The 57671-nt window shown below is 47.8% G+C and carries 53 protein-coding genes and 2 pseudogenes (2 of these 55 running past the window's edge); 30 read left to right on the forward strand and 25 right to left on the reverse strand.

The window, feature by feature from the left end:
- The 8 genes from QNN86_RS08590 to QNN86_RS08625 form a co-directional block, all read left to right on the forward strand.
- Positions 1-62 carry the end of a type IV secretion system protein gene (locus QNN86_RS08590; RefSeq protein WP_100194240.1) on the forward strand. 643 nt of this gene lie to the left of the window's left edge, so 62 of the gene's 705 nt are visible here — the last part of the coding sequence; its start codon lies off the left edge, out of view; it ends in the stop codon at positions 60-62.
- Positions 63-73: 11 nt separating this feature from the next.
- Positions 74-301: an EexN family lipoprotein gene (locus QNN86_RS08595; RefSeq protein WP_057067596.1), complete on the forward strand. Its 228-nt coding sequence runs from the start codon at positions 74-76 to the stop codon at positions 299-301.
- Positions 302-311: 10 nt separating this feature from the next.
- Positions 312-1376: a type IV secretion system protein gene (locus tag QNN86_RS08600; protein ID WP_414210933.1), complete on the forward strand. Its 1065-nt coding sequence runs from the start codon at positions 312-314 to the stop codon at positions 1374-1376.
- A gap of 83 nt (positions 1377-1459) precedes the next feature.
- Positions 1460-1597, forward strand: a complete 138-nt coding sequence (locus tag QNN86_RS08605) for a hypothetical protein (RefSeq protein ID WP_414210934.1) — start codon at positions 1460-1462, stop codon at positions 1595-1597.
- Positions 1590-2273 (forward strand): type IV secretion system protein, encoded by a 684-nt coding sequence (locus QNN86_RS08610; RefSeq protein ID WP_414210935.1) that lies wholly within the window; start codon positions 1590-1592, stop codon positions 2271-2273. Before QNN86_RS08605 ends, QNN86_RS08610 begins: the two co-directional genes overlap by 8 nt.
- On the forward strand, positions 2273-3172 hold the full coding sequence (gene virB9 / locus QNN86_RS08615) for a P-type conjugative transfer protein VirB9 (protein WP_414210936.1): 900 nt from the start codon (positions 2273-2275) through the stop codon (positions 3170-3172). Before QNN86_RS08610 ends, virB9 begins: the two co-directional genes overlap by 1 nt.
- A gap of 19 nt (positions 3173-3191) precedes the next feature.
- Complete coding sequence (gene virB10, locus QNN86_RS08620; protein ID WP_414210937.1) at positions 3192-4442, forward strand: VirB10/TraB/TrbI family type IV secretion system protein; 1251 nt, start codon at positions 3192-3194, stop codon at positions 4440-4442.
- Positions 4443-4554: 112 nt separating this feature from the next.
- Entirely contained in the window at positions 4555-4821 is a 267-nt protein-coding gene (locus tag QNN86_RS08625; protein ID WP_414210938.1) for a hypothetical protein, read from the forward strand.
- On the opposite strand, the gene QNN86_RS08630 is transcribed toward QNN86_RS08625, so the two are convergent.
- Entirely contained in the window at positions 4752-5759 is a 1008-nt protein-coding gene (locus QNN86_RS08630; RefSeq protein WP_192466213.1) for a hypothetical protein, read from the reverse strand. The genes QNN86_RS08625 and QNN86_RS08630 overlap by 70 nt on opposite strands.
- Before the next feature lie 37 nt (positions 5760-5796).
- Between QNN86_RS08630 and virB11 the strand changes: the two genes are divergently transcribed.
- The 11 genes and pseudogenes from virB11 to QNN86_RS08685 all read left to right on the forward strand — a co-directional run.
- Positions 5797-6816 carry a P-type DNA transfer ATPase VirB11 gene (virB11, locus tag QNN86_RS08635; RefSeq protein ID WP_414210939.1) on the forward strand — a complete coding sequence of 340 codons (1020 nt, stop codon included), beginning with the start codon at positions 5797-5799 and terminating at the stop codon, positions 6814-6816.
- Entirely contained in the window at positions 6813-7211 is a 399-nt protein-coding gene (locus QNN86_RS08640; protein ID WP_414210979.1) for a cag pathogenicity island Cag12 family protein, read from the forward strand. Before virB11 ends, QNN86_RS08640 begins: the two co-directional genes overlap by 4 nt.
- A gap of 44 nt (positions 7212-7255) precedes the next feature.
- Positions 7256-7558: a TrbM/KikA/MpfK family conjugal transfer protein gene (locus QNN86_RS08645; protein WP_414210940.1), complete on the forward strand. Its 303-nt coding sequence runs from the start codon at positions 7256-7258 to the stop codon at positions 7556-7558.
- 47 nt (positions 7559-7605) lie between these two features.
- Positions 7606-7911: a dpoa decarboxylase gene (locus tag QNN86_RS08650; RefSeq protein ID WP_414210941.1), complete on the forward strand. Its 306-nt coding sequence runs from the start codon at positions 7606-7608 to the stop codon at positions 7909-7911.
- A gap of 706 nt (positions 7912-8617) precedes the next feature.
- Positions 8618-10459: a type IV secretory system conjugative DNA transfer family protein gene (locus QNN86_RS08655; protein ID WP_414210942.1), complete on the forward strand. Its 1842-nt coding sequence runs from the start codon at positions 8618-8620 to the stop codon at positions 10457-10459.
- Positions 10460-10501: 42 nt separating this feature from the next.
- Positions 10502-11254 carry a MobC family replication-relaxation protein gene (gene mobC, locus QNN86_RS08660; protein WP_414210943.1) on the forward strand — a complete coding sequence of 251 codons (753 nt, stop codon included), beginning with the start codon at positions 10502-10504 and terminating at the stop codon, positions 11252-11254.
- Between the two features lie 675 nt (positions 11255-11929).
- On the forward strand, positions 11930-12781 hold the full coding sequence (gene hchA, locus QNN86_RS08665; protein ID WP_414210944.1) for a glyoxalase III HchA: 852 nt from the start codon (positions 11930-11932) through the stop codon (positions 12779-12781).
- Positions 12782-13330: 549 nt separating this feature from the next.
- On the forward strand, positions 13331-14887 hold the full coding sequence (locus tag QNN86_RS08670; RefSeq protein WP_414210945.1) for a recombinase family protein: 1557 nt from the start codon (positions 13331-13333) through the stop codon (positions 14885-14887).
- A complete protein-coding gene (locus QNN86_RS08675) occupies positions 14877-15776 on the forward strand; it encodes a ParB N-terminal domain-containing protein (RefSeq protein WP_414210946.1) in 900 nt (299 codons plus the stop codon). The genes QNN86_RS08670 and QNN86_RS08675 overlap by 11 nt, the downstream gene beginning before the upstream one ends.
- Complete coding sequence (locus QNN86_RS08680; RefSeq protein WP_414210947.1) at positions 15769-16665, forward strand: plasmid partitioning protein RepB C-terminal domain-containing protein; 897 nt, start codon at positions 15769-15771, stop codon at positions 16663-16665. Before QNN86_RS08675 ends, QNN86_RS08680 begins: the two co-directional genes overlap by 8 nt.
- A 56-nt stretch (positions 16666-16721) precedes the next feature.
- A pseudogene (locus tag QNN86_RS08685) lies at positions 16722-17045 on the forward strand (transposase); the annotation flags it as partial.
- A 93-nt stretch (positions 17046-17138) separates the two neighbouring features.
- Here QNN86_RS08685 and QNN86_RS08690 read toward each other — a convergent pair.
- Entirely contained in the window at positions 17139-17558 is a 420-nt protein-coding gene (locus QNN86_RS08690) for a bleomycin resistance protein (RefSeq protein ID WP_414210948.1), read from the reverse strand.
- A 212-nt stretch (positions 17559-17770) separates the two neighbouring features.
- On the opposite strand from QNN86_RS08690, the gene QNN86_RS08695 reads away from it, so the two are divergent.
- Positions 17771-18325 (forward strand): TetR/AcrR family transcriptional regulator, encoded by a 555-nt coding sequence (locus QNN86_RS08695; protein ID WP_414210949.1) that lies wholly within the window; start codon positions 17771-17773, stop codon positions 18323-18325.
- Positions 18326-18366: 41 nt separating this feature from the next.
- Positions 18367-19353 carry a hypothetical protein gene (locus QNN86_RS08700; RefSeq protein WP_414210950.1) on the forward strand — a complete coding sequence of 329 codons (987 nt, stop codon included), beginning with the start codon at positions 18367-18369 and terminating at the stop codon, positions 19351-19353.
- 329 nt (positions 19354-19682) lie between these two features.
- On the opposite strand, the gene QNN86_RS08705 is transcribed toward QNN86_RS08700, so the two are convergent.
- Positions 19683-20627: an ArdC family protein gene (locus QNN86_RS08705; RefSeq protein ID WP_414210951.1), complete on the reverse strand. Its 945-nt coding sequence runs from the start codon at positions 20625-20627 to the stop codon at positions 19683-19685.
- A gap of 892 nt (positions 20628-21519) precedes the next feature.
- On the reverse strand, positions 21520-22401 hold the full coding sequence (locus QNN86_RS08710) for a LysR substrate-binding domain-containing protein (protein ID WP_414210952.1): 882 nt from the start codon (positions 22399-22401) through the stop codon (positions 21520-21522).
- 188 nt (positions 22402-22589) lie between these two features.
- Between QNN86_RS08710 and QNN86_RS08715 the strand changes: the two genes are divergently transcribed.
- The 4 genes from QNN86_RS08715 to QNN86_RS08730 all read left to right on the forward strand — a co-directional run bounded on the left by QNN86_RS08715 (position 22590) and on the right by QNN86_RS08730 (position 26582).
- Entirely contained in the window at positions 22590-24074 is a 1485-nt protein-coding gene (locus QNN86_RS08715) for a UbiD family decarboxylase (RefSeq protein WP_174361558.1), read from the forward strand.
- Between the two features lie 10 nt (positions 24075-24084).
- A complete protein-coding gene (locus tag QNN86_RS08720) occupies positions 24085-24699 on the forward strand; it encodes a UbiX family flavin prenyltransferase (protein ID WP_414210953.1) in 615 nt (204 codons plus the stop codon).
- On the forward strand, positions 24696-25415 hold the full coding sequence (locus tag QNN86_RS08725; protein ID WP_326010401.1) for a DUF554 domain-containing protein: 720 nt from the start codon (positions 24696-24698) through the stop codon (positions 25413-25415). The genes QNN86_RS08720 and QNN86_RS08725 overlap by 4 nt, the downstream gene beginning before the upstream one ends.
- A 969-nt stretch (positions 25416-26384) precedes the next feature.
- On the forward strand, positions 26385-26582 hold the full coding sequence (locus tag QNN86_RS08730) for a hypothetical protein (RefSeq protein ID WP_414210954.1): 198 nt from the start codon (positions 26385-26387) through the stop codon (positions 26580-26582).
- 145 nt (positions 26583-26727) lie between these two features.
- Here the strand turns inward: QNN86_RS08730 and QNN86_RS08735 are convergent, their stop codons facing one another.
- The 7 genes from QNN86_RS08735 to QNN86_RS08765 form a co-directional block, all read right to left on the reverse strand.
- On the reverse strand, positions 26728-29865 hold the full coding sequence (locus QNN86_RS08735) for a DNA repair protein (protein ID WP_414210955.1): 3138 nt from the start codon (positions 29863-29865) through the stop codon (positions 26728-26730).
- Positions 29846-30397 carry an ABC-three component system middle component 1 gene (locus QNN86_RS08740; protein WP_414210956.1) on the reverse strand — a complete coding sequence of 184 codons (552 nt, stop codon included), beginning with the start codon at positions 30395-30397 and terminating at the stop codon, positions 29846-29848. The genes QNN86_RS08735 and QNN86_RS08740 overlap by 20 nt, the downstream gene beginning before the upstream one ends.
- On the reverse strand, positions 30381-31685 hold the full coding sequence (locus QNN86_RS08745; protein ID WP_414210957.1) for an ABC-three component system protein: 1305 nt from the start codon (positions 31683-31685) through the stop codon (positions 30381-30383). The genes QNN86_RS08740 and QNN86_RS08745 overlap by 17 nt, the downstream gene beginning before the upstream one ends.
- Positions 31666-32718 carry a ComEC/Rec2 family competence protein gene (locus QNN86_RS08750; RefSeq protein WP_414210958.1) on the reverse strand — a complete coding sequence of 351 codons (1053 nt, stop codon included), beginning with the start codon at positions 32716-32718 and terminating at the stop codon, positions 31666-31668. Before QNN86_RS08750 ends, QNN86_RS08745 begins: the two co-directional genes overlap by 20 nt.
- Before the next feature lie 671 nt (positions 32719-33389).
- Entirely contained in the window at positions 33390-36134 is a 2745-nt protein-coding gene (locus QNN86_RS08755; protein ID WP_414210959.1) for a hypothetical protein, read from the reverse strand.
- 685 nt (positions 36135-36819) lie between these two features.
- Positions 36820-37947 (reverse strand): hypothetical protein, encoded by a 1128-nt coding sequence (locus QNN86_RS08760; protein WP_414210960.1) that lies wholly within the window; start codon positions 37945-37947, stop codon positions 36820-36822.
- A 279-nt stretch (positions 37948-38226) separates the two neighbouring features.
- Positions 38227-38784: a hypothetical protein gene (locus QNN86_RS08765; RefSeq protein ID WP_192466167.1), complete on the reverse strand. Its 558-nt coding sequence runs from the start codon at positions 38782-38784 to the stop codon at positions 38227-38229.
- 236 nt (positions 38785-39020) lie between these two features.
- Here QNN86_RS08765 and QNN86_RS08770 point away from each other — a divergent pair.
- From QNN86_RS08770 to QNN86_RS08785, 4 genes and pseudogenes are all read left to right on the forward strand, one after another.
- Positions 39021-39295, forward strand: a pseudogene (locus tag QNN86_RS08770) (LysR family transcriptional regulator); the annotation flags it as partial.
- 343 nt (positions 39296-39638) lie between these two features.
- Positions 39639-40961, forward strand: a complete 1323-nt coding sequence (shiA, locus tag QNN86_RS08775; protein WP_181619087.1) for a shikimate transporter — start codon at positions 39639-39641, stop codon at positions 40959-40961.
- 118 nt (positions 40962-41079) lie between these two features.
- Positions 41080-42534 carry an AMP nucleosidase gene (locus tag QNN86_RS08780; RefSeq protein WP_115258852.1) on the forward strand — a complete coding sequence of 485 codons (1455 nt, stop codon included), beginning with the start codon at positions 41080-41082 and terminating at the stop codon, positions 42532-42534.
- Positions 42535-42549: 15 nt separating this feature from the next.
- A complete protein-coding gene (locus QNN86_RS08785; RefSeq protein WP_181619086.1) occupies positions 42550-44328 on the forward strand; it encodes an aminopeptidase P family protein in 1779 nt (592 codons plus the stop codon).
- A 55-nt stretch (positions 44329-44383) separates the two neighbouring features.
- On the opposite strand, the gene ptsG is transcribed toward QNN86_RS08785, so the two are convergent.
- The 14 genes from ptsG to yceD form a co-directional block, all read right to left on the reverse strand.
- The gene (gene ptsG, locus QNN86_RS08790) at positions 44384-45817 is read right to left on the reverse strand and encodes a PTS glucose transporter subunit IIBC (RefSeq protein ID WP_096757538.1); all 1434 of its coding nucleotides are present in this window, start codon (positions 45815-45817) and stop codon (positions 44384-44386) included.
- A gap of 416 nt (positions 45818-46233) precedes the next feature.
- Positions 46234-47031: a metal-dependent hydrolase gene (locus QNN86_RS08795; RefSeq protein WP_181619085.1), complete on the reverse strand. Its 798-nt coding sequence runs from the start codon at positions 47029-47031 to the stop codon at positions 46234-46236.
- 10 nt (positions 47032-47041) lie between these two features.
- Positions 47042-48046 carry a DNA polymerase III subunit delta' gene (gene holB / locus QNN86_RS08800; RefSeq protein ID WP_414210961.1) on the reverse strand — a complete coding sequence of 335 codons (1005 nt, stop codon included), beginning with the start codon at positions 48044-48046 and terminating at the stop codon, positions 47042-47044.
- Positions 48043-48684 carry a dTMP kinase gene (gene tmk / locus QNN86_RS08805; protein WP_137362073.1) on the reverse strand — a complete coding sequence of 214 codons (642 nt, stop codon included), beginning with the start codon at positions 48682-48684 and terminating at the stop codon, positions 48043-48045. Before tmk ends, holB begins: the two co-directional genes overlap by 4 nt.
- A complete protein-coding gene (gene yceG, locus QNN86_RS08810; RefSeq protein ID WP_182270064.1) occupies positions 48674-49696 on the reverse strand; it encodes a cell division protein YceG in 1023 nt (340 codons plus the stop codon). Before yceG ends, tmk begins: the two co-directional genes overlap by 11 nt.
- Before the next feature lie 2 nt (positions 49697-49698).
- Positions 49699-50508, reverse strand: coding sequence for an aminodeoxychorismate lyase (gene pabC / locus QNN86_RS08815; RefSeq protein WP_182270065.1), 810 nt, complete (start codon positions 50506-50508; stop codon positions 49699-49701).
- 126 nt (positions 50509-50634) lie between these two features.
- On the reverse strand, positions 50635-51876 hold the full coding sequence (gene fabF / locus QNN86_RS08820) for a beta-ketoacyl-ACP synthase II (RefSeq protein WP_115258859.1): 1242 nt from the start codon (positions 51874-51876) through the stop codon (positions 50635-50637).
- Between the two features lie 85 nt (positions 51877-51961).
- The gene (gene acpP, locus QNN86_RS08825) at positions 51962-52198 is read right to left on the reverse strand and encodes an acyl carrier protein (RefSeq protein ID WP_000103754.1); all 237 of its coding nucleotides are present in this window, start codon (positions 52196-52198) and stop codon (positions 51962-51964) included.
- Positions 52199-52353: 155 nt separating this feature from the next.
- Complete coding sequence (fabG, locus tag QNN86_RS08830) at positions 52354-53088, reverse strand: 3-oxoacyl-ACP reductase FabG (RefSeq protein ID WP_096757545.1); 735 nt, start codon at positions 53086-53088, stop codon at positions 52354-52356.
- Positions 53089-53100: 12 nt separating this feature from the next.
- Positions 53101-54030, reverse strand: a complete 930-nt coding sequence (gene fabD, locus QNN86_RS08835; protein ID WP_096757546.1) for an ACP S-malonyltransferase — start codon at positions 54028-54030, stop codon at positions 53101-53103.
- A 15-nt stretch (positions 54031-54045) separates the two neighbouring features.
- Positions 54046-54999, reverse strand: coding sequence for a beta-ketoacyl-ACP synthase III (gene fabH / locus QNN86_RS08840; protein ID WP_096757547.1), 954 nt, complete (start codon positions 54997-54999; stop codon positions 54046-54048).
- A gap of 77 nt (positions 55000-55076) precedes the next feature.
- Positions 55077-56156, reverse strand: coding sequence for a phosphate acyltransferase PlsX (plsX, locus tag QNN86_RS08845; RefSeq protein WP_096759432.1), 1080 nt, complete (start codon positions 56154-56156; stop codon positions 55077-55079).
- Positions 56157-56278: 122 nt separating this feature from the next.
- On the reverse strand, positions 56279-56452 hold the full coding sequence (rpmF, locus tag QNN86_RS08850; protein WP_003036242.1) for a 50S ribosomal protein L32: 174 nt from the start codon (positions 56450-56452) through the stop codon (positions 56279-56281).
- A gap of 16 nt (positions 56453-56468) precedes the next feature.
- Positions 56469-56990 (reverse strand): 23S rRNA accumulation protein YceD, encoded by a 522-nt coding sequence (gene yceD, locus QNN86_RS08855; protein WP_115258860.1) that lies wholly within the window; start codon positions 56988-56990, stop codon positions 56469-56471.
- Between the two features lie 197 nt (positions 56991-57187).
- Between yceD and QNN86_RS08860 the strand changes: the two genes are divergently transcribed.
- On the forward strand, positions 57188-57671 hold the 5' portion of the coding sequence (locus QNN86_RS08860; RefSeq protein ID WP_096757549.1) for a Maf family protein. Its footprint extends 101 nt past the window's final position; 484 of the gene's 585 nt are visible here — the first part of the coding sequence; the start codon lies at positions 57188-57190; its stop codon lies off the right edge, out of view.

Here is a 57671-nt window from a genome sequence, read left to right on the forward strand (position 1 = left end):
AGCGTCTAAAACAGTGGAACCAGCAGCAGTTAACTGCACCAACCTCCGATTTAAACCGTTAAAGGAGTTTCACATGCGTTTATTAACCCTTTCGTTCCTGTCTATTTTATTCCTCATCATTTGCGGCTGCAGAGACGAAACCAAAACTACCCAGTGGTACAAAGATCATCCCGATGAGCTGAAAACAGTATATGAAAAATGCCTGAAAACCGGCGATGCCTCTGAAAACTGTAAAAATGCCAATGAAGCTCATTTTCAGATTCAACAGTTAAATGCCCCCACTCCCAACCTGAATTCATAGTGAGGTTAATATGCCTGGTGGTGTATTTATCGGTGTTGAAAAACACCTGATAGGGGGAGTCACCGACGCAACAAAGGGACTGATGATGTCATACTCCGCAATGATGCTGGGACTGGCGGCAACGTCAGCGACACTTTATATCATGTGGCGTGGATACCAGAGCCTGGCAGGTAAGTTGTCCACACCCATGGAGGACGTCATGTGGGACATCATAAGAATGGCCATCATCCTGTCCTTTGTGGCCAATGTCAGCGGTTATCTCGACGGGGTCATTGACGCTATCAATGGCTTAAAAGACGGCTTTTCCGGCAACAATAATATATGGCAACTACTGGATAGCTTATGGGATAAAGCGAAGGTATTAGGCAAAACGTTACACGACATGGATAATTCAACGTACATAAAAGACGAGGGCATCACAGCTCAATTTTATGTGTGGCTTGGGATATTCGTATTAATGACTATTACAGCCTTTGTTGCAATGATCGCAGAGGTCATGGTTTTGCTGCTCAGCATCACAGCCCCCGTTTTCATCTTTTGTCTCATGTATGGCTTTTTACGTCCCATGTTTAACAACTGGCTGCAAAATATTTTCGCAGCCATATTAACGGTTCTGTTTTCTGCATTGTCGCTACGAGTGGTCGTTAATTATTTAAACTCCCGCTTAGATATTGCCATACAAATATCTGCACAATCTAATATTGTGGAGCTAGGTGCTCAGGTCTGTCTCGCCGGGGTCTGCGCGGCAATAATGGTATACCTTTCCGCAAAACTGGCCGGAGCACTAGCCGGGGCGGGAGCGACTGTCTCCATGCAGGGACTGGCCGCCGTGGGTATAGGCGCAGCGGCGTTTGGTGCAGGGAAATTAGCCGCAGGAGCCGGGAAGCAGACAACCCGCGCAATTCAGGACAATCTTCAGGGATGGAGAGATGCCAGTACAGATAAACCCGGCAGCGGCCCGGGATACAGAGCTGCTCAGGCACGTAAGTATGCCATTGAGCAAATGATCGCCAGGAACGAGGCCCGGCGTCTGGCAAAATCAAGAGAAACAACCGTTCAAAAATTCCATCGTTAAACTTGTCATCCCTTGCATGCTATTTCCGTCAATGCCCCCAACGCTAACACAACCCTCTATCCAACCCACTGAGGAAATATCCCATGAAACGCTTGATTGCGCTGATTTTACTGTGCGCGCTTTACGGCTGTGCGCAGTCTACCCATCCCCTGGCCTTTAGTGGGCATGGCATCCCGGTAAACACGCCTCAGATGATGGCGGAGTTAAACAATCATGAGTGAACAGTCAATCATTGCGGATTCCCGCACTTTTGAGCAGAAAATGATTGAGCGGGACAAACGCGCCACGAAGGCCGGATTTATGGTTGGCGGCGCGGGCTTACTCATTGCCATACTGGCACTCACCACTGTGGTGCTGCTATTACCGCTGAAACAGACAGTTATTGAGCTGTATGCTGTAGATAATCATACCGGACGGGTGGAACACGTCACCCGAGCGTCAAAAACGAGTCTGACAGCGGAAGAAGCTTATCAGAAGGCGATGACCTCAAGTTACGTCAGAGTGCGTGAACGTTACATTTACCCTGCCCTACAGGACGATTATTCAACGGTACAGGTTTATAACAGCCCTCAGGTTAATGATGATTACCTGGCACTGTATGCAGGTAAAGACGCCCCGGATAAGGTGTACCAGAATGAGGCCCACACCGTACATATCGACATCCTGTCTAATCAGATCACCGAAGGCACTGCCCCCGATAACGTCGCCACCCTCCGTTACAAAAAAACTATCCGCCGCCTCGCTGATAGTAGTACGCGTACAGAATACTGGGATGCCCATCTTACATTCCACTCCGACCCCAGTAAGGAAATGAGCGATACAGAGCGGGAAGTTAACCCGTTCGGTTTTACGGTGACCAGTTGGCAGGCAGATCGTGAAATCAGAGGAGTTGAATAATGAAAATTATCATCCTTTTCGCACTGGCAATGTGCGGTATAGCCTGGGGTGCTGCAATACCACAAGCAAGCCGCTACGACGCCCGTCTCCAGCAGGTTGTCTATAACCCGTTTAACGTCACTGTCGTCAATACCCGACCCGGTTTCGTAACCACGCTCATCTTTGACAATGACGAAGCGGTTATCAGTGCTAAACCAGGTTTTGAGGACGCATGGGAAGCCACAACAGACGCAAACCGGGTCAGTATCCGCCCGGTAGCCCTGATTCAGGGTGCCCCCGGAGTGGACGGTAATACAGCGCAGGTGGTCATTCCTCCCAACAGTCACGACTGGCATACCAACATGCTAATCGTTACCACTCGGCGGCTGTATAACGTCGAGCTAAACGTCATCGATGAAAAATCATCGCAGCAGCCTGCTTTTCAGGTGAGTTATCGCTATCCCGATGAAGCACACGAAAAAGCGGGCCGTGAGGTCACAGCCAAGGCGCGGGAACGGGAGCAGAAACAACAGCAGACCGATATCCAGCAGGCTCTTAACGCCGCGCAGACGCCACGAAACTGGGACTATCTTAAATATCCGGGGAGCAATAGCACGCGTATCGTTCCGGACTTCGCCTATGACGATGGTCGCTTTACGTTCGTGGGCTTCTCCCCGGCCAAATCCATTCCCTCTTTGACGAAAGAGCTAAACGGCCAGGAGCATGTGGTTAACAGCAGTGTCCGCAGGAAAGGCAACTTCACCGTACTGGTTATTCAGGAGGTCACGCCCCGTCTGGTCCTGCGTTCCGGTGGCGCTGTGGTCGGCCTGGAAAATCGTGGTTTCGGCAGGGTTCAGGTCGCAGATGGTGCCACAGTCTCCCCGCAGGTTGAGCGAGTGGAAAAAACCGCAACCCATTAACAGCTGAGGAACTGTACACATGAATGACGAACATCTGCATCCTGTGCCAGATGAATCCAGGTCCTGTCCGACACAGAAGGATGATGATATTGCTGCGCTTGAGCGCGAGGCCCGCGCAGAGCGTGAAGCTGTGCTTCACACCTGGCAGGATGATGACAATACCGATCCCATACAGCCGACTGTCAATAAACTGAAAAAGCGCCAGCGGGGGAAAGCCACCGCTTTTCTGGCATTCGCTGCCGTTGCCCTGATTGCACTGGCGTGGGGGGGTAACTGGATATACCACAATCTTCTTTGGCAGCCCGGTGAAGAAAAACCTCAGGAAACAGTGGCCCCGACAGATCGGACCGATTCCCGACAGCGTACCGATCTGGGTACGCACTATATCGACGCGAAAACACCAGTTCCGGCGGACAACAACCCTGGTAGTATGACACCCAACGGATCGGAGGCTCTGCCCGACTTAGATAAAGCCCGTTTTCTGGTGCGCCGGGAGGGTTCAGGTTCGGCGGTACGAAATCCGGTCCGGACCCGGCATCAGGAAATGGCGCAGGTATCCTCTACCGAGCAGCCGTCAGGGACACAATCTTCTGATACCGGTCAGCCGCTAAACACCTCGTCGCCACAGCCGGAATCGTCCCCGACAGCGGTCCGGCGAATTCCTTATAATCCCGATCTGTACGTGCCGGAAAATACCACTATTCCCTGCTCACTGGATTACCGTTTTGTCTCAGATCGGGCTGGGAAAATCCGCTGCACGATCGCCGAAGACATCTGGAGCGCCAGCGGTAATACAAAGCTGATAGAAAAAGGGACCACTGCCACGGGGATGTACCAGACTGGCGCAGAAACAGGAATGACACATGGACAGGGACGCGCATTCATCATCATCACGAAACTGCGTACCCGTCAGCCCCCTTTCCTTGATATTCCGCTGGTCGATACGAGTGCTGCCGGAGAGCTTGGCGAGGCTGGCGTTGATGGCTGGATCGACTCGCATTTCAGGGAGCGATTTGGAGGCGCATTGCTGGTCGGTATGATCCCCGATATTGGCGCATGGGCATCCAACAGCGCCGGTCAGAAAGATCGGAATACCGACTATACAGAAAACAGCCGTCAGGCTATGGCGGATATGGCACGTACTACGCTGGAAAACAGCATTAATATCCCACCGACTCTCTACAAAAATCAGGGTGAAATCATCAATCTGGTCACAGGGCAGGATATTGATTTTTCAGGCATCTACACGCTGAGGATGAAGAGTGAATAATCGAAAGTTTTTGTTTGCTGTCACGGCGACAGACATCATCGTAAGGGACGATTTCAGCAATGCTGTCGTCAACGACTTACTGTCACACCTTACCGGAATCAGAAGAATAGTCATGACATGCTATCGTGCCGGGAGCGCATTGATAGAACTCAGTATTGACTCAGGAGAAGAGCAACCGTTATGTATCACCATCAGTGAAGGCCCTTTGGATGCACCGCCTTTTTCCTCGGACGATATCCAGCTGGCACATAAGCAGATATCGCTGCCTGACGTCACCGATATACTCATTCTTGTGACAACATTAGCCCGCTACGCCGGACTTTCCTCCTCCGTCTCCGGCGATGAAGATTCATCTTCCCTGCTGGAGTTCAGCTCGTAGTAAATCGCCAGTTGACGCAGCTTTGATATTTCAAGGTTGATAACGCTTTTTCCTGTGCTGTTTTCCCGCTCGGAAACAACCGGATTGAGTAAAAATATACGGAAATATCTGACGTTTTTAGTATCCAGAATCTCATCGATATAATGACCAAACCGTCCTTTCGCCATCAGATCTTTACTGACATACAGGCGAACAGGCTTCCCCTCATGTTTATCAAAGAAATTAATCAGAAAACCCCGACCATACCGATGCATTAGGGTCCCACCACCATAGATGACGCCCGAATACGGATTAGCCAATCCACGCTGTATATGCGTTATATATTCATGTAGATAGACCTGATCATGGTGCATGATCTTGAGTCTCAACGCCCGGAACTCATCCTGAGGCAGCGTTTCTTTCGCTTCCTGCCATGTGTCGATAAGTCGCTGAAGCTGGTTGGTTCGCGTGTAGCGACTCCAGCGGGGCTCTTCATTTGTACCCGTTTTATCATCATCCCCGACCGTTTTTCTTGTGTGAACAGGCGTAACAAGCTTCACGGGATCGGATGATTCGCCATCAGGATCATCTATTGAAGGGTCAAAGCAGTTGATATAGTCCGTCAGCTTTTGCTTTGCTTTTCGTTCTGTGAAATCAGCCTCTGACTCGTCTGGACGCCGGTCCTGATCCGCATCCTCGGTGAATTCGAGCCATTCACATCCGAACTTGTGAGGATGAGGTGAACGGAAGTGCGCAGCCTTGAATTTCTCACCATCTTCAGCTTTGACGTGATAGTTAACACCGCTAATGGTGACATCACAGTTGCGATCGCTACATGAAAAAGTGAACCGCTTCCTTTCTTCCGGCTTTCTGGAAAAAAATTCCGTTCGCGCTTCATCAATGGACAAACAGCGCCCGAGTTCATGGCAATAAGCGAACAGTACTTTCGTCTTCGACATACTCCCTCCACAAATGTATCCGATACAAGGATATCACATGAAAAACATCTCTCTCGACCGCTATACACAGCGATTTTTTGGCGATTTTATTGCTCACCCTGGACTAACAGAAATCGCCGTCAACCGCCCGGGCGAGCTATTTACCAAAATTGATGGTGTCTGGGAGCTGCACAGTGTTTCGCTGGATTATGAGGGGTGCTACAACTTCGCCAGATGCCTGGCAAAGCATCACGGCGACAATATTGAAGATATCAAACCGGGGCTGTCAGCCACGCTGGAATCCGGTGAACGTTGTCAGGTTATTGTCCCTCCGGCCTGTGAGCGCAACACCATCTCCATTACTATCCGAAAGCCGTCACGGGTACAAATTCCCCACCAGAGCTACATCGACGCCGGTTTTTATAACAGGGTAACAAGAGCAGAAACCACTCAGACACACGACCAGGAATTATTGGGCCTGTATACCGCCAAAGATATCCCGCGTTTCATGGAGAAGTGCGTGGAGTACGGTAAAACTATCGCGGTGGCCGGGGAAACCAGTACCGGGAAAACAACCTACATGAAGATGCTGATTGGTTTTATTCCTCGCCATTTGCGTATTACGACCATTGAAGATAATCCGGAAATCACCTTTTTTGTTCATAAAAACTATGTCCACCTCTTCTATCCGTCCGAATCAGCAGATGAAAAAGGCTCGATTGTGACGCCAGCCAGTCTTCTGCGCTGGAATTATCGCATGAATCCCGACCGTATATTGTTAACCGAAGTGCGCGGTGGTGAAGCCTGGGATTTTCTCAAAATAACCGGCTCCGGCCATGAAGGCAGTATGACTTCCCTTCATGCGGGTTCAGCAATAGAAGCGGTAGACGGTTTTATTACTCGCTGTTATGAAAACCCACAATGCGCCCGGCTGCCCTACACGTTTATGTTACGCAAAGTGCTGGACAGTCTGGATGTTATTGTCAGTATTGATTTAGACGGGAACGTGCGCCGGATGAATGATATCTATTTCCGGCCATTGCACCGTAATGCCTTCTTCGAGGAGATGAAAGCATAATGAAAACCATCAATATACTGTTATTTTTAATAATGCTTACCGGCTGTTCGTCACCCCCCCCACCGGTATCTGTTGGATGGGATAAATCGGGCGAGTCAGTGAATATCAGTTTACCGCAATGGAATGACAACCCCGTTATTAATCCTTCCCCAGTCGTTAATGGGAAGTGGTTATTGTCCGTTCACTCAACGCAGTTTAACGAGACACTCTGGACCCCCGACGTATTTTACGCAGTTGCGCATTCGACGCGTATTGTTGTTGCTGCACCATCAGGCACAGCATTCTTTACTGCAACAAGCTGGCTTCGCCAGCATGGCGCAAAAGGTGTTATTGAATATCAACCTGCAACTCAGTGCCTGACATGTAGCGATACCTATATTTATTTTTCACATTAAATATACCGATATCCTGGTACAGAAATTATGGTAAGGACTTCATCATGAAATACGCCACCATTGCGATGGTAATGCTGTGCATTGCCATTGTGCCCCCTGTTTATTGCTTCGCCGCGGCCCCATGCGAAGTCGTGCTTTGTATGTACGGGAAAGCGACCGGAAACAGTGGAGGGAGTAAGTGCCATTCAGCTGAAAAAACTTTCTTTAATATCGTCAAAAAAAATAAACACGGATTTTTACCCGGTCATACACTGAATGCCAGAAAAACTTTCCTCGGAGAATGTGTCAGTGCCGACCCGGAGGCGGTGAATAAAATCCTGTCCAGATTTGGCAGGCGCAGAGGATAATAAACCTCCGACCATTATGTTAGTACATTTTTTGGGGAGAAATAAATATGGATAAAGAAAACCTTTTTATTTCCAACATCCACTCAATGCCTCATGACAGAATATCGGTCGGAGCCGTGTACAGAAAGTTCTCTGAGGAAGCGAATCAGGGATGCGGCCTTTACTATGAGATCTATGAAAGTAGACTGATCAGTTTATTGCGACATCATCTTTCGCGTCTTAATGAACAGGATGCTGACAAACTCAGACGATACGCCGAAAATCAGGGAACGAAAGTCGATGATGAAACCTACCGGGAGGTATTAAAGGCTGAACAGGAATGCCGGGCTGAAATATATCGCGAACAGGTGTGAACCACCAGTAATTACAATATGCTTCACAACGCCACAGACTGACAGACGGCGGGGTTCAGGCTGGCTACTTTCTGGCTTCAATTTTGGAGAAATTGTTAAGCCGTGAAATAAGCCAGTGGAACGCGGACAGAAAATTCAATTTCGCAGAAATTGTTAATTTTCAGGCACCGCATCCACCTGCGAACATTCGCCCACAGCGAATTAAGCAGGCCGGGGGAGCCGCAAAAATTTTGCCGCCCCAGCGAGCAAAAAGGCACGCCCACGTGCCGTTTTTTGTGGGGGGCTTGCCCCGCACACCGTCAAGCCAGGTAATATTTCCCGCCCCAGCGGGGATATTACCGATCAGGCGCGACCAACCCCTTTAAAGCAGCGTTCCCGTTTTTTGGAGCTTGCGAGAAAAAACAGGCAAAACGCGCGTCTTAAAGGGGTTGGTCGCGCGTAGCGGGCGACGGTGTGCCGCCGTTGACCCTGGGGGTTTTGGCGCGGCGTTCAGCCACGACATTACCCCCATGCACCAGGCAATAAGGGCGTCCAGCCCGCATGAACTGGCGCACGTCGTTTCGGGCCGGAAAGTCTATCTACCGGCACATGGCTCCACCGCAGCCACCTCTGTTTGCACCTGCTTTCACCCCAGCTTTTCGCCCAACACCGTGGGGCGAATTGAGGGGGCGATGTCATGGGGCGAATGGCCGATAAAGGAGGTATTATGGTGTTAAATAAGCTGATCGTTTCACTATCGCCGATAGTGAACGGCATGCTGGGACTGCTCGTTTTTATGCACCAGCATCAACCTATTTTGGCGCTATTCTCAGGGCTGACCATGCCATTCTTCGCGTCGATGAAAAGCGATGAACGACTGAACGCCCCTTTATGGAAAAAGCTGGTGATAGTTTTTTCCATACTGTGCTTTTTGTTTGGCACAATAGCGCCCGTGGTGAACGAATTATTTCAATGGATATACCGAATAAAGATAGCCACCAGCAATACCGTCCTCTCCTGGCTGATACTGATTACCTTTACCGCAGCCGGTTTTGTTTTCCATATTCTTCTGCGCAGGGTGTTAACACCTGAACTCGATAAAGTAAAAAATCGGTTCGTCAGAAAAACCACTCTGGAAAGGGAATTACGTACTGATGTCCGAACGGTGAAATCGCTGCTACCGGAAACATTGCACTATAACCCGGAGGATTATATTAACCTGAGTAAAGGTATTTTTATCGGCATGAACAGAATGAAACAGCCGATGTACCTGCCGTTAAAAGACTGGCAAAAACAACATGCCGATATCATCGGGACCACGGGGGCCGGTAAAGGGGTGGCTACCGGGATATTACTTTATCAGAGTATTTTGGCCGGTGAAGGCGTATTTGTTATGGACCCCAAAGATGATGAGTGGGCCCCACACCTTTACCGGAAAGCCTGCGAGGATGCAGGGAAATCCTTTGCCCTAATTGACCTGAGGAAACAGGCATACCAGCTAAACCTGATTAACGATATCACTGCTGATGAACTGGAAGAACTTTTTGTCGCGGGTTTCAGTCTGGCAGAGAAAGGACAAGAGTCCGACTTTTATCGCATTGACGATCGCAAAGCAGCCCGAATAGCTGCACAATTTGTCGCCCGTAATACGACCTCAACCATTCGGGATGTGTATAACGGGGAATACGTTCAAAGTATCGCTGATAAGATAAAAGCCTTTTTCGGGAAAATTGAGGAGCTGGCCTTACTCAATGCCATCAATGCACCGACAGGATTTTCCCTCAATACAATATTTGATAACGGTGGTTGCTGCTATGTGATTGGCTCGATGCGCAACAGCAAAATTATTACCGCTCAGCGCATGCTGCTGGTTCGCCTGTACCAGTTGGCAGAAAGGCGCGACCGGGTAAACCACACACCCCGCCCTATTGCTATTTACCTTTCCGAACTGAAATACCATTTATCCAAGCCTGCGCTGGAAGGCCTAGGTGCGGCACGGGATAAAGGGGTACACATTATTATGGACCACCAATCCATTGCCGATTTAAAAGATTGCCCGGCGGATTTGAAAAGCGATGCCGTGGTGGGTGCAGTTGTGGAGAATGCCAAATTCAAGCTGGTTTATCGTGTCATGGACCCTGATACCGCTGAGTGGGTGGCAAGGATGTCGGGCACCATATTAGTCGATGATGAGGTCCGCAAAGCCAAAACAGATGCGGTGCTGACAGAGACTATCGACAGCGAACGCACCATCAGGCAGGCCGAGCGTTTCTTTATCGACAGTAATATGGTGCTGAACCTGCCTGATTTTGTCAGTTTTATCTTTACCACCAAAGCCCTCCCCTCTGCTTCACTGATTTCTCCCATCAGGGTTAAAAAAAGGGAGCTGGCGATCTGTGCCGTATCGCCCGCTGTTGCCGCAACCGCCGCAAGAGTCAATATTGCCCTGAATTTTGACGAGGAGGAAATGTCATCCGGACCGTCATCAACATCAGTTATCACGACAACACAACCCGATCTATTTTTTGATATAGCTGGACGAGAAACACACAACAACAAGTGCAGGTAAAGAGGATTATCCCTCGTTACTGAACTTTTAGAAGGGGAAATGATGCTTATCACCGCATACCGCGAGCGCCAGACCCGACATCGCGAGAAGATAATACGACTGCTCAATTTCCTGAAAGAAGAAACGTACAGTGATTTTAAAACACTGATGCTGCTGTTCGGCTTCAGGGATCATAAATCACTGTATTCCCTGCTTTCAAAAGTTGAGGGAATGGGGTTAATACAAAAACACGTCCTGGTATCACGTACGAAGAAATTTTCATTGTGGGGAATAACCAACGACGGGCTGGCGGTCGTAATACAGCCTGATGATGAAATTTTCCCGGCCCGGTTTGAGCCTTCAAAAATCACAGGCTGGACGCTGGAGCACCACCTTGATAATCAGATGGCGCGGATCATCCTCGAAAAAAAAGGCGCATCCGGCTGGATACATGGAGATCGCACAACTTTCCTGAACCGTTATCAGGTCAGTCACCGCCCGGACGGGCTAATTGCCCTCCCCAGCGGCACGGTGATCGCCATTGAGACCGAGCGCCATCTGAAAACCAAAGCCCGCTACCAGTCGATCATCGCCTGTCATTTACTGGCCCGAACCCGTAAAGACTGGATCTACGTTTTTTATATTGTGCCAGACCCGCAAAAAAAAAGCGGTCTTGAACGGCTGTTTGACAGCATCCAGTACGTCATCGTTAACCATCAGCACATCCCACTGGAAACCCGCCACAGGAATGTGTTCCACATCTACACGATTGACGAACTGCAACGGCTCGATATCGCTACCTCAACGCAAGTTTAAATTCCACTGAAGTCATGATAATAAGGTATAGCTCTCATTTTATAATTCTGTCATGCGCCTAGTATAAGCAACTATTGCATTCAGGGGTGATCAGGATAGCTCTGGATACCATTCTCCAGATGCAAGAGATCTGAGGGGCCCTGAATTCTCTGAAACAGCATGTGAGAGAAGTTGCTCTACGGTGTGGTTGTGACTGTAGCCTAATTTTTCTCGGTTTCGTTCATGAAGAGGCCGCTCAGTGAACGCATATTCCGGGCTGAAGTTAACTGATTTTAAGTTTTTTATGAAAAAAAATAATATGAATTACTTACAGTTAGATCGATATTTTATAAAGATATCGAATGATTTCTCTTGGTATAAAACTGGAACACAAAGCCACGTTCAAGGTTATTAAATTGTCATAATTTTGTTAGTGGCATTTTGCGCGACATTATGATTCCTGTATTCGGCAATATGGGTATTAAAGGGGCGTTCAGATTGGGGGTATGAGTCATCAAAAGCTAAAGTGGTTCTTGGTTTACTGGGACTATCTCCGCATGCTGTAGCAAACCACCTGAGATACGTACGCAACCGTATGGAAGAGACTACCACTACTCAGGCTATCCTGATCGCCCATATAACCGGCGAATTCAGGCCCGAGAAAGAGAGTTAACACCAATCAACGAGGAATACGTAATGACAAATGATACAAGTAAACATCCGAAAGTGGATCATGCCGAAGAAAACGCATTTTTCCCCTCTGACTATTCCCTTAGTCAGTTTACCAGCCCCGTATCTGACCTTAGTGACTACGACTATCCCAAAAAGTGCATGGGAGGGAAGAAGGTGCTGGTCATCGCTGCGGATGAGCGTTACCTGTTGACTGACAGCGGGGCTCTGTTCTCAACGGGAAACCATCCTGTTGAAACGCTTATTCCAATGTATCACCTGCATGCCGCTGGTTTTGATTTTGACATTGCGACAATCTCAGGTTACATGACCAAGTTCGAATACTGGGCCATGCCGCATAATGATGAGAAAGTTATGCCATTTTTCAGCCGGTATAGAGACAAGTTCCAAAATCCTGAAAAATTGTCTGATATATTGAATAGCCTGAACAAGCAAAGTGAATATGCTGCCGTGTTTATTCCTGGTGGCCACGGCGCACTGATTGGGCTGCCAGAAAGCAGCGCAGTAGCAGATACTCTTCGCTGGTTCATGAACAATGACCGCTTCGTCATATCCATTTGCCATGGCCCAGCAGCATTCCTTTCGCTGCGCAATGGTGGAAACCCTCTTAAAGGGTATTCTATTTGCGCTTTTCCAGATTCAGCTGATAAGCAGACGCCTGATATAGGTTATATGCCTGGCCATCTCACATGGTATTTTGGGGAGGCACTTAAGCATATGGGGATGAATATTGTTAATGACGATATTAAAGGAAGCGTATACAAAGATCGTAAGGTACTGACAGGTGACAGTCCTTTTGCGGCCAATGCACTTGGTCAATTGGCAGCTAAAGAGCTCCTTTCAGCTTTTGCCTCCTGAACATTGTTAATTTGAATGCAAAAAATGGCATAATTTTCAGACAGTAATGCGTAATTGATCTGGCAGCGACAGTTTCATTGATACATGTATCTGTCAGATCATATCTTGGTTTTTTTATCTCGTGCCGGATTTGGTGGCCCTGCTTTCTGTCCGATCCGTGCCAAAAGCGGAAGTTGAGAGGTTCTGGCAAGCTCTCGTATCGTGGCAAAATTTTAGCGAGAGCTTTACCCCCCGGCAGCAACTGACTTAGTTGACTACGATGTGTGGGTGTTCATCTGATGCTGGTCAAATTTTTATCGAAGAAAATAAGCACGGACCAGATCCAATGACCAAACACCCATGTCCTTAAACCTCCTCACAAAATCTAACACCTCCGCCATATCATAGAAACCAGAACCTCAATATCATTTTAATCCTTAAAAACAGGTGGTTAGGAAAAAACATCATGCTCTACTCTTATCGTTCCGTTCAAATTTAGTAACCACCGGAAAAAACGTCTAAAATTTAACCATCTTAAAACTAAATGGCAAACTCAAAACAGGAGATAGAATGATAAATAATAATGGTCTCCTTCAAAAAATTCCAGTAGCTCAGTACCTTAGGATGTCAACAGATCATCAGCAGTATTCTCTCCATAATCAAGCAGACTTCATAGCAAAGTTTGCCGAGAAGCATAATATGGAAATCCTGCACACCTACGATGATGCCGGGAAAAGCGGAGTATCAATAGCCGGTAGAGACTCATTGAAAAAGCTGGTATACGATGTTATGGAGGGCATCATAAGCATACAGGCAATTTTACTCTACGATGTAAGCCGATTCGGACGTTTTCAGGAAACTGACGAAGCGGCCTACTACACTCACCTATTTAGGATGCATGGCGTTGAGCTGATATTCTGTGCAGAACCTTTGCCGACAAAAGAGTTCCCTCTGGAAGCCTCAGTCATGCTAAATCTCAGGAGAGCTGCGGCAGCAAGTTTAAGTAAAAACATTTCTGATAAAGTATTTCTCGGGCAAGCAAATCTAATCAGACATGGGTATCACCAAGGAGGTATAGCCGGATATGGATTACGTAGAATCTTAATTGATGAGAAAGGGAATATAAAAGAAATTCTTTCTTTCGGCAAACGCAAAAGTATACAAACTGATAGAGTAATACTTGCTCCTGGCCCAGCAAAAGAGGTAAGAATTGTAAATTTAATTTATGATATGTTTATAGAACAATACATTCCAGAGTTTCTTATTGCAGACAAACTAAATAGAAATGGAACACCTGCCGAAAATGGTACTCTATGGACTCGCGGTAAGATTCACACAATACTTACAAATGAGAAGTACATAGGAAATAATGTTTATAACAGAACATCTAGCAAACTAAAAACAAAAACGGTTAAAAATCCCAAAGAGGAGTGGGTTAGGTGCAATAAGGCTTATAAGAAAGTTGTAAGTATCAAGAAATTTTTGAAAGCACAAGAGATCATCCAGGCTCGTTCTAAAAACATGACAAATGAGGATCTTCTCAAATATTTAAGGCTAAAACTACAGGAAAAGGGGAAATTATCAGGTGTAATTATTGATGAAGATGATTTTGGTCCTTCATCATCAATCTACAAAAGCCGATTTGGTGGGTTGATTCGAGCATACCAATTGATAGAGTACAGGCCTAAACATGACTACACCTATCTTGAGATTAATAATCAATTAAGAGTTTTTTATTCTAAGTTAATTGAAATATTCAAAACTGAAATTGAGAATTGCAATTGTAAGATAGAAGAGGAGCCGAACACACAAGAGTTTATAATAAATAACAATATGTCCGTTTCCGTGATCATATGTAAATGTAAGAAACTAAAATCAGGGAGACTTCGCTGGAAAATAAGGCTAGAACCCAATCATACTCCAGACATAACCATAGTTATCAGAATGGATAGCGAGAACAAGCTTCCAGTAGATTATTTCATTTTACCAAAATTAGATTTTAATTTCACTAGATTGATTATTAAAGAAAACAATCCTGCATTGTTTGAATTGTATAGATATAACGATATTGATTTATTTTACCGCCTATTAAAGAGAATACAAATAAGGAAACCATATGCAGCCTAGAACATTCCCACATCAAATAGTAATGATCAGTATAGATCAAATAAAAATCATAAATCCACGCTCTCGCAATAAATTTATTCATGATGGAATAAAAGAGAGTATAAATAAAAGAGGATTAAGTAAACCTGTCACTGTGAGACGTATAGAGGATCCTTTATATTCATATGCACTTGTATGCGGCCAAGGAAGAATAGAAGCCATATTAGGGCTAGGGGAATCCTTAGTGCCAGCAATCATTCGAGACATCAGCGAAGAAGATGCTTATATCATGAGCCTTGCTGAAAACATAGTTAGAAGAAAACCTCGCTCAAATGAGCTGCTTGAAGTAGTAAGAACAATGAATAAAAAAGGGTTAAGTAACAGTGAAATAGCAGAAATACTCGGTTACTCAGGAAGCTGGGTTTCTTACATAAGAAAATTATTGGAAAAAGGGGAACATAAATTACTGAGTGCAGCAGATAGAGGTGAAATTCCACTTTATCTAGCTGTAGAGTTTTCTAAATGCAATAATGAAGAATCCCAGATGTTATTAGTAGATGCATATGAAAAAAAACTAATTAAGACAAAAGACATACAAAAGATAAGAGGCATTCTTAACCAACGACAAGAAGGAAAAAAAGGAAATAGTATAATTTCTTTCTCGCAAAAGAAAGACAGCAAGAGGATGACTACGGATGAACTAATGAAAATGTATAAAAGTGTGATACATGAACATAGATCTATCTTAGAACATTCTGATTTTATAAAAGAAAAGCTGACAGTAATAAACGAAATATTCACGAAATTGCTGCAACATGATTCGTTTATAAAATTAGCATATGAAGAAAAATTGGTAGAGATACCTAATCATATTCTTTCTGCAATAGATGGAGATAACAAAAATGATTAAGCAAAGTTTTTCAAATGAATTTATGCATTTAGATGTGTATAAATTAACACCTTCAAAACATCTTATCCATAACATTAAGGACTCAATTAAATATCAGCAGATAAAAACATCTATTGCAGAGTTTGAATTGGTTGAGCCGATATTGGTATACTTCGATAAAAAAGAGAATGAAATTCGAATTCTAGACGGACATTTAAGAATTGAAGCAATGAAAGAATTAGGAATTGAAAAAGCTACATGTATAGTATCAACTTTAGATGATACATTCACTCCCAACAAACACGTCAATCATATGAACCCTATACAAGAATATAAAATGATAAAAAAGGCTTTAACTAAAGTTTCTATTGAAAAGCTAAGTGCTGTGCTGGGAATCTCCGTTGATAATATTATAGGGAAAACAAATCTTTTGACCGGGATAGACCCTATAGTTATTTCTCTCTTATCAGACAAACCTGTCCCTAGAACTACATTTTCCATTTTGAGAAAGATGAAGCCGATCAGACAAATTGAAGCAGTTGAATCAATGATAGGCTTTGATAACTACTCTCGAGGGTTGGCTGTATCGATGCTTGATAACACTCCAGGGCATTTGCTAGTAAAAGAAATAAAACAACCTCTTAAAAACAATCAAGCCAAACAAGCAATGCTACGTCTTGAAAGAGAAATGACTGTAACCAAAGAGGAAACTAGCAAGATAAAAAATGAATATGGGGCGAATACTCTAAAGCTTTCGATCGCCAGATCCTATATTGATTCTTTGCTGTCAAGCCCTAAAATACTCCACTGGTTTCTTGAAAATGAGCCACAATACCTTACTGAACTCAAGAATATATCGAAGATAAATTCAATAGATGATATTAATCAGAAAAAAAATGAAGATCTATAGAGTGCGTTAGAAATTCTGTGTCATTCCAGTAATATACTTCCAAAAAGGAATAGCACATGCCCCAGCCTTTCGATTTTAACAAACCACTCAACGCTCTCCACTCCGGTCAAGCGTTAACAGGAAAGGATAATGTCTTAACCCAATTAATCAAACAGTTAACGGAAGCTGCTCTGACCGCTGAACTTTACTCTCATCTCGTTGCTGATGTGGATGCAAACCGTAAAAACGGCACTGGCAAAAAGACCATTTAAGCGACGACCGACAGTTTCGAACTCGCCACTCCACGCGATCGCAACGGGACTTTCGAGCCTCAACTGTGGAAGAAGCACCAGACCTCGCTATCGGTCGATATCGAACAGAAGACTATTCGACTGTTCGCTCATAGTAATCCCCCCGAAATCTGCTCCTCGCTCACACCGGACCTTCAGCTCAGTTACCTGTTCCGCTTCGTGCCAGGAGCGGACATTGGCACTTCATTCAATGTACTGGCTGAAGCGTAAGAGGTAGCCATCTGGATCCTGTACGAGAAACTCCCTTTGGCAGGCCGTCGTTTCTCCGATGTTATAGTGATTGTCGCGTAGCTCCCTGTATAACTTGAAGCCATTTGCCTGGACACGAGCAAGCACCGACTCGATATCTTCTACTTCTATCTGAAAATTAATGCCGCGACCCAGCGGTCTGACGAGTTCAGCCGTATTCCATCCTTCCGGATTATATTTCTCCAGCATCAGTTGTGCCTCGCCGAGACTGACGTAGGCAAAATCGGGCTCATTACGCCTTATCATGATGTTGAAACCAAGCACGTCAACATAGAAGTGCAGGGAGACAGAAAAATCCATTACTGTCAGTTCGGGAACCATGCGATTCCAGTAGGGTGCTTTCAGCTCAGTCATTGCTCAACTCCGTTTTGACTGACGTAGCATATATCAGATGGCTTGAAGAAGGTTCAAGTCCATGGACTCAGCGACTCAGTATCAGACGAATTGTGATGATATCAGTTGTTCGCTCTTAACTGCCCTTAAAGCCCTGACGGGGAGAGTTTTTTGCCAGGAGCAGACGCTCCTGAGTAATTGACAACAAACATACCGGACGGTATGTTTGTCTAATGACAATCAATCATCTTCGTAAAAAACAGCCTGCACTGGTCAGGGCTTCACTAATTGAATGCACCAGAGCACTGGCGGCGCGTAACGGTTTGTCCACTGCCAGTGTGCAAGCAATCTGTGATATGGCTGGTGTGACCAAAGGTGCATTTTTTCATCATTTTCCAAGTAAAGACGCGCTTCTAAACTGCGTGTTTGAACAAATGGTGAATGAGTTTTCTGCCGAAATTACACGGCGGATAGATATGGACCCCTGTGATATCGGTGCATTCACTCGTGCCTATCTTGAAATGGGCGCTGCAACTATTGATAACCCGGACATGGTGACGTTATGGAAGTCTGCCATGGCGGATGAACATATCTGCAAGAAATGGCGGGAATGGTATCTGGGCATTCTTAACGAACGCGGCTGCCTGGAAGATCGCCCTGAGTTCGCCGTGGTTAGGATGGCTGCTGATGGACTGTGTCTGGGCGCCAGTATGCAGATATACCCTGGCGACTTAAATGGTGCTCTACACGTTCTGCGCACTCTTTCTACAGCTCCAGTCGATAAATGAACGACTGATTTCCATTAACGCTTCCCCTTCAGAGATTAATTATGCATAAACCTTTTCTTATCATCGGTGGTTACGGAACTGTTGGTTCTCACCTGGTATCACTTCTGAATCAATTTTTACCCGACCTGCCTGTGGTTATCGCAGGCAGGAATGCAGAACAAGCCCAAAAATCCGCCGCGCGATACGACAACACAACCGGTATCGCAGTTGATACGCTAAGGGCCGATTTGGGCATTGATTCCTCAATGAAATTCAGTGGCATTGCGGTCTTAACCAACGATCTTTCCACTCATCCGGCACAGTACGCAATTGCACACGGCATACCTTATACAAGTATTGCTACCCAGTTGAACCACATCGCCCCTAAGTTGACGTTGTATCTTCGTAATCCAGATTGTAGGGTGCTAATTCAGGATACCAGTTTTGCTGGAATCCTTATCTCTGCAGGTATTCATTTTTCAGGGCAGTTCCAAAAGGTAAAACGTATCCAGGCTGCTGCGCTAATGGATGAGAACGATCTTGGTGGACCGGCAAGTCAGGCCGATTCTGGTGATTTTTCTCAAAAGGAAGCTGGGTTGCTGCTTGAAGATTCTCAATGGATAGTTCCACGAGATGGAAAAGAAATGAGGGGATACACACTTGAAGATGGTTTTGCATTTACAGGAATGAGTTTCCCCGGGTTTGATGCGGCAGAACTGGCTTACGCCACTGGCGCAACCTCAGTCCGCGTTGACTTTGCACTTGGCCAATCTTATGGCAGCCGTCATGGTGAAAAACCATCAGTCGAAATTATTTATGAGATCGAGGGTACTCTCACTGATGGCCGGGATGGTACGTTGAAATTCCAGCTGACGCATCCGGAAGGACAGGCGTTCCTGACCGCGGTAGGTGTGGCTGTTGGTATAGAATCGCTTCTTCAGGAAAAAGAATGTCCAGGTTTGTATCTCACCTCCCAAAAGATCGATCCCGATCTTATGCTGTCACGACTCCTTCAGTCGGGTGCCATACTCAGTCGTTTACCTGGTTAACTGAACGTTCCTTGCTCCAATATGACAACCAGTTGGCTGCTCTCAGGGCTTATATAGACCGTTGCAGCCAATCATAATGAGCTAACATGTCCGCTAATCGCTCTTAGCAGCCTGTCATAGTTGGTTGTGCACTGCACGAGAAAGCCGTCAGGATATATGGGTTTTACAATGGGGCAACCGTACACCAGTACCTTCTTAGAGTTGTCTTAATTCCGCCACAGGAACATGACTGTTCGGTGTTCGTTCTGCTTCACCAATACTACTAACTAAACCTTTACTGGTTTAGCACCCCAGCCGGCAAAGCCGCACTCCTTTGCGGCTTTTGCCACTCAGCTTTTATCCATCAAATAGCGATGTGCTTTCGATGCTGCGCTGGCGGCCCTGAAAATATAGCGTTTGTCGTTCCTCAGTGCTTTAAGCCAGGAAGCGATATAACTTTCATGCTGAACTTCTCCAACTATCCCCACATCCGCCATCAGGAATGCGCTCCCCAGCTCAGCGATCAACTCTTCAAACGCATATCCCTCGCTGCCAAATTTCCCTTTCATTTCACGGTTCAGCCGACTTTTTGCCCCACTCCAGTGAACGAGCTCATGCAGGCCAGTTGCGTAGAAATTGGCAGCATCGGCAAAAAGATACCGTTCCGGTAAGCGGATTTCGTCGGTTGACGGTGTAAAAAAGGCATTCTGTCCTTTTTCAATAATGGTTGCACCGCTACTATGAAAAAGTGCTTCTGCACGTGGTAATGGCTCAAAGGTCTCTGCCGGAAATACGGCGTCATCACTCAGGGGCAAACCGTCAATTTGTTCAACATTAAATACAGTGAATGTTTTCAGCATCGGAATATAGTCAGTTTCTCCGTTATCATTTTCCTTTTCCAGCGTGGTATAGAAAATGGCGGTAGTGCCGTGTTCTCCCTTGCGCACCTGCCCACCCACCGCTTTTGCCTGTTTGTAGGTCATCCAGCGTGAATCACAGAATCCCTGTTTTGACGCGCTGCACCAAAGCAACATGATATTCATTCCGCTGTAAGCCGTACCGGTGGCGTAATTGGATGGTAAACCGGACATACCGCGATTTCGCCTCCAAGGACACACCCAAGGTTTAACCCCAGTTTCCAGCGCCGCAATTATGCTGTCGGTAACAGTCTGATAAATGTCGGTTCTGGTCGTTGAACATTTCGTTTTTGAGGAGCCTGACAGATCCAGCGAGGATACGCTGGTCGCCGCTGTCGTGTTAGGGGCACTTATCTGGGTATGAAGGGAAATAGTCATGTTTTTTCTCCGTCAGTGGTGTGATTTTCGTCTTCGTATCGCCTGACGGTTCGCTTTCCCGGCATCGTTCCATCCCGCAAGGGCGCAGCATGCGTGCCATTTACCCTTGCGGGACGGGTTGTGCTGGGAAACGATTAACCGGAAGCAGATACATGAACGGAAATCACGCGGGAGAAAAAACTATCCCAGAATAGACAGATATAGAGCCCCTTACTCGCCAGCGGTGAGAAAGGGTTTGGGGTTTGGGGTTTGGGGTTTGGGGTTTGGGGTTTGGGGTTTGGGGTTTGGGGTTTGGGGTTTGGGGTTTGGGGTTTGGGGTTTGGGGTTTGAATTTACAGGTATTAGTTCGGATCTGAGCTGCCGGTAAATTTGTTTGATAAAAACCACGACAATTATTTTTTTACCTCATTTCGGAGATAGAAACTTGATGTTAATTAATGTAATAACGTTTACGGAAGAACCACATAAAACCGGGCATTTTTAATTCAGGAAAACAAATAAAAAGAGTGACAAGCGTATTCTCTGGAGCGATGAATATCATCAGGAGATAAACAATGAATATCCAGAGTCCCCTTTTTGCAAGCATCATGCTCGTTCTGTCAGTGTTCTCTTCAGCACAGTCCATCCCTCTTGCCCGAGCGCTTCATCCTGAGGTTCCCCTTCACCACCCTGCCGTCGTCAACTTTTCCGATACCGCAGAGTTACCCGATGAGAAAATCGTCTTGCCGGTATCCCCAGCATCACGAATGCATTCCTGAAACACATCTTCCTGAAGATGGAAGCTGGGGCAGGAACTGCGGGCACCTCTCCCCGGTTTTGTCTTCTCAATTTTGATCGCTGGCTACGACTCAACGGCAGCTATTTAGATATGAGGCAGTGTGCTTATTAAGATTCAACCAAGCGTTAAAGAGCGTACAAACTCGATCAGTTCCCTGCTTTTCCTAAATTTCGGCCAGCAAAGCGTTAAGGTCGTTGTGGCCTCGGGATCGTGCAGCAGGCAGTAGCAGACATTAGGCAACGTTACAGAACGCTGGGTTTCTGGCACCAGCGTGACTCCTATTCCCATCGACACCATGCCAATAGCTACCGCAACATCGCGGGTAAAATAGATTTTTGGCGGGACAAACCTGGCCATCTCACAGGCATGTAATGCAGACCAGCCTAGCCCGACCCCGGGCGGATCTTTCTGGATCATAAATGTATCCCCGGACAACGTCTCCAGCGCTATTTTTCCGGCACCTGCCTGCGGATGCGTGTGCGGTACTGCGGCGATGAGTGACCTGGTGGCGATATCTGCGTAGTCCAAGTTGGCAAAATGCGGAACAGGCGATCGGAGCAGTCCCATATCCAGCTGATGGTCAATCAGGAGGGTGAGCTGTTCGTCAACGTTGTGTTCCTCAATAACAATCTCAACATCCGGTTTAATCTCGCGAAAACAGGTGATTAACCGTGTCAGAGCGGGATCAAGAATAGAAGATCCCACATAACCCAGTATGAGTTGTCCTTTATAACCTTTTCGAAGGCTACTCGCGCGGCTCAGCATTTTTTCGTAATGACTGACAGCGCTCCGTGCCTCCGCTGCAAGCTGAGTTCCTTCCACAGTCAGCGCCACATGACGACGATCACGTGTAAATAGCACCATGCCAAGCTGATCTTCCAGCACTCTAATCTGACGGCTTAAGGCTGGCTGCGTGATGTTGAGCCGCAGTGCGGCTTTTCCAAAATGCAGTTCTCTGGCAAGCACCACAAATGCATGCAAATACCGATAGTCCACACGTTCCTCCAATCACTATTTTTCGATAACAATCCCACATTAAAAACGTCGGTAATGTGATTAGACGGGAATTTATGTTGCCTCACATACTGTCAGTGATGTAACGGCTCGTCCTGTAATTGCCTGCAGGATGAAGATAAAAGCACGCCGAGCATGCTGTCTCCCGGCGACTTACTGAGGAAAACGTAATGTCTCAAACAAAAAAAGTGACTGACCTACGCAGTGCGCTGGCCGTACTGCGCAAGTTTGATGATGAGCTTATTGAAACCGATGAACCCGTTGATCCTAGTGCAGAACTGTCAGGGGTGTACCGCTACATTGGGGCGCACGGTACGGTCATGCGTCCGACCCGTATCGGTCCAGCCATGCTCTTTAACCGGATTAAAGGCTATACCGATATGCGAGTGTTGATAGGCCTTCTCGCCTCGCGAAAACGCGTGGCCCGGCTACTGGATACCACACCCGATAAGCTGGCCTTTTTACTGAAAGACGCGGTAAGCACCCCGATAAGTCCTGTCGTTATTCCGCAGGAAAATGCCGTCTGTCAGGAAGTAGTCCATCTGGCATCCGATCCGGATTTCAGTATCCTCAATATCCTGCCTGCACCCACGAATACGCCGGAGGATGCCGGTCCTTACTTCACTCTCGGGATGTGCTACGCCGCCGATCCACATACCGACGATCACGACATCACTATTCACCGCCTGTGCGTGCAAAACAGGGATGAAATATCCATGTACTTCGTTCCCGGCAGGCATCTGGATGTGTTCCGCCAGAAGGCCGAGGAAGACGGAGCTCCACTTCCTATCTCGATCAGCATTGGTGTCGACCCAGCCATTGAAATCGGTGCATGCTTCGAACCGCCCACAACTCCACTTGGTTTTGACGAACTGTCAGTGGCAGGGAGCTTGCGCAAACAGCCTGTCGAGCTATGCCAGTGTCTGACCGTGAATGCCCGGGCCATTGCGAACGCAGAAATCGTTATCGAGGGGGAACTCATTCCTAACTATCGGGTCAGGGAAGATCAAAATACCAACAGTGGTAAAGCCATGCCGGAATTCCCCGGCTATACCGGACAGGCGCAGCAAATGGTGCCAGTGATTAAAGTGAAAGCCATCACCCACCGCCGTCACCCAATTCTGCAGACCTGCATTGGTCCAAGTGACGAGCATACCAATATGGCGGGGATCCCCACCGAGGCCAGTATTCTGCAACTGGTGGAGCGCGCCCTTCCCGGCTTTGTGCAAAATGTTCACTGCCCATCACCCGGGACCGGAAAATATCTTGCCGTATTGCAGGTTAAAAAACGTCTGCCAAACGATGAAGGTCGTCAGCGTCAGGCGGCTCTTCTGGCCTTCTCCGCATTCTCGGAACTTAAGCATGTGATTCTGGTTGATGACGATGTGGATATTTTCGATCTCAATGACGTGATATGGGCAATGACGACACGCTATCAGGGGGATATCAGCACGGTGTTCATACCCGGCGTACGGTGCCATCCCCTCGATCCGTCCTCTGACCCGGCTTTTAGCTACTCCGTCCGCGACCACGGGATCGCCTGTAAAACTATTTTCGACTGTACCGTTCCGTTCACGATGAAAGGCCAGTTTCGCCGCAGCGAATTCATGGAGGTCGAGATCAGTCGTTTCCTCCCGGATAACTTCAAGTACTGAGGACGCCATAATGTCGACATCTGAATGTTCTCCTCGCAAGCGCATCATCATTGGGATCAGTGGTGCATCCGGTTTTTTATATGGGGTGCAGGCCCTGCGTTATCTGCGACAACTTCACGTGGAAAGCCACGTTGTGATTTCTCCTGCCGCTCATCTGACCCGCAGTCTGGAAACCACTTTGTCAGAAGACGACGTTCATGAGCTGGCTGATGTAATTTATCCCTTTGATGATATTGCCGCCGACATCGCCAGCGGTTCGTTCAGGGCATCCGGGATGCTGATTGCCCCCTGCTCGATGAACACCCTCGCCGCTGTTGCGGCGGGCTTTACCAACAGTTTGCTGACGCGAGCAGCCGATGTGACCCTGAAAGAGCGCCGGAGGCTGGTTCTGATGGTCCGGGAAACGCCGCTGCATGCCGGGCACCTTCGTAACATGCTTCAGGTTACCGAAACCGGCGGCATCATTTTTCCACCCGTACCTGCCTGGTATGCACGCCCTGCAAGTACTGAGAACATCATCGCTCATAGTGTTGCGCGGGCGCTGAGTTTACTCGACCTTGATTGCGACACATTGCCGCGCTGGGGTGAAACTCCCAACCTGAATAACAGGAGTAAATCGCTATGATTACAGGCCCATGGTTTAACGGCTCTGCCGTCGTCATCGGCGGGATGGCAGGAGCCATCATTAGCTCACGTCTACCTGAAAGGTTACGTACCTCAATGCCGCTCATTTTTGGTGCGGCCTCCCTGTGTATGGGGATCGTCCTTGTGACAAGTGTCAGCCATATGCCCGTCATGGTTCTCTCGGTCCTTCTCGGCACACTGGTGGGCGAGCTCTGCTATCTGGAAAAAGGGATAAGCCACCTGGGCGGAAAAGCCCGTGGGTTGGTGGAGCTCGTCGTGAAAAGCGATCCCGGAGACAAAGACTCACAGGCGCAGTTTTTACAAAACTATGTGGCGATCATCGTCCTTTTTTGTGCCAGTGGCACTGGTATTTTTGGTGCGATGCACGAAGGCATGACCGGGGACTCGAGTATCCTTATCGCGAAAGCGTTCCTGGATTTGCTCACCGCCCTCATTTTTGCCACAACCTTGGGTTACGCCGTGGCATTAGTCGCTGTCCCCCAGCTTATCATTCAGTTAGCTCTCGCCTACAGCGCGATATATATATTGCCTCTGACCACGCCTGCCATGCAGGCCGACTTTTCAGCTGTGGGTGGCGTTCTAATGGTAGCGACTGGCCTGCGTATTTCCGGTATCAAAGTCTTCCCGGTAGCCAGTATGCTTCCTGCATTGGTACTGGCGATGCCAGTCTCCTCTTTCTGGACAACCTACTTCTGAGATAGGAAAGTACTTCAGTAAAAGTGATCAACAAAGCACCCCAGCACTGATTGCGTATTTTCTTCATTACTGAAGGGATTTGCCATTCATTCAGTGCATCTTTACGTGCTCTTTGCCGCCCGCACCCGCAGCCTCCGGATTTTACGGGCATCCAATGTCCGAAACATCCGGAGGACAATTAAAACAAAAAAGGAGGTTTTATTATGAAAAGGCGATAAAGGTGTCGTACCGAAATTTTTATTAGGTCCAGAAGTCATTACTGCAGCGACCCTTATTTCCTGACCATAAGCATTAACGAAAAATCTGACCACGATATTTCCCGGCGACTATCGACATGTCGAGTTCTATACCTGGTCTTAATTTTCGCTCTTCATTTACGCTTTATTGAATTAATCAGGCATATCATATAATTGGTGTAACTTCTGTCTGGAGAATATATGAAAGTACTCACCCGCTGCACCCTACTGCCCTTCCTGTGGCTCTGTGCATCTCAGGTGTACGCCTTCCAAAGCACACCGCCAGAACAGCCGTTTTCTACAAGGCAATCCGTAAATTCGGAGCAACACATTCAGGAATATAGTTACTCAGACAAACATGAACCGTTGCAAACAACACTCTTAGGGGGCTGTAATGCTAGCCCGATTCCTGGATGTAATTATCCTACGCAATCAGATTCCGAATTTCACCAGAAGGAATAAGGGCCATGTTTATTAGAACAAGCCCCTAGAGATCTTTGTCTGGTGCTGAGTGTACCATCACTATGAATGCTCTGATTTAGATCGAATGAATTAATCTACGTTAACATTCAGAGGTTGGGATTCTACATTCCTCCCTCAATATTGGATCACATTCGGAGACGGATGCCGTGGTTACATGGGTTATTTTCTGAGAAACGCTGACCTACGATGATACGAGTGGAAGTCTTGGGCTCAAAGACTGCTCTAAGCAAAGACTGAGCTCGATACATTTGTGGTTGAGTCATCAAAAGAGCTAATTATTCCTGAATGGTCATTACAGGCGATTGGGCTGTCAGGAGGGTATGGACTTGATCATATTCTGGAGCTGATAGGCGGTGATAGCCTGCGCCAGTTTGCGGATGCCCTTGCACCTGAAGAAAAAATCGTCCAGATTGATTTATACGATAATGGAAACAGGGGCTTTAGATAAAGAAATTAAAAAACATTTCATATTTTAACAATTTTCACCATATCTTCGCTCTTGTTTTATTGCGATAAAAATAGGTTCCTCCTATAAATAAGAACTGGGTCGTCACTGGCCCAGCTCTTATTTTATGGTTAACATACTAAATAAATCACGTATTATTTAAATCATCAACAGGCACTACAACCCCAAACTTCTCCAATTTAAGAAACTTGGCACCTAATATTTCCGAAGGGATTTTACGTTGGAGCAAGCCAAAGAAATTGTCGTCATGTGTTGATATTATTATTTGTTTATTGAATCTAACGGTAATACTTCTAAGAAGATCAATTGTGGATAGGATATTAATTGAATCCATTGATTGAATTGGATCGTCAATCATAATCACATCAATTACATTTCCATTATCATCTTTTGCATGCAAAGCACTTGCTAAAAAGACACTAAGGCTTAGAATATTTAATTGCGCCGCACTAAAGAATAATATTGGAGATACCATATCACCTTTTTCATCACTGACAACTATATTAAGACCAGGTTTATCTGATGAGTCAAAATCTGGGCGAAACACCACTTTTTTAAGTGATGGATGTGGATCTATTCTCTTATAAATAGAATTAATGAGTTCCTCATAAAAGAAAGATTTTATCAAGCTTCTAAGTTCCTCTATTACTTGATTTCGTTCCTTAGTCAGAGCTAAATCAACTTCTTTTCTTATTTCTATAAGACCTAAGGTTTCATTAATATCATTCTGCAACTTAATACTTTTTACAAACGACTCTGCTGTTTTCAAAAGTTCTGATAATAAATAATATTTTCTAAGCCGTTCCTCTAGACCATTATAAAGCCTAGCCTCTTTATCAAGTGAGCTTATCAAGAAATCTTTCAATTCAACTAAAGATTCATATTTTGGCAGTTCAAAATGCTGCTTTAATAATGATGAATAAGATTGTAAAACCGCTTCTGATTTAGAAATATGATCCTCAAGGTTCTCTTTTTCAGAAATCATTTCTTCATAATCCATCCACATTTCATCGGCTATCATAGCTTTCTGAAGATCTTTTAACTGGCTGGTAATATTATTAATATCAGAATTGAGTCCATTTATATTTTTAACGTAAAAATGGCGTCTATCATCATAATGTTCTTTCAAAAACTCCGATGACAAACCATTTTCTTCAGAGTAAGCTTTTGTTTTTAAATAGTTAGATGATGACATCATTTCATGAATTTGCGTATTAAGTAAATTGATCGCCCCACTTAACTCTGTAATCAACGTTCTTTTAACGTTAATATTTTTCGTCAAGGTCAGCTTGTTTTTTATCACTTCATTTTTCTTGGCCTCTAATTCTTTATGTTCAGCATCTAAGCGAGCTAATAATTCATCTTTAGTTAGTCCAGCGACAGCCTTCTGCAGCTCGTTTAACTGATTTTGGACAGACTGTTTTTCAGCTAAAAGTGCTGTATAGTGCTGTTCTTCTCGATGTATCTCATTTCCTTGTTGATTGACTTTTTTACTTAATCCCTCAAGTTTACTCATTTTAATTTCAAGGGCTTTCTGTACGATGGATTCTATCTTGCCATTTAACTCTAACTGCCGTTTTGAGGATATCTCGAGCTTAGCTGCATTCTCTTTACTAAGCATGGATATTACGTCAGTATTTGTTACTTGTTCTCTAAGAGAGGACTCAGAGTCATGCTGCTTGTGACATAAAGGACATATATTAGTCGGCCATAAACTTAAGTACTCAAGGCCCGATGCAATTAGACGTTCGTGAACTCCCATCTGTGCAGAAAGAGATTCTTGTGTGTTATGAATTGATTGATCGTGTAGGACCAATATATTTAGTTCTTGCGATAAGTTGTTTAGTTCTTTTAATAAATCTGACGATAAGTCAATTAGACTTAAGTCTGATGAAAGTAATGATTTGGCGGTTATTGTTAAATCTGATATTTTGTTTAATTCAGATTTGTTTTTTTGGTATTCTGATCTAACTTGATTAAGTTTATGCTCTAATTCTGTTTGCGTAGAAACTATATTTAAAATTTTATTTTGGATACTAGATATATTAGAATAAGTAACCGTAGTGTTTTCTAACGTAGAACGTATAGATAAGCATCGGTTGTCGATTGAAGATAAATCAGCATCATTTTGGTTTCTTGTTTGGAATAAATTATCAAGGAGTGTTTTTTCATTTTCATAATTATATGAAAGCTCTCTATGTTTCTTTCTGGCTGATTCCAAGTTAAATTCCAAGCTTAAAAACTCTTGGGATAAACCATCTAATTCTTCTATAAATTTTAAGCTCTGACTTATCTTTTTCTTTTCAATAGTAAGTTTTTCAAGAGTAGACTGAAATGTCTTATAACGACCGACATCTTCTATCCCTTTATTTATTTTTGCTAGTCTATTCTTTTTCTCGATAATCTGGGTTGTTCGAAAACTGATATCAGGAAATTTTAAAATATACTCAGAAATCGAATCTCTCAATATTTTTTTCTTGTTTAAGGAAAAATTTATTTCGTGACTTCTTGTGATTATTTTTTCCAAAAGCTCATGCTGTGTATTAACTATAGTTTTTTCATCTACTAATGGTAAACTTTCACCTTCTGCTACAAGTTCAGATGCTATTTTATTAAATTGTATAAATGTTGACGCATCAACAGGCTGATCTAGTTGTTCTTGAAGTTCATTTTTGTTTTTTTCGAGATTTAACAAAACCGCCTTATTGTCATTCAATAGAATAGTTAGCTCTTGTCTCGCCTTTTCCCAATCACCTCCAAAACTCTCCATAAACATCTTATAACGATCTTGCGGCTTTGCTTCTTTTAAAAAACGGTCTATTTCATCTTGACTAAGAACCACTTTTCTAAAATAGCCATTGATTTTATTTTTATTCTCGCCGATTCTTATATCTCTAGAATCAGAACGAACTGTTCCTAAACTTTGTTCGAATGGGGTTGGTAAAGTAGTGAAAACTGTTACACGAGTAGGAATATCGTCTGGTACATCTTTATTACGTAGTATTTTTTGTGCAACACCGTCCTCTTTCGTACTCCTGGCAGCTTGCTCATAATTTTTTTTATTATATTCACCCGCAAATCTATCTAAATTATGAGTAATAGCCCATTCAACCGCATCATAGAATGAACTTTTTCCAAAGCCATTGGGTGCATAGATCGCTACAAAATTGGATGGCGTATCATCTTTATTTGTAAAATCGAAAGTACCATCTTCCTTGAATCTGTATGCTCGAAAGCCTTCTATTTCAACTTTTTTTATTTTCATTTTTATTTGAACTCACTAGATTAATAATTTTATCAATTCTGCTCATACGCTCATCTCTCGACTCAACCTTTGAATCTAAAGGAGTTCCCGTTATATACTCAATTAATGATAACTCTATCTCCTTCTTATCCTCTATTTCAGTTAATTCTAGGTCTGCGCCTAGCAGATGATTGTTCAGAAAAGTTACAGTTTCGGAAATACTTGGCAGAGTAGTTAACCCGTCAATAATTAATTTTCTGACAGAATATTTATCATTATCTATAAGATACTTATCCCAAATGGGTAATTTTTCGGAACAAAAGAAAACTAAATATATATTCCAAAGAGCTAATTCATCTTTCGGTTGGTAGTAAGCAGATAAATAATTCTGAATCGCTGCCCAATTCGCAACCAAGTAATTAGCGCTCTCACAATAGCATGCTACGCATGAAATATAAGATGAGTCATCATTAGAAACAAAAAAATCGAAATCTGCATCAGAAAATCTAGATTTAAGAAATTCCAAATCAAATTCTTTATTTAATAAATTCATTAAAGCTTTCCTTAAACATCTGAAGTTGGTCTAAGCCAGCTTCAACTTCTGCATACACTCTCTCTTTGTTTATAACACATTTTTTTCTCAACCCTTCAAGATGCGTTAATACAAAACTCTTATACATCTCTTTTTCAACTTGATCGATAGGAGCAAGTGGACCTGAATTAGCGATTCGCGCAATATTCCTTATAACCCTATCGACTTCAAAATCATCTGGTAATAATTCGGCTCCATTTTCTGGAGATGCCACAATTACTATGCCATCTTTATCTAATAACTTTCGAGCAACTTTTAAGATTACATCAAGCTTTCCGACCCAATTGCTTCCATCCGGAGTATAAAGAATTCTCCTACGCCGCTCTAAACTTTCTATATAAGAACTATTGGCAATACTTACATTATCAAGAATTGCGCAAATTATCAGAAATTCAAAATATGCAACCCATAATTCTTTATTTTTAACATCGTCAACTTGATATGGACCTACTAACAAATCAGTTTTGTATTTGGACATTAATTCAAATGGGGGTGGCATACCTTCGTCTATAAGTTCACCTGCAAAAATATTTAATGCGCTTTTCAGATTCAGAACTCTATTCTTATCAACAACATTAAAATCGAAGATATATTCTTTCAAGCGTGAAAAACACTCCAAATAAGCGGGAACCATTGGAGCAGCACTGTTTAAATTAATTATTTCTTCAAAAACAATTAAACTTTTACATTGTATACGTCCATATTGTAGATCTTGACGAATACTGTCCATCCCAAATTCTACACCAACAAGGAGGGGATATTCATTAACTATATAATACATTCCACCGCCAGACATTCCATCGATTGCGGTTTTAGAGGGACTGCCTTCTATCGTGAAGCTAATCAGCCCCTCCCTTACATCTGTTACATGCCCGTCATAGATTTTCAGCGGGGTAGCGCTTAGTCTCTCGGTTCCCGGAAAACCAACAAACTTTAGCAAAGCCGAATTGGGTAACGCTATTGCAGGGAAGGACTGCTGAGCAACAGTTGGTACATATTCAATTTTGATTACAGCACAGTCGCAATGCTCTTCCTGACCCACCAATACACCAAGCACTCTAAGACTGTTACCATATTGATTAGTAACGATATTTTGACTACCTGATTTCGCTAACACATGTTTTGCTGTGAGTACGTATGAATAATCTTGAGTCATCGCATTAACAAGAACACCACTGCCCTCGTTCACGATCACTGCGTTAGAAGCCATCAAATTTGAAGCGGTCATTTTATAGCCTAATTTCTCCATTTAATGCTACCAGGCGAGAAGAGTACAATGGAACCTCATTTTCGTGAAGCATCTCCTGGATAATGTGCGAATAATTGAAGCCGATTTTGCCTTCTCCTGAAGATAAAATCCGTGCAATAGTTCTCTTATCAGGAAGTCCGTGCTTACTCCCATTAGTGGATATAATGAAGTTTTGCGCATCTATGAGCGACAAAAATTCAGGGCTAGTATTATACTGGCTACCATGATGAGAAATTTTCACGAGGTCGAGTTTGAGCTTGTTACCTTCATTAAAACCAAGAGATCGTAAATTACGGACAATATTTTCATCATGTGAATCGCCCAAAAAGAGCATAGCCTTACCATCAGCTTCAAGGATGAAAGCAATTGAGCTACCATTATAAACAGATTGATCACTCTGGAATTTATCATTAGACAAAATATCCTCAAATTTCATTCCATAATCCCTTGAAGCACCGGATGTCGCAACCGGATCTGGCTCATCTGGCCACTTATGAAGAAGGCTACGTAGATTATCTTCTTCAGGGGATAAGATCGTGAATGTGAACGGACCCCTTGTAAACTTCTGCCCCGCAATAACTATGGGTTGCCGTTCGCAATTGATTTCATCAAGTAAGTTTTCCAGTTTCTTCCCTTGCCTAGCACTTGTCTGCGTTGAGTTACTTTGAAGACAGACATCATTGTCTGAAATTTCATCAACCTTAAAATGTTTGGTGATAAATCTTGAAGAATTAAACCAGATAGAAGAAGCCATTTGGCATAGATAACCTGGTGTTTCAAAAGCCCTAAGCAAACCACCGATATGATCATCATCTATATGGGTTAGGATAACCAAGTCAATTTTCTGACCTTCTTTTTTCAAATCATCGAGTACACATTTAAGCTCACCACTGTAGCGCCCTTGAGCCCCAAACATAAATGTGGCGCTATTACCACCATCAATTAGCAAGTTGTAAACACCATCTGAGCTCTTATAACTAACTAAGAAACAATCACCATGATTTGCTTGCAAGACTCGAACACTAATTCCCATAACTATTTCCTTATGAACTGGAACCATGACCAAACCATTTCAATACTATTGAAACAAAAAGTCCTAAATGATTTCAACCGATTGATTATTATATGATTATACAATCTACTCCAGTGTACATAGGAAGAGTAATGTCTGAATCGCCACGGGTTTAGCGGGCACCTCTCAGTCATTGGTGGACTGACCCCACCCCGGTAGACGATCCTGCACTATAATTACATAAGGCTTATGCTTACAGTCAACTTTAGGGCTGATACCTTTGGCCAGACACACAGAATAGTTGGCATATCAGATTGGAAAATCGAATGCATTGGCTAGTAATCCGCATTCTCTATAATTTTAAAGTCCCCAACCGGGAATACTCGACGATATGACCCGCATGCCGAGAAAATTCCATTCGGCTATTTCTGTGTGAAAAACCATCACAGGGCAAAGACATAGTACGTGTACTGGGAGCCAGATACCAACGCTGAAACTAGTGATTGAACGCGATCGCGAGATCGCACGCTTTATCCCCGTACCGTTTTGGGCCATTGAGACCATGGTGTCTAGTGCAGGCCAATCCTTCAACGCCACCTAGCTGGCAGAAGATCCGTTGACCGACATACTGAGAAATTTAGGCCTGGTCTCTGATCTCCCTTCGCCTCCTCTCAATTGGGTAGCCAGCCGGCTTAGCTGGCCAACGCAGACGCGGTTCGCAAGGCGAGTTTGTCACTCAACTCAGCTTTGTAGAGTGTCGACTCGCAGCATGCGATAGCGTCTGTCAGTGTGTCGAGGTGCCGCGGCTCGCCTGCCAGATACTGAATGTCAGACTTGACGTTAAGGAAGGTAGAGCGATACTCACCCTGAGCGATAGCGAGACCTGCGTCGATGCATGCTCTTGCTGGAGCAAGCTCTCCTTGATCAAGGTGGGTCTCTGCACGTCTTAGTTGCCAGAAAGGGTCCCTCTTTGCCGCTGGGATGGCATCAAGAACTGTAGCAGCATCGGCAGACTTGTGCAGTCGAAGCAAGACATCCGCGTGCTGAACTCGAGCAAACAAGGATGGTTCACGCTGAAAATTGGAAAAGAACTTGTCAGCTTGTTCGAATCGCAGCTTCGCCTCACTCGGGTTCTTCTGCCGGAGCAGCAATTTTCCTGCAGCGCTAAGCACTCGACCGAGTGCACCGCGCTCATCATCATCCTCGGCCTCCTCTGGCTCGCCAACTTCGATTTCACTGAGGACCTCAAGAAATAGGCCGGGCCAGTGATAGGACCACTCGGGCCCGATAGCTGCAAATGCCCGGATCGGTTGGTCTTCACCAAGGCAGGCTGCTGCCTTGAGTTGAGCAGCCATGAAAGAGCCGTAAGCATCCGTCATTTCGCGAACGAAGGGCTTCAGATGCTTCCGACGCATCGAGCTTAGGGTCTCGATCAAAACTGAGGTTGAAACTGTACCTGGCATGTCAAACTCCGCATCGATGAGATCGAAAATGAGACGCTTTGCGCGTTGCGGATCAGCTTCAAGAAGGCGCGCTAGTTGCAATCGTGCCGGGTACATGGACGGATGCGCCGTAACGATCGCCTCGAACATGGCCCGTGCTTCGTCGGCCCTCGCCAGCTTTAACACGCTCTTCGCCTTGTGATGTTCTGCGATGACACGAAGATCTTCTGGAATGCGAGGATCACTGAGCAAACTCTCAAAGACGTTCAAGCGGGTTATCAGAGTCGTCTTTGCAGAGTCCTTATCGCCAAGGTCTCTCACACGACGGTAGTCAGCTTCGATAGCCTCCACCACGCTTAGCAGCCAGATCCGCGGGTCACCTCGGAGGCCTTTCATCACGTCGGCTTCGGGATCGCCAAGGAGCGAAGGTTGGAGCTCGCTGGGGATACGACTATGCAAGTACGCATATCGCAGAGCTCCGGGCTGTGGGTCTTCCTTCAGAAGACGTTCGATCAGTCCACGGTGGCGGCCAACGACTTTGAAGAATTCGAGGCGCTTGGGTGCAACGTGATTGCCCAAGAAGGTCTCGAGTCGATCCTTAAAGCTCTCTGCGTCAACATGAATACGTTCTCCAAGTCGCTTAGCACTGGCAAATACCAAGTCATGGATGCGAACAGCATCCGATTGACCGCGTGCCGTCAAAGCCCATCGTTCTAGTTTTTCGATGCCAACGTCGCCAGCGATCCATTCGAACAGCGCTCGATCTACAGAGGCAGTGGAAGCCCATTTGAACACGGACAGCTCTAAACCCAACACGTTCAAGTGCTGGGACAAGATGCGGTCCGCGACCATTTGCCGGCGCTCATCAGCAGCGCCAGCGATGTGGTCACAGGCAAGGGCAACGGGCTTCCAGTTTTGTGACTGGACGCCCATCTTATTGAGCAAACGAAGCACCAGCGGATGGCCCTCCACGGCAGCCATGACGTGCGTAAGTACGTCGTCCGGACACTGTGCGGGCATACCTGTCGAAAGAATCGCTTGTGCGTCCTCGTTCTCGAGGAATCCAAGCTGAAGCGGATCGGGTCCGAAGCTCACTTGCGAGGTGATGATGACATTTGAGTTAGCTCCACAAGCCTCATCCAACTGCGCAAGGTCTAGGTCACATTGCACGTTATCAAGGATAAGTAGAGCCTTCGAACTTCCCAAGAGGCTGAGGATGTTGAGGCGATATCCGTTCAGGCGGACATCGTGCGATCTCAATTCGTCAGCCGCTGTAATCTTCGAGCCGTCGACCCAGATGACCTGGTCGACGTTGGGACGATGACTCAGTGCCACTGCGCAGGCAAATTCGCTCTTGCCAATACCGCCGAAACCCGACACGACAACGCTCTTCGTACGCGTGAGTCTAGCAAGCAGATCGACCTCCTCTGCTTGCCTTCCTCGGTATCCCGCTGAAAGTAAAGGAAGTCGGTTGCTGACTGCGTTTTGTTCAGCGATGCGTCGCAAGTTCGGAAGTGCATCACCAACTCTAGTCACATATCTATCGTCAGTCAGCAAGTTGTCGACGATATACTCCGCGATTTTCTTACCGTCCCAGAGATCGAGTTCGTAGCCCTTTGGCCTGATCCTACTACGGTTTACTCGCTCGTAGAAGGTCCACACCGACGGGGGGGCTAACTGCGTGCAGAACAAGCGAACTACTCTGACTCCTGGCGCGGTCTGCAGAACATGATTGAAATCGTGCCTGGCTTTGGTGTACGGCCTATCGAAGTACTTAGCATCCGAACTCGCTTCTGAGACGCTTCCGTCGGGCCAGTAGCCATCAAGGGTGCCTTTGACTGGCGCACCTTGCAGATTTACGCCCCGGGCGTTTACCGGGGCACCTGCTAATCTTTCCCACAGAGGGCGAAGCCAGAGTTCTAGACGGGCGCCACCGACTAGCCTGAGGTCATCCGTCAAGTCACGCACGTAACGGCTGCGTAGTTCCTCGTTCATAACATCCCCTAGATCTCAGTTGTCAAAGTCAACAAGCATATTACCCCGAAGCCAAGAGGCCGGAATTCCGCAGACACCAAGCTGCAAGGAGCCAAGCTCACTTGCGCTCAGCATAAATTTAACTCGCCTAAATTACTGATAAAAATGCCGATTCAGGCACTAGCGTAATTTAGCAAATTGCTGCACTGGAGTCATCGTCAAACAAAGACTCACTCTTTGCTTCGCCTACGGCAAAGACGCAAAATGGAAGGCACCCAATCCACATTATTTACTAATCAAACCCACGTCTCAGGAGCAGGCACTGCACTGGCGGAACCGTTATCGTCGCCATACTTGCCCTGCTCCACGTTGGTCAACACAAACTGCAGATATTTCGGTTTTACCCTACCCCGGAACGTCTTAACTTAGCATTGAAAAAGCTATTGATTTTAATTAATAAAATCAATTTAGTTGCAACCATTCATCTCCTCGAAACATATATGACAGTGTCCTAGAGCTGGCTGAGTGTGATGATATGAAATAAATCATGTGATGTTACACTGGCTGAGAAAAAATATTCTCACCCTGCTCTTCATGAATTGTTCCTACCAAACCGACTTCGTTATTAACTCCTAGTTATGCTTAACACTATGGAACGCTTATCTGTTGCCAGTCGCGGCTGACTATCCAAACAGAACTGAAACGTTTATGGCTCGTCAGGAAAATAATGTTTCATCAGTCTTTCTTTTTCGGAATTGAACTCAGCCTCAAAATCAACTTCGTACTCCAGATCGAATTGCAAATCATGCAGGGCTTTAACCAGAACCCACGCGCTGAAGTGAATGAAAGGGTTCAGGCCAACCACATTACCAGCGGTAATGTCGTTCACTGATTTTACGGCCAGTATCGCTTCAATCTTCTTTACAGCGGCTGCAATATCCCAATCAGATACAAATAACAGAAGCGCTGCAAATGCCATAAGTGGATTGCTACCTCTCAGAGCACTAGCCGAGTGGGCCAACAGTACCCGCAACCGTGGATGAGCATCTCTAACCAGTGACGCAACTTGTGTTGCCAGCTGATATTTTTCAGAAAGGATTGATCTATCGAATGTGGCCGTACCAGAATCTTTCACAATAATGCTTTTAGCTTTACTGGCCACCCCTTTGAGCCTTATATCCCATAGTTCGTGATTATCCCGATAATTCAGAGCCAGCTCGGGGAACTTGAAATACAGAGACTGATAAACTTCATAATCAATATCAAACCAACTGTTTTTAGTTTCACTGACATCAACAATGTACTGTTCTCTGTTTCTTTTGTTTCTTATCAGAGATGCCCTGGCAATTTGTACGATATGTGGATTTAGATTGAAGATAAACGAACCTTGCTCACGCAAGTTCAAGAACCACTGTCGCATGTTCCGAATTTCTTGCTGTGTGATTATATTGGCTTCAATCCCGGCGCAGACCATCAACCCAATCAGCTGTGTGGCTTCGGAACCAGAACGCATGAAATCCACACGCCCGTCGTTAGCCACGACATTTAGCTTGTCTGAACCGGTATAAAAATCACAGAAAGGAAGATGAGTATCCTTTCCCTGGTTGTCGCGAAACGCAAAGTGCGCCTGCTTTACAACATTGCCTTTCGACTGCGATTTAGCCTCTCCAACGTAATGCCCGCCAGAAACATTGCAAGCTGGGCATTCAATATCTGCTTTTACAAAATCTCGAAAACCCATCGTTGAAACGGTATTATTTTGATCAAAAAGAATTTCTAACTGCCGGGCATCAAGTTCACGCTTAAACGTTCTGGAATAGGCCGTAATCGTCATCAGAAGTCTCCTTCATGCGAACTCGTATTTTGATACACGCGAAATGCTGTATAGAGCGAGAGCATACCCTATTGCTAAAGTTAGGTCTGGTCAGAAACAGGCTTAACGCACAATATTCTTTGATCTCCAAACTCCTCCCTACATGACGAATTATGCCGACGATCCGCTGGCCGGTTCACTGCAAGAAGTTCGGTCTCAAGTTGAGGCTGACTTCTAGGACTACTATCTGTACGTTCAATGATAAGCACACAGCGCGTGACAATTTAACGACAGAAGGCTTTATTTGACGATCATACTCAGATAACGCTTTCTAACATCGAGTGTCACACGCTCGTTGAACTCAAATGAAAGCACACCGCCGTATACCCATTCGGGGTTTGTTTCACTCACGTAATCACAAGCCTGAAAATCCCCGTAGTGGTTCTCCCACAGGTAATCGTGCAGATGGAAAAAGAAATCCTCAAAATTGATACCATAATAACACTCTGACAGAATCTGTGACTCCGTATGACGCTCCCTTTTTTCCGATCCAAATATGGCGTCAAGATAGTTCAAAGCACCTTTTTCAATCTGTCTGAGCCTTTCTTTTGTTGTGTCGTGGCGGCACTGGAAGGCACAGAACAGGTAATAACGGGGGTTCGCGGAGCTAGATGATCGGGACCCCATATTTTTCATCGTTATCCCTACCTTTGCAAAGGTGGGGTCAGCGACGTCAGCACCTAGGTAAACCCAGATGTCGCGGGATTCGAAATTCAGCTTATCGCGTTCCATGACGTAAGCCATTTTGTAGTCGTCGTCAGGAATAGGCAGGTCGTATGACTGGTGTGGTTTTTTCATGGTTCATTCTCTGTGTGAGTTTAAAGTGAAAAATTATATAATATGCAAGGGAAAGCGCCCTCAAAATTGCGTTTTATATGGCGCAAAAACTGCCCTTCGAACCGGCTCGAGTACGTCCCCTAGAAACAGCAGAACCAGCAGAACCAGCAGAACCAGCAGAACCAGCAGAACCAGCAGAACCAGCGCCATTAGAGCCAAAGCGCTGGAGGAAGATGCATAAAACTGAAAACTAACCGATCACGGGCGGCTATATATTTGCCGTGGATGATGGCAATGCTTACCTCGAAGCTGAGTTAGCCAGCTTAGGAGTGATCGCGCTGCCAATCTATATGGCAACAGCACATCAGTCTGCTGACTCTTTAATTCCGTTATTTGCATAATGGCGTATCAGTCCAATGCTCCTGCACCTGGCGCTTCCGCCGAATCACCATGTCAACGCCAAACTGCGTGTTTTTATTGATTGATCGTTGAATTAATGCGGCATCATGTCCCCAATTCCAACAATTACTAACTAAACCCCAGCCATTTGCTCATCAGCGTCGATGGGTGGTCATTCTAGCGGTCTTGACAGAAAGGAAATTCAGGTTTAGCTTACTTATTAGCCAGTTATTGGCTACGGCGATCCCAGTCAGAGGAGCCAAATTTAAGAAGCCTGCTTAGGAAACTAAGCAGGCTTTTTGCTTTTCTACTTTCTCTTTCGTCCTATTTGTCATCTTACTCCGTTGTAACAGATAAAATCGTTTTCTCTTCCCGCCTGTCGCGGTAGTCTCATCACAGTCGCTAATATATCGACTGCAATGTGCGTAACCTTATTCCAATACTAATAACAAAAAATCAGTACAGACAGGATAGCTATGGATTCCACCCTCATCTCCGCGAGTCCTCAGGAGGACTCCTCTTTACATCATCGCGATCGCGCTCGACGTGCCGCACTGGGCAGCTTCGCCGGTGCCGTGGTCGACTGGTATGATTTTTTGCTGTATGGCATCACCGCCGCGTTGGTCTTTAACCGCGAATTTTTCCCGCAAGTCAGTCCGGCGATGGGCACGCTCGCGGCCTTTGCCACCTTTGGTGTCGGATTTTTATTCCGGCCATTAGGCGGAGTGATCTTCGGTCACTTCGGCGATCGTCTTGGCCGCAAACGTATGCTGATGCTTACCGTCTGGGTGATGGGTATTGCCACGGCGTTGATTGGCATCATCCCCTCTTTTGACACTATCGGTTGGTGGGCTCCAGTACTGCTGGTAACACTACGCGCCATTCAGGGATTTGCCGTCGGTGGCGAATGGGGCGGTGCGGCATTACTCTCTGTCGAAAGCGCGCCAAAAAATAAAAAAGCCTTCTACAGCAGCGGGGTGCAGGTGGGTTATGGCGTTGGCCTATTGCTCTCGACCGGATTGGTTTCGCTGATCAGTTCGCAAACAACCGATGAGCAGTTCCTGAGTTGGGGCTGGCGCATCCCATTCCTGTTCAGCATCGTGCTGGTACTTGGCGCATTATGGATGCGTAACCGCATGGAGGAATCAGCTGAGTTCGAGCAGCAAAAACTGGAACCGCTGCCCGCGAAAAAACGACTGCCGGTCGTCGAGGCGTTAATCCGCCATCCGGGCGCGTTTTTAAAGATAATCGCCCTGCGCCTGTGTGAGCTGCTGACCATGTATATCGTCACCGCGTTTGCACTCAACTATTCCACGCAAAATCTGGGTCTACCGCGCGAGCTGTTTCTGAATATCGGTCTGTTAGTGGGTGGGTTGAGCTGTCTGACCATCCCCTGTTTCGCCTGGCTTGCTGACCGCTTCGGCCGCCGACGGGTCTACATTACCGGCGCTCTGGTCGGCACGCTCTGTGCCTTTCCGTTCTTTATGGCCCTTGAGGCACAGTCTATCTTTTGGATTGTATTCTTCGCCATTATGCTGGCAAACATCGCCCACGACATGGTGGTCTGCGTGCAACAGCCGATGTTTACCGGGTTGTTTGGCGCCAGTTACCGTTACAGCGGTGCTGGCGTTGGCTATCAGGTAGCCAGCGTCGTTGGCGGCGGCTTTACCCCGTTTATTGCCGCGGTACTGGTGACCTTCTCGGGCGGAAACTGGCACAGTGTAGCCATATACCTGATGGCGGGGTGTCTTATTTCTGCCGCGACCGCAATTCTGATGAAAGATAAACCGCACGGCTAAGACGTTCTGCGAAGGCCGTTCGGCCTTCGCATATTCTTCCTTAACGTCTGACTTTTGTTTCACATTCCTGTGACATACTATCGGGAGAGCAGCACATCTGTGGAACAAGGAGACAGACATGAACAATAAGGGCTCCAGCCTGACCCCGGCTCAGGCACTGGATAAACTGGACGCATTGTATGAGCAATCGGTTAAGGCTCTGCGTAGCGCCATTGGCAAGTACATTGAAACCGGGACGCTTCCTGACATCATCGCCCGAGATAAAGGTCTTTTTGTTTACCCTTCACTTTCTGTAACCTGGGATGGCAGCGCAACGAATCCTCCAAAAACACGCGCCTATGGCCGTTTTACCCATGCTGGCTGCTATACCACGACCATTACTCGCCCGTCTCTGTTCCGACCTTATCTTGAAGAACAGCTCACTCTGCTGTACCAGGATTACGATGCGCATATCTCTGTCGAACCGTCCCAGCACGAGATCCCCTACCCCTACGTGATAGACGGTTCTGAGTTGACGCTCGACCGCTCCATGAGCGCTGGATTAACGCGCCATTTCCCCACTACCGAACTGTCGCAGATTGGCGATGAAACCGCGGATGGAACATTCCACCCGGCAGAGTTTTCTCCCCTGTCACACTTCGACGCCCGACGCGTTGATTTTTCACTTGCACGCCTGCGCCATTACACCGGCACACCGGTAGAACATTTTCAGCCCTTCGTACTGTTCACCAACTACACTCGCTATGTCGATGAGTTTGTGCGCTGGGGCTGTAGCCAGATCCTCGACCCGGACAGTCCTTATATTGCGCTGTCATGCGCCGGCGGGATTTGGATTACCGCAGAAACCGAGGCGCCTGAAGAGGCCATTTCCGATCTTGCCTGGAAGAAACACCAGATGCCCGCCTGGCATTTAATCACCGCCGACGGTCAGGGGATCACGCTGGTGAATATCGGCGTTGGCCCGTCAAACGCCAAAACCATTTGCGATCACCTGGCGGTCCTGCGTCCTGACGTCTGGCTAATGATTGGGCACTGTGGCGGCCTGCGTGAGAGCCAGGCCATTGGTGATTACGTTCTCGCCCACGCCTACCTACGCGATGACCACGTGCTGGATGCCGTACTGCCGCCAGATATTCCGATTCCGAGCATCGCCGAAGTCCAGCGTGCGTTGTATGACGCCACCAAAGAGGTCAGCGGTATGCCCGGTGAAGAGGTAAAACAACGGCTGCGTACCGGTACCGTCGTCACCACCGACGATCGTAACTGGGAGCTGCGCTATTCTGCCTCTGCGCTGCGTTTTAATCTCAGCCGTGCCGTCGCTATCGATATGGAAAGCGCCACGATTGCCGCCCAGGGTTACCGCTTCCGCGTACCTTACGGCACTCTGCTTTGCGTTTCCGATAAGCCGCTGCACGGAGAGATTAAACTGCCAGGCCAGGCCAACCGTTTTTATGAAGGTGCAATTTCCGAGCATCTGCAAATCGGTATTCGGGCAATCGATCGGCTTCGCGCTGAAGGCGATCGCCTGCACTCCCGCAAACTACGTACGTTCAACGAACCGCCGTTCCGTTAAGGCCTGAAGGTAACTATGCATAACTCAACGCCCCTTTCCGCCCTGCGCAATCTCCTGTTAGCACAGGGACTGGATGGTATGATTGTTCCACGCGCCGACGCTCATCAGAGTGAGGATTGCACACCACACGACAATAAACTTGCCTGGCTTACCGGCTTTAGCGGTTCAGCCGGTCTGGCACTGGTGCTTCGCGATCGCGCATTAATGTTTGTCGATGGACGTTACCAGGTCCAGGTGCGTAACGAAGTCTCCCTGGACGATTTCGAGATTCATCATTTACACGACGAGCCGCTAGCCGATTATTTGCAGACGCATGTGCCAGCAGGTACCCGCATTGGCTTTGAGCCTCTGCTGATGGTCAACAGCCAGTTTGAGGCGCTTTCGGCCACTCATTGCGAACTGGTCGCGCTGGAAACCGATCCTTTCGATACAGTCTGGCTCGACCGTCCGGCTGCCCCCTGCGGCATCATCCGCGAAATGCCCATTGAGATCAGCGGCGAAAGCAGTGCGCAGAAACGCGCACGGATCGTCGAGCAACTTGCTCAGCATCAGGCTGACTTTCTGGCAATCACCCTGCCCGATAACATCGCCTGGCTGCTCAATGTGCGCGGTTCAGATCTCAATATGGTTCCGGTGCCTTTTTCGTTTGCCTTGCTGCATCGCAGTGGTGAACTGGAGTGGTTCGTGGATGCCAACAAAACGCAGCAGTTACCCGAAGCGCTACTGAACGCATTAACGATTTCGCCACAAGAGGATTTTCTGTCTCGCTGCCAGCAACTTGCCCACGGGAAACGCTTCCTGGTCGATAAAGACTATGCACCAGTTGCACTGCGATTCGCCATTGAACAGCACGGCGGCGAACTCCTCTGGGCACCCGATCCCATAACGCTTATCAAAGCACATAAAAATGACACAGAACTGGCGGGTTATCGCGAATGTCATGAGCAGGATGGTGCCGCTTGGGTGAACTTCCTCGCCTGGCTGGCGCATGAAGTCCCCTTACGTGAGGCGGCGGGTAATCCGGTAACCGAACTGGAAGCCCAGGAAAAACAGTTGGCGTTTCGCCAGCAGCAGCCTGGGTTTATTGAGCAGAGTTTTGGTACGATTTCAGCATCAGCCAGCAATGCGGCAATGTGTCATTATCATTCCAGTGAAAAAACCAATACCCCCATCACCTCTCAGGCGATGTATTTGAATGATTCTGGCGGTCAGTATCATAACGGCACCACGGATACCACGCGCACCCTCGCCTTTGGCCCGCAGGATCCACAGCGTCGACTGCATTACACTGCAGTGCTGAAAGGCTTTTTATCGCTGATCACGTTGCAATTCCCGAGCGGTACTCAGGGGCATCAACTGGATGCGTTTAGCCGTCGGGCACTTTGGGCGCTGGGCCTGGATTACGATCATGGCACCGGCCACGGTGTCGGACATCAGTTGTTGATCCACGAGCAACCGCACCGCATTGCGAAGAAAGTGAATCCCTGGCCTCTGGTTGCGGGCAACATTATTACCATCGAACCAGGATATTATCTGGCCGGACAATACGGTATCCGCATTGAGAATCAGGTGGAGGTTATCGACAGTCGCCCTGGCTTTTGCCGCTTCTCCACGTTGACGCTAGTGCCCATTGATTTGAATCTGGTTGAGTTGCATCTGCTGAGCGAGAGCGAAAAGCAGTGGATTGATGATTACCATCAGCAAGTCAGAGAAACCTTGTCACCGCGCGTAAACAGTGATGCTCGTCCATGGCTATTTGCTGCCACCGCGCCGATTCGTGTTCAGGCCAATTAATGCATTAAAAAAGGCAGCCCGCAGGCTGCCTTAGTTCTCCCCAACATCTTACGGCTTAACTGTTACGGATGTATTCATCCATTTCAGTTTTCAGGTTATCGGACTTGGTGCCGAAAATAGCCTGAACACCAGAACCCGCAACCACCACGCCTGCTGCACCCAGTTTCTTCAGGCCAGCCTGATCCACTTTGGCGACGTCAGCCACGCTGACACGCAGACGCGTAATGCACGCATCGAGGTTAGTGATGTTTTCTTTTCCGCCGAACGCAGCAACCAGGGCCGGAGCCATTTCACCCGTTGCGCCCGCTTTGCTGTCTTCAGTCGCGTCTTCACGACCCGGTGTTTTCAGGTCCAGCGCTTTGATCAGCACACGGAAGATGGTGTAGTAGGCGATAGCATAGCCAGCACCGACAATTGGGAACAGCCACAGTTTGCTGCTGTTACCGGACAGAACGATAAAGTCGATCAGACCATGAGAGAACGACGTACCGTCACGCATACCCAGCAGGATACAGATCGGGAATGCCAGGCCTGCCAGAATCGCGTGGATGATGTACAGGATCGGCGCCACGAACATGAAGGAGAACTCGATCGGCTCGGTAATACCGGTCAGGAACGAGGTCAGCGCCGCGGAGATCATGATACCGCCCACTTTCGCGCGGTTTTCTGGTTTTGCAGAATGCCAGATAGCAATAGCGGCAGCCGGCAGACCGTACATTTTGAACAGGAAGCCACCAGACAGCATGCCCGCAGTCGGGTCACCCGCCATATAGCGAGGGATATCGCCGTGGAACACCTGGCCCGCAGCGTTGGTGTATTCGCCAATCTGCATCTGGAATGGAACGTTCCAGATATGGTGCAGACCAAACGGTACCAGGCAGCGTTCAATGAAGCCGTAGATACCGAACGCCACAACCGGGTTCTGGTACGCAGCCCATTGGGAGAATGTCTGGATAGCAGTACCGATCGGCGGCCAAATGAAGGACAGGACCACACCCGTAAAGATGGCAGCCAGACCAGAAATAATTGGAACGAAGCGCTTACCGGCAAAGAAGCCAAGATACTCAGGCAGTTTGATACGGTAGAAACGGTTGAACATATACGCTGCTATCGCACCGGAGATAATCCCCCCGAGAACACCCGTATCAGCAAGGTGTTTAGCTGCGATCTCTTCAGCAGGTAAATGCAGAACCAGCGGCGCAACCACAGCCATGGTCTTGACCATGATGCCGTAGGCAACCACTGAAGCCAGTGCGGAAACACCGTCATTGTTGGTGAAGCCTAACGCGACACCGATGGCAAAAATCAACGGCATGTTTGCAAAAACAGAACCGCCTGCTTCTGCCATAACGTGCGATACAACGGCTGGCAGCCAGCTGAAGTTAGCGGAACCGACGCCCAGCAGGATACCTGCGATCGGGAGTACGGATACCGGCAGCATCAGCGATTTACCGACCTTTTGCAGGTTAGCAAATGCATTCTTAAACATAATTAGGAGTGCTCCTGAGTATTTGTGCTTATACACTTCATCCTTCAAACCGCCTCAGTGTTGGCTGCGCTCGTTCATCCCAGTCACTTACTTAAGTAAGCTCCTGCAATTCACCCACTTGCCGCCTTGATGCTGCTTGAATGATTTTGCGTATTCTACGTTCTCACGCATTGGCGAGGGGGGAGAACCTCGCCGTGAACAGGGCATCTAAGTACCCTTTATTTATTACACAGAGTAAAATAATTCAGCTTATTTTTGTTTGACGGCTATCACAATTCAGCTGTGGATAGCCGTAAAATTCGCACAATCCGATAAAATGAGTATCTGAATGTGTCTAACTGGTTATTCACCGCCCATTTTATGGCGGTGAACTTTACTCGGTTTACTTATTAATTACGAGCTTTAAAAAAACTCAATTAACGGATAGATTGCAGGCGAGAAGCGTTGATGTGAAACAGGCGGGCAAAGTTATCAGTGGTGATTTGCGCCAGTTCTTCAACGGCAACACCTTTCAATACGGCCATATACTCTGCGACATCACGAACCATGGCGGGCTGGTTCTCTTTACCACGATGCGGTACCGGCGCAAGGTACGGAGAGTCAGTCTCAACTAACAAGCGATCCAAAGGAACATAGCGCGCGGCGTCGCGTAACTGTTCGGCGTTACGGAACGTGACGATGCCGGAAAAAGAGATATAGAATCCGAGATCCAGCAATTTGCCCGCAGTTTCCCTGTCCTCTGTAAAACAGTGTAGTACGCCGCCACAATCCGTCACCTTTTCTTCGCGCAGAATCGACAGCGTATCGGCTCGCGCATCGCGGGTATGGACGATCACCGGTTTTTGCAGTTCGCGGCCAATCTGAATGTGATGAATGAACGACTCCTGCTGACGCACTTTGGTTTCCGGGGTATAGAAATAGTCCAGCCCGGTTTCCCCCATCGCCACCACGCCGTCTTCCGCGGCAAAGCGGCGCAGGTCTTCAACATCATAAGTTTCATCCTGATTTAACGGATGAACACCGCAGGAGAACACCACATTGTCGCGCTCGCCAACCAGGTCACGCATGTTGCGGTATCCGGGTAAGGTGGTCGCCACGGCAAGACAAAACTTCACATCACGCGCTGCCGCTTTTGCCAGCACGTCATCCACGTCCTTATGCAGAGATTGATAATCCAGGCCATCGAGATGGCAGTGTGAGTCGACTAAAAACATAATGTCTCTCTCAAAGATGAGGAACAGGCAGTACGGTGCCTGGTTGCAGGTAATGCTCAATACGCAGGATAAGATCGGTTAATACCAGTTCACGGTTTACGCCCGTCACGTTGAGCAACTGCTGACGGCAGTGGCATACATCACCCAGCATCGCCTGAACCTGCGCCACGGAGAACCGTTCAGCAATGGATGAAATCAACGCCAGTGCATCAGGGTTAGTTAAATGGGCAGCACCATACGGACGTTTGAGCGCATCCGTCAACAGCGTTGCCAGCCAGTGTAAACGGGCTGCAGCTTGTTCATGGTTGAGCGCCGCCAGCAGCTGATACCAGTCGCCGGAATGCAAGGTGTTCGCCAGTGCCGCGCAAAAATCGCTACGGTGCGCCCAGCTTTCTGCCTGAAGCAACATGAGTGCCGCCCCAGGAGACCCGGCGCTCAGGCGTAGTGCGCTAAGAAGTGCATCCTGCGGGGCAGTCACTTCGCGGGCCAACCAGGAAACCGCATACGATTCCTCCGGGGGAGCAAGGTGATGCAATCGACAACGGCTACGTAATGTGGCAAGTAAGCGTGCCGGCTCGGTAGTAGCCAGGAAAAACCACGTTTGCGCCGGCGGCTCTTCTAACGTCTTTAGCAGGGCATTGGCTGCCGCATCCGTTAACTGGGCAGCGTCGGGGATCCACACCACTTTGGCACCGCCCAGACGCGAATGTTCGTACAGCTTTTCAGTGACTTCACGTACTGCGTCAACACCCAGCGTATTCTTTCCTTTTTCCGGCAGCAGAGAATAATAGTCAGGATGCGTTCCTGCCTGCATCAACTGGCAACCACGGCAATGTCCGCAGCTTTTATGCCCTTCCGGCTGCTGGCACATCAGATAGCGGCTAAGGGCGTAAATCAGCGCGTCGTCACCCATACCGGGTAACGCCTGAATCAGTAACGCATGGTGACCGCGACCCGCCTGGTAACTGGCGACAAGTTTTTCAAAATCGGGTCGTAACCATGGATACCATTTCATGCGCCCTGCTCCTGTACCCAATGGGTAATGGTGCTACGGATATCATTCATGACAGCTTCAAGCGGCTGTGTGGCATCTATGGTACGGATACTGGGATCTATCGCCGCCAGTTCCAGATAGCGGGCACGGGTGCGATTAAAGAAGTCAAAAGACTCCTGTTCAATGCGGTCCAGCTCACCACGAGCACGGGCACGCTTTAAACCGACTTCAGGCGTCACATCCAGATACAGCGTCAGGTCCGGGCGAAAATCACCGAGTACCGCATCACGCAGAGTGGCCAGCATCGTTTGGTCGATGCCACGGCCACCGCCCTGATAGGCCTGGGTCGACAGATCGTGACGGTCGCCAATCACCCAGGTGCCTTTCGCCAACGCGGGCTTAATGACGGTTTCGACCAGCTGAACACGTGCGGCGTAGAACATCAGCACTTCCGCTTTATCGGTAATCACTTCGTCACCGACCGACTTGATGTCCAGCACCAGGCTTCTTAATTTCTCTGCCAGCTGGGTCCCACCTGGCTCGCGGGTAAACACCATGTCGCGGATACCGAGTTGCTCAAGTGTCTCCACCACTACATCCCGCGCGGTAGTTTTTCCGGCGCCTTCCAGGCCCTCGATGACGATATAATTACTGCCCATTTTTTTCCTTAAGCACTTTCAGATAATCCTGCACAGAGCGGTTGTGGCTGGCAAGATTGGTATTAAATGTGTGACCACCTTTACCGTCAGCCACGAAATAGAGATACGGTGTTTTTGCCGGATGCGCGGCGGCCTGCAATGAGGCTTCGCCCGGCATAGCAATCGGGCCTGGCGGCAGCCCGGTAATGGTATAGGTGTTATACGCAGTCGGCGTTTCCAGGTCGGCACGCGACAATTTACCATTATACCGTGTGCCCATCCCGTAAATCACGGTCGGATCGGTCTGTAAGCGCATGCCAATACGTAAACGGTTTATAAACACCGAGGCCACCTGATCGCGCTCGCTGGCGACAGCGGTTTCTTTTTCAATAATAGAGGCCATGGTCACCAGCTGATTTTTGTCGGTATACGGTAGACCTTCGGCACGCCCTTCCCAGGCAGTATCAACAGCTTTGACCATTTTCTGGTGCGCACGCTTCAGCAGCGCCACATCCGAGGTATTGGCGGTATACATCCAGGTATCCGGCCAGAACCAGCCTTCCACCCATTCCGGGTTCTCCAGCTTCAGCGCCTCGGCAACGGTAGCGTAGTTGTCGTCGCTCAATGTGTGCTTGATATAGGGCGCATCGCGCAGCTGTTTAAGGTAATCGCTCAGGCGCATGCCCTCAACCAGACGTAATGGGAACTGTGCTTCTTTTCCGCTTTCCAGCAGTTGCAACATTTCCCGTACGGTCATATCCGGTGTTAAGCGGTAGGTCCCGGCTTTAAAATGTGAAAGGTCGGGTTCAATACGCAACAGCCACTGAAACACGCGCGGGCGATTAATCACCTTGTCCGCATACAGCTGCTCGCCAAGCGCCAGACGACCCGTGCCTGCTTTCAGCGTAAAAATCGTTTCATCTTTAATCAATAATTTACTGTCCGCCAGATGGCGAACTTTCCACATTCCCACACCCGTGGCAATGCCCAGCACAACCAGCAATAAAAGAACAACAAGTAACAATTTTTTCATGACTAATTTGGGTGCTCACAAAGTGGGGCTAAAAAATCGAATAACAAACGTGAAGACAACATCTTGTCACCACAGGCACGCACGGGCACCACCGGCATTAATGCATTACAGACAACCATCTCATCCGCCTGCATCACGTCCTCTTCCCGCGCATACACTTCGACAATCTGGAACGGTGATTGTGCCAGCATCCGCATACAGAATTGTCGCATAATGCCGTTCACGCCCGCCTGGTCCATCCGTGGGGTGTACACCACATCGTCTTTACGCCAGAACACATTAGCCGCACAGCATTCCGTAACCCATCCCTCACTGTCAAGAACCAGCGCTTCATCGGCGTCTGTCTGCTCAAGATGAGAACGAATTAATACCTGCTCCAGCCGGTTCAAGTGTTTAATTCCGGCAAGCATCGGATTGCGCCCCAGACGCACAGGACTTACAGCCAGAGCAATCCCATCGTTCTGCCAACGAGCGTAATGTGCGGGAAAGGCAGAAGTAGAGAGAATACGCGTGGGCGAATGACAGTTCGCGCCACTGTAGCCCCGGCCCCCGCTACCACGACTGATGATCACTTTCAGTACACCACGTGTATGCCCGACCGCCAGCATTTGCATTTCATCTTGCAGTTCTGACCACTTATCGAAGGGGATCAGCAATTTTTTGCATGCGTCGTCTAAGCGCTGGAGATGCGCCGAAAGAAAACACACATTACCATCGACAATTCGCGCGGTGGTAAAACATCCGTCACCAAACTGCGTCGCACGATCGCTTGCAACCAACGTGCCCTGCTCACGGCCATTAATTAAGAACATGGTGGCTCCTTATTCGTGGTCAGCTAGTTTGGCAGGATGCCAAAGCGAGGACAAGGTCGAAAAATCGAATAAAAAAGGTCCGCAAGCGGACCTTTTTTATGACGCCAGGTAAGTTACCTGCGGGACTTAGATCTTTTTAAAGATCACCGAACCGTTAGTACCACCAAAGCCGAAGGAGTTACAAAGAGCATATTCCATGCCGCTGACCTGACGTGCTTCGTGCGGAACAAAGTCCAGGTCACAACCTTCATCCGGGTTATCCAGGTTGATGGTTGGTGGAACCGCCTGATCGCGCAGCGCCAGAATAGAGAAAATAGACTCTACCGCGCCCGCCGCACCCAACAGGTGTCCGGTCATGGATTTGGTCGAACTGACCATCACGCTACGTGCCGCATCACCAAAGACAGATTTCACTGCCTGAGTTTCCGCTTTATCGCCTGCTGGTGTAGACGTGCCATGTGCGTTGACATAGGCAATCTGACCGGGTTCGATAGCCGCGTCACGTAATGCATTGACCATCGCCAGTGCAGCACCCGCGCCGTTTTCCGGCGGCGAAGTCATATGGTAAGCATCGCTGCTCATCCCAAAACCGACCACTTCAGCGTAAATTTTTGCACCACGCGCTTTTGCATGCTCGTACTCTTCCAGTACCACCATACCAGCGCCGTCGCCCAGCACAAAACCGTCACGCTCTTTGTCCCACGGACGGCTTGCCGCTTGCGGGTTATCATTACGCGTAGACAGCGCACGTGCTGCGCCAAAACCACCCACACCCAGCGGTGTACTGGCTTTTTCAGCACCACCCGCAACCATCGCGTCTGCGTCGCCGTATGCAATGATACGCGCGGCATGACCGATGTTATGCACGCCTGAAGTGCAGGCGGTAGCGATGGAGATGCTTGGCCCTTGCAGGCCGTACATGATGGTCAAGTGACCGGCCACCATGTTAACAATCGTCGACGGAACGAAGAATGGACTGATCTTACGTGGTCCACCGTTTACCAACGAGGTATGGTTTTCTTCGATAAGACCGAGACCACCAATACCGGAGCCAATAGCGGCGCCAACACGGTGAGCGTTCTCTTCCGTAATTTCGAGACCAGAATCCTGCATGGCCTGAACGCCAGCGACAATTCCATATTGAATGAAGGCATCCATCTTGCGCTGTTCTTTGCGCGAGATAATGTCATCACAGTTAAAATCCTTTACTAAGCCAGCAAATTTCGTTGCATAGGCGCTAGTATCGAAATGGTCGATCAGGCTGATGCCACTCTGACCGGCAAGGAGAGCTTTCCAGGTAGACTCTACGGTATTGCCGACAGGAGACAACATGCCCAGTCCGGTCACAACTACACGACGCTTAGACACGGTTGTCCTCCAGGGAGGGAAAATAATTCAAGTGGGATAAAAAGATAAAACTCAGGCGGTCGAATGACCGCCTGGAGATGTTCACTTACGCCTGGTGACCGTTGATGTAATCAATGGCAGCCTGAACGGTAGTGATTTTCTCAGCTTCTTCGTCCGGAATCTCAGTATCAAACTCTTCTTCCAGAGCCATTACCAGCTCAACGGTGTCAAGAGAATCTGCGCCCAGGTCTTCAACGAAGGAAGCATTGTTGGTTACTTCTTCCTGCTTAACGCCCAGCTGTTCGCCGATAATTTTCTTAACGCGTTCTTCGATAGTGCTCATACTCTTAAATTTCCTATCAAAACTCGCTTTCGCGATGGTTTTCGTAGTGTATAAAATGTTGAAAAATTTGCAACTAAATCCCGGCAGGTCTTACCACGATTTTGCGTTATTTTGAGGGCATTCACCCTAATAACGCAAATTTTTTTATCTCGTGGTTAAACCATGTACATCCCGCCGTTGACATGCAAAGTCTCACCTGTGATGTAACTTGCTTCGTCAGAAGCTAAAAATGCAACCGCATTGGCGATTTCATTTGGGGAGCCAAGGCGCCCCGCAGGAACTGCCGCCAGCGTACCCGCACGCTGCTCATCAGTCAGCGCACGCGTCATGTCCGTTTCAATAAAGCCCGGAGCAACAACGTTTACAGTAATGCCACGAGACGCAACTTCACGCGCCAGTGATTTACTGAAGCCGATCAAACCCGCTTTCGCCGCAGCGTAGTTGGCCTGACCCGCATTTCCCATGGTACCAACCACAGAACCAATAGTGATAATACGACCATGACGCTTTTTCATCATAGCGCGCATTACCGCTTTTGACAGACGGAAAACAGATGACAGGTTGGTTTCGATGATATCGTTCCACTCGTCATCTTTCATGCGCATTAACAGGTTATCACGAGTAATCCCGGCATTATTAACCAGAATATCGACTTCCCCAAATTCTGCGCGAATATTTCCCAGAACAGATTCGATAGATGCAGGATCGGTCACATTCAACACCAGACCTTTACCATTTGCACCTAAGTAATCGCTAATGGCCTGCGCACCGCTTTCGCTGGTTGCAGTGCCGATCACTTTCGCGCCACGGGCAACGAGTGTTTCAGCAATTGCGCGGCCAATGCCACGGCTTGCACCGGTAACCAGCGCGATTTTTCCTTCAAAACTCATGGTTTTCCTCTTTTATTGCGCAAGCGCCGCAGTCAGCGCCGCCGGCTCATTCAATGCCGAAGCAGTCAGGGTATCAACAATACGTTTTGTCAGACCCGTGAGGACTTTACCCGGCCCCACTTCATACAGATGCTCTACGCCCTGGGACGCCATAAACTCGACGGTTTTGGTCCACTGAACCGGGCTGTACAGTTGGCGAACCAGCGCATCGCGGATCGCGTCTGCGTGGGTTTCGCACTTCACATCGACATTGTTCACAACCGGAACGGTCGGTGCGTTAAAAGTGATCTTCTGCAGTTCAACGGCCAGTTTTTCTGCTGCTGGTTTCATCAACGCGCAGTGAGACGGCACGCTAACCGGCAGCGGCAGAGCACGTTTCGCACCTGCGGCTTTACATGCTGCACCTGCACGTTCTACGGCTTCTTTATGCCCGGCAATCACCACCTGGCCCGGTGAGTTAAAGTTAACCGGTGATACAACCTGACCTTCTGCTGACTCTTCACAGGCTTTCGCGATGGACGCATCGTCCAGGCCGATGATAGCAGACATGCCACCCGTACCTTCCGGCACCGCTTCCTGCATGAATTTGCCACGCAGTTCAACCAGGCGTACGGCATCAGCAAAGTTGATGACACCCGCGCATACCAACGCAGAGTATTCACCCAAGCTATGCCCGGCCATCAGCGCAGGCGTTGCGCCACCCTGCTGCTGCCACACGCGGTACAATGCAACAGAGGCCGTTAACAGCGCTGGCTGCGTTTGCCAGGTTTTATTCAGTTCTTCTGCTGGTCCCTGCTGGGTAAGTGCCCACAGATCATAGCCCAGCGCAGCTGAAGCTTCAGCAAAAGTTTCTTCAACAATGGGGTAGGCTGCAGCCATTTCAGACAACATCCCAACGGTTTGAGATCCCTGACCCGGGAACACAAATGCAAATTGCGTCATGTTAAAATCCTTATACTAGAAACGAACCAGCGCCGAACCCCAGGTGAATCCACCCCCGAAGGCCTCAAGCAATATCAGCTGACCGGCTTTAATTCGTCCGTCGCGGACGGCTTCGTCCAACGCACATGGAACGGAAGCGGCTGACGTATTGCCATGTCTGTCCAGCGTTACCACGACATTATCCATCGACATGCCCAGCTTTTTCGCCGTCGCGCTGATAATGCGCAAGTTTGCCTGGTGCGGTACTAACCAGTCCAGGGCAGAACGGTCAAGATTATTAGCTGCCAGCGTTTCATCAACGATGTGTGCAAGCTCGGTAACCGCCACTTTAAAGACTTCGTTACCCGCCATGGTCAGATGAATCGGATTCTCCGGATTCACACGATCGGCATTCGGCAGTGTCAACAGTTCGCCATAACGACCATCAGCATGCAAATGTGTGGAGAGAATGCCTGGCTCTTCTGAGGCACTCAGTACCACCGCGCCAGCACCATCACCAAAAATAATGATCGTCCCGCGATCGGTCGGATCACAAGTACGCGCCAGCACATCAGACCCGATCACCAGCGCGTGCTTCACTGCGCCGGACTTAACATACAGGTCAGCCACGCTCAGGGCATAAGTAAAACCGGCGCAGGCAGCCGCGACGTCAAACGCCGGGCAGCCTTTAATTTCCAGCATACTTTGGATCTGGCACGCCGCACTCGGAAAAGCGTGCGTTGATGATGTGGTCGCAACCACAATCAGACCAATTTGATCTTTATCGATGCCAGCCATTTCAAGTGCGCGGTTTGCGGCGGCAAAGCCCATCGTCGCAACGGTTTCATTGGGCGCGGCAATATGGCGTTCACGGATACCTGTACGAGTGACAATCCACTCATCAGATGTCTCGACCATTTTTTCCAAATCGGCGTTAGTACGCACTTGTTCAGGCAGATAGCTGCCAGTACCAATAATCTTCGTATACATGTACGCTCAGTCACTTTTTGGTTATATACCGCTACGAACAAATCACGGGTAGGTAGGCTACGCTCTCGACCGCACTATCATCTGCGCGCCCGCGAGCGTGTCGTTTCGCCACCATCCAGCAGTTCGAATCCAGCTGGGTATACAGATTCCAGGCGAGCGGCAATTCGCTGAGGAACTTGTCGCTGCACCGCCTGCACTGCCTGTTCAATCGCAACTTCAAATGCTCGCTGATTGGCCGCACCATGACTTTTTATCACTGTGCCGCGCAATCCTAACAGACAGGCGCCATTATACTGGTCGGGGTTGAGGTGACTGAATCGCCTCGTTAGGCTTTTTTGTAACCAACGTTTTAATAACAGCAGCCACCACGACCGTTTTTTGCCCTCACCCTGAGATTTCAGCAGTGAAAGGAACATTCTTACAACACCTTCCATAGTCTTTAATGTGACATTGCCTGTAAAGCCGTCACAAACCAACACATCGGTTTTGCCAGTCAACAACTCATTGGCTTCAAGATAGCCGATATAGTTAATGGAAGGGATTGTTTTTAGCACAGCAGAAGCATCCCGAATACTGTCGAGACCCTTAGTTTCTTCTTCACCGATATTAAGCAATGCAACGCGAGGGCTGGCAATCCCAACCACCTCTTCTGCCAGCACGGAACCCATGACGGCAAATTGCACCAACATCGTACTGTCGCAATCAACGTTAGCGCCGAGATCCAGCACCACCGTTTTGCCCTTCTGCTGATGCGGCAACACCGTCACCAACGCAGGTCGCTCAATCCCCTCAAGGGGTTTGAGTAATAACTTCGCCAGTCCCATTAGCGCGCCCGTATTACCGGCGCTCACACAGGCTTCTGCACGACCTTCTTTCACGAGCTCCAGGGCAACACGCATAGAGCTACCACGACTGGCGCGGATAGCCTGCGAGGGCCGGGCATCACTGGCAATAACTGACTGAGCAGGGATAATCTGCAGACGTGAACGTTGTTCGAAGTCAGCTTTGGCAAGTAATGGCGTGATTGTATCGGGATCCCCGACTAAAAGAAGTGTGAGTTGCGAATTAGAATTCAGTGCCTGCAGTGCTGCAGGCACTGTCACGGTAGGGCCAAAATCGCCCCCCATGACATCTAACGCCAGGGTTAGACGTGTCAAGGTATCGTCGCTGCTCGGCCAGGTGTTTCCCCAGTTACCCGGGGAAAGCCTCACTAAGCTTCATCACGCTGGTTCTCTTTGTCTTTCTCACCGAGGTGGGAAATTCATTGAGCCATGCGTGATTACTTAGCGATTACCTTACGGCCGCGGTAGAAACCATCGGCAGTGATGTGGTGACGCAGGTGTTGTTCACCAGAAGTTTTGTCTACAGACAGGCTGGTGACTGCGGTCAGAGCGTCATGAGAACGACGCATGCCACGTTTGGAACGGGTTGGTTTATTCTGTTGTACGGCCATGGACCTTACTCCTCAATTACTTACGCTTTAAGCTGGCTAATACGGCAAATGGATTTGGTTTTTGCGCTTCATCAGGCAATTCACCAAAGACCATGTCCGCCTCGGACACTTCACAGTGTTCAGAATCATGCACCGGAACTACCGGCAAGGAGAGGATAATCTCATCTTCAACCATTGCAAGCAGATCGATTTCACCGAATTCGTTAACCTCAATCGGTTCATACGCTTCCGGCAGTGCTTCAGCCTGCTCGTCAGAACGGACAGGACTAAAACAATATGTTGTGTGGACATGGAGTGGGAACGGTTTCCCGCAACGCTGGCATGCGAGCGTAACCGAGACCTTCGCATCACCGGTAATAACGGCAAGACGTTGGTTATCGATCGCGAACGACATGGAGCATTCCACATCACTGTCCACACTGACTACAAAATCGGTGACGCGCTCTAACAGATCAGAAGTATAGATACCTTCATAATCGAGGCGTTTTTGAGCCGTACGAACCGGATCAAGAGTCAGGGGTAATTTTACCTTTTGCATAGGGCGCGCATATTAACTTTGTAACGTCATAGAGTCAAAGAAAAAGGCAGCCTGAGGTTGCCTTTTGCCAATAATTCGCACACATTGCGGGTCATCGACTTAAAATCACTCAAGTCTGGCCATAGCAGCCAACTTGAAGGTCGAGAGCCCTAGTTTAAAATGGCTCTCTTCATTACGCTATATGCGAGGGAAAAAATATGCCTCAACTCATTCTTGCGTCTACCTCTCCCTGGCGTCGCGCCTTGCTTGAAAAACTGGCCATCCCGTTCGAATGTGCAGCGCCTGAGGTTGATGAAACACCGCAGCCTGGCGAAACACCTCGGCATTTGGTATTACGTCTGGCCCAGGAAAAAGCGCAATCTCTTGCCCACCGCTACACATCACACCTCATTATTGGATCCGATCAAATTTGTGTACTTGATGGAGAAATAACCGGAAAACCGTTAACAGAAGAAAAGGCCAGACAACAATTAACCAAAGCCAGCGGCAATATTGTGACGTTTTACACCGGACTGGCGCTGTATAATTCTGCAAACGGGCACTTACAAACCGAAGTCGAACCGTTCGATGTTCATTTCCGTCATTTAAGTGAGACGGAAATTGATGATTACGTACGTAAAGAACGTCCGTTACATTGTGCCGGCAGTTTTAAAAGCGAAGGATTAGGTATTGCGCTCTTTG

Source organism: Citrobacter sp. C348 (genome assembly GCF_047467975.1).
In the GTDB taxonomy this organism is placed as follows: Bacteria; Pseudomonadota; Gammaproteobacteria; order Enterobacterales; family Enterobacteriaceae; genus Citrobacter; species Citrobacter gillenii.

What these genes read in the sequence shown, in the direction of transcription:
- QNN86_RS08740 (WP_414210956.1), bottom strand. Translation starts at nt 30,397, where the DNA reads ATGAATTTATTAAATAAAGAATTTGATTTGGAATTTCTTAAATCTAGA.
- QNN86_RS08645 (WP_414210940.1), top strand. Translation starts at nt 7,256, where the DNA reads ATGAAATACGCCACCATTGCGATGGTAATGCTGTGCATTGCCATTGTG.
- QNN86_RS08625 (WP_414210938.1), top strand. Translation starts at nt 4,555, where the DNA reads ATGACATGCTATCGTGCCGGGAGCGCATTGATAGAACTCAGTATTGAC.
- ptsG (WP_096757538.1), bottom strand. Translation starts at nt 45,817, where the DNA reads ATGTTTAAGAATGCATTTGCTAACCTGCAAAAGGTCGGTAAATCGCTG.
- fabG (WP_096757545.1), bottom strand. Translation starts at nt 53,088, where the DNA reads ATGAGTTTTGAAGGAAAAATCGCGCTGGTTACCGGTGCAAGCCGTGGC.
- QNN86_RS08735 (WP_414210955.1), bottom strand. Translation starts at nt 29,865, where the DNA reads ATGAAAATAAAAAAAGTTGAAATAGAAGGCTTTCGAGCATACAGATTC.
- mobC (WP_414210943.1), top strand. Translation starts at nt 10,502, where the DNA reads ATGCTTATCACCGCATACCGCGAGCGCCAGACCCGACATCGCGAGAAG.
- QNN86_RS08700 (WP_414210950.1), top strand. Translation starts at nt 18,367, where the DNA reads ATGCATAAACCTTTTCTTATCATCGGTGGTTACGGAACTGTTGGTTCT.
- yceG (WP_182270064.1), bottom strand. Translation starts at nt 49,696, where the DNA reads ATGAAAAAATTGTTACTTGTTGTTCTTTTATTGCTGGTTGTGCTGGGC.
- QNN86_RS08765 (WP_192466167.1), bottom strand. Translation starts at nt 38,784, where the DNA reads ATGAAAAAACCACACCAGTCATACGACCTGCCTATTCCTGACGACGAC.
- QNN86_RS08595 (WP_057067596.1), top strand. Translation starts at nt 74, where the DNA reads ATGCGTTTATTAACCCTTTCGTTCCTGTCTATTTTATTCCTCATCATT.
- rpmF (WP_003036242.1), bottom strand. Translation starts at nt 56,452, where the DNA reads ATGGCCGTACAACAGAATAAACCAACCCGTTCCAAACGTGGCATGCGT.
- QNN86_RS08780 (WP_115258852.1), top strand. Translation starts at nt 41,080, where the DNA reads ATGAACAATAAGGGCTCCAGCCTGACCCCGGCTCAGGCACTGGATAAA.
- QNN86_RS08760 (WP_414210960.1), bottom strand. Translation starts at nt 37,947, where the DNA reads ATGACGATTACGGCCTATTCCAGAACGTTTAAGCGTGAACTTGATGCC.
- fabD (WP_096757546.1), bottom strand. Translation starts at nt 54,030, where the DNA reads ATGACGCAATTTGCATTTGTGTTCCCGGGTCAGGGATCTCAAACCGTT.
- QNN86_RS08670 (WP_414210945.1), top strand. Translation starts at nt 13,331, where the DNA reads ATGATAAATAATAATGGTCTCCTTCAAAAAATTCCAGTAGCTCAGTAC.
- QNN86_RS08675 (WP_414210946.1), top strand. Translation starts at nt 14,877, where the DNA reads ATGCAGCCTAGAACATTCCCACATCAAATAGTAATGATCAGTATAGAT.
- QNN86_RS08785 (WP_181619086.1), top strand. Translation starts at nt 42,550, where the DNA reads ATGCATAACTCAACGCCCCTTTCCGCCCTGCGCAATCTCCTGTTAGCA.
- hchA (WP_414210944.1), top strand. Translation starts at nt 11,930, where the DNA reads ATGACAAATGATACAAGTAAACATCCGAAAGTGGATCATGCCGAAGAA.
- QNN86_RS08630 (WP_192466213.1), bottom strand. Translation starts at nt 5,759, where the DNA reads ATGTCGAAGACGAAAGTACTGTTCGCTTATTGCCATGAACTCGGGCGC.
- QNN86_RS08755 (WP_414210959.1), bottom strand. Translation starts at nt 36,134, where the DNA reads ATGAACGAGGAACTACGCAGCCGTTACGTGCGTGACTTGACGGATGAC.
- QNN86_RS08655 (WP_414210942.1), top strand. Translation starts at nt 8,618, where the DNA reads ATGGTGTTAAATAAGCTGATCGTTTCACTATCGCCGATAGTGAACGGC.
- tmk (WP_137362073.1), bottom strand. Translation starts at nt 48,684, where the DNA reads ATGGGCAGTAATTATATCGTCATCGAGGGCCTGGAAGGCGCCGGAAAA.
- yceD (WP_115258860.1), bottom strand. Translation starts at nt 56,990, where the DNA reads ATGCAAAAGGTAAAATTACCCCTGACTCTTGATCCGGTTCGTACGGCT.
- QNN86_RS08720 (WP_414210953.1), top strand. Translation starts at nt 24,085, where the DNA reads ATGTCGACATCTGAATGTTCTCCTCGCAAGCGCATCATCATTGGGATC.
- QNN86_RS08705 (WP_414210951.1), bottom strand. Translation starts at nt 20,627, where the DNA reads ATGACTATTTCCCTTCATACCCAGATAAGTGCCCCTAACACGACAGCG.
- QNN86_RS08715 (WP_174361558.1), top strand. Translation starts at nt 22,590, where the DNA reads ATGTCTCAAACAAAAAAAGTGACTGACCTACGCAGTGCGCTGGCCGTA.
- QNN86_RS08725 (WP_326010401.1), top strand. Translation starts at nt 24,696, where the DNA reads ATGATTACAGGCCCATGGTTTAACGGCTCTGCCGTCGTCATCGGCGGG.
- virB9 (WP_414210936.1), top strand. Translation starts at nt 2,273, where the DNA reads ATGAAAATTATCATCCTTTTCGCACTGGCAATGTGCGGTATAGCCTGG.
- shiA (WP_181619087.1), top strand. Translation starts at nt 39,639, where the DNA reads ATGGATTCCACCCTCATCTCCGCGAGTCCTCAGGAGGACTCCTCTTTA.
- holB (WP_414210961.1), bottom strand. Translation starts at nt 48,046, where the DNA reads ATGAAATGGTATCCATGGTTACGACCCGATTTTGAAAAACTTGTCGCC.
- QNN86_RS08745 (WP_414210957.1), bottom strand. Translation starts at nt 31,685, where the DNA reads ATGGAGAAATTAGGCTATAAAATGACCGCTTCAAATTTGATGGCTTCT.
- virB10 (WP_414210937.1), top strand. Translation starts at nt 3,192, where the DNA reads ATGAATGACGAACATCTGCATCCTGTGCCAGATGAATCCAGGTCCTGT.
- QNN86_RS08600 (WP_414210933.1), top strand. Translation starts at nt 312, where the DNA reads ATGCCTGGTGGTGTATTTATCGGTGTTGAAAAACACCTGATAGGGGGA.
- QNN86_RS08605 (WP_414210934.1), top strand. Translation starts at nt 1,460, where the DNA reads ATGAAACGCTTGATTGCGCTGATTTTACTGTGCGCGCTTTACGGCTGT.
- acpP (WP_000103754.1), bottom strand. Translation starts at nt 52,198, where the DNA reads ATGAGCACTATCGAAGAACGCGTTAAGAAAATTATCGGCGAACAGCTG.
- QNN86_RS08650 (WP_414210941.1), top strand. Translation starts at nt 7,606, where the DNA reads ATGGATAAAGAAAACCTTTTTATTTCCAACATCCACTCAATGCCTCAT.
- virB11 (WP_414210939.1), top strand. Translation starts at nt 5,797, where the DNA reads ATGAAAAACATCTCTCTCGACCGCTATACACAGCGATTTTTTGGCGAT.
- QNN86_RS08610 (WP_414210935.1), top strand. Translation starts at nt 1,590, where the DNA reads ATGAGTGAACAGTCAATCATTGCGGATTCCCGCACTTTTGAGCAGAAA.
- QNN86_RS08690 (WP_414210948.1), bottom strand. Translation starts at nt 17,558, where the DNA reads ATGACTGAGCTGAAAGCACCCTACTGGAATCGCATGGTTCCCGAACTG.
- QNN86_RS08795 (WP_181619085.1), bottom strand. Translation starts at nt 47,031, where the DNA reads ATGTTTTTAGTCGACTCACACTGCCATCTCGATGGCCTGGATTATCAA.
- fabH (WP_096757547.1), bottom strand. Translation starts at nt 54,999, where the DNA reads ATGTATACGAAGATTATTGGTACTGGCAGCTATCTGCCTGAACAAGTG.
- QNN86_RS08750 (WP_414210958.1), bottom strand. Translation starts at nt 32,718, where the DNA reads ATGGGAATTAGTGTTCGAGTCTTGCAAGCAAATCATGGTGATTGTTTC.
- QNN86_RS08695 (WP_414210949.1), top strand. Translation starts at nt 17,771, where the DNA reads ATGACAATCAATCATCTTCGTAAAAAACAGCCTGCACTGGTCAGGGCT.
- QNN86_RS08680 (WP_414210947.1), top strand. Translation starts at nt 15,769, where the DNA reads ATGATTAAGCAAAGTTTTTCAAATGAATTTATGCATTTAGATGTGTAT.
- pabC (WP_182270065.1), bottom strand. Translation starts at nt 50,508, where the DNA reads ATGTTCTTAATTAATGGCCGTGAGCAGGGCACGTTGGTTGCAAGCGAT.